Here is a 55,647-nt window from a genome sequence, read left to right on the forward strand (position 1 = left end):
GGCGGATTCGCAGGAAAAAATTTGAAGGAGTTTCGCGGTTGCCACGGTCAGTGACGGGCGCGCGCGGCCGTGCCGGCGCTGCACCAGCCCGGTAAGAAGACATCTCAGGGTCTCTGCTGCCGCTCACGGAATCGTAACGATGCCTAGGCATGCGATGATGACGAATGCTCGTTGGTGACCTTCGCGGCGCCGACCCACGTTCCGGCGGTCGATGGTACCTCACGCTCACGCTCCGCCGGGGACATGGAGATGGCAAACAGCCGCCGAGACGGGATGTCGGCAGCGCTCGCCATCGTGCAGCCTCCGCGCTGCGAAATGCCGACGTAACCGTAGCAGGGGCGTTGCATACTGTAAGCTACTTCCCTTTTGGCGACCGCATTGCGCATGTCAACGCTGGCTACCGCCTCGGCTATCGGTCGGGCAGCCGAGTTTAATGTTGTTTTCGATCGGACTTGCCATGACGAACAGAAGTGCAGTTTTCGCAGGAACGATAGTTCTCACTGTTCTTGCCCTCGCCACCGTCGGTCGGGCAGAAACCATCAGCTATGCCGATGCTGTGAGCTTGCTCGCCAACGATTGCGGATCGGACATCAGGAAATATTGCAAGGGGCTCAACCTTGGCAGCGGCCGCATCCAGTCCTGTCTCGAGCAGAACGAGGGCAAAGTCTCGCCGGCGTGTACCGTGACACTGGCGAACGTGATCACCTCGATACGTCAACGCCAGGCGGCGCAGTCGTCCTTTGCGACGATTTGCAAACACGACATCGCCCAGTACTGCAAAAGCGTCAAGGGCGAGGGCAATGTTCTCTCCTGTCTGAACAAGGCGACTCGCGTGAACGAAGGAAAATGCGGCCAAGCCATCATCGACGCGGGGTGGCGTTGAGACCTTCTTGAGAACGAAAGGTGAGCCAATGAAGAGAATCCAGTTTAACGCGTTGCTGACGATCGGGCTGATGCTGTCCGCTGGCGAGGGGGTGGCGCAGCAAATCAGTGACATGCAACTTATCCGTACCCTCGGGAGGGTGGAAAACGCGGCGCCCGCAATTGACGTCGCGCTTCTGGTGGAGGAGGCAACGGCAAGTGCGGGTAAAGGTGTCGCCAACCTTCCGAACTGGCAGAAACTCTCCAAGCTGTCGCAATTGATCCTAGATATCGAATTCGAGAACGACTCCGTCGCCATCGAGCCAAAATCTTACCGCACGGTCGGCCTGATCGCCGATGCGCTGCACCACCCCAACCTGCGGCGATACAAGTTTCTCGTGGTCGGTCACACGAGTTCGACCGGCGACGCCCAACACAATCTCGAGCTTAGCGCGCAGCGCGCCAATGCCATAACTGAGGCGCTTTCGACCACGTTTGCCATCGCACCAGACCGTTTGTATTCGATTGGCGTGGGTGAGGAGTGGCCGCTCAATACAGCCAACCTGAAAGCGGGTGAAAACCGACGGGTCCAATTAATCAACCTCGGCCTCGTCCAATAGCCGCGTCTGGTGTTTTCAACTTTTGATTGCGCGCGGATTGTCCGCACAGTTGCATTCGTTACAAATTGTCTTTTGGAGGGCTAGTAATGCATATCACGCGCCGTGAATTAACGGTGGCCGGTCTTGGACTGATGGCCGCTGGTTCTGTGGCTTCGTCGGCGAACGCCAACGACGGGCTGGTGGCAAATTTGCCGGAAGGCCTCGACGAATTCGCCTTGGCAGTCGAGGCTTACATTTACGCCTATCCGCTTGTGACAATGGAGATCACTAGACGGGTGATCACCAACATGGCCGAGCCGGAAGGTAGCCGGGGCCCGATGGGGCACGTCATTAAGTTGCGCCAGTATCCGGATGCCAAATTCCGCGACGTGACGGCGCCCAATGCGGACACACTCTACACCACGGCGTTCTTCGACGTTGGTGACGAGCCTTGGGTGGTAAGCCTCCCCGACCTGAACGATCGTTATGCCCTGTTTCCGATGCTGGATGGTTGGACGACAGTGTTCGACGTTCCCGGAAAGCGGACGACCGGTACAAAGGCACAGACCTTCGTGGTAACCGGTCCCAGCTGGGACGGCCCCCTCCCGGAAGGGCTGACGCAATACAAGTCTCCGACGAGCATCGTCTGGTTGCTCGGACGCATCTATTGCACCGGCACGCCAGAGGACTATGCCGAAGTTCATAAGCTTCAAGATGAGGTCAAACTCTATCCCTTGAGCGCGTGGGGCAAGGAATGGACGGCTCCAAAAGGCAAGGTCGACCCGTCGATCGACATGAAGACTGCCGTTCGCGAACAAGTCAACAATATGGACGCCGTCGAATACTTCACCCTGTTTGCCGAGCTCCTGAAACGAAATCCGCCGACCGATGCAGACGCACCGATGGTCGCCAAGCTCGCCGAACTCGGCATCGTTCCTGGCCAGGACTTCGATAAGGCAAAGTTCGATCCTGCTTTTGTGAAGCGCGTCCCCCAAGTTGGTTTCGCCCGCATCATGATGCATTTCAAATTCAGCGACGGTGACGTTCAGGACGTCGACGGCTGGGGCTTCACGACGAAGACGGGGATTTATGGCACCAACTACGTCCAACGTGCCTTGATCACTGCAATCGGTCTTGGGGCGAACCGGCCACAAGATGCGGTCTATCCGACTTCGCTGAAGTCCGGTGACGGGGTGATCAAGCGGGCATATAACGGGTCCGAGAATTACGTTCTGACGTTCAAGAAGGGACTTACGCCACCGGTTTCGGGGTTCTGGTCCTTGACCATGTATGATGCGGGCTACTTCTTTGTCGACAATCCGCTCAATCGCTATTCGATCAGCGCGCGCCAACCGCTGAAGGCCAATGCGGATGGCTCGATCGACCTGTTTATCCAGCATGAATCGCCCGGATCGGACAAGGAATCCAATTGGCTCCCGGCGCCCAAAGGTAAGTTTATCCTTATGATGCGGCTCTATTGGCCCAACGAGGCCAATCCCTCGATCATCGACGGTTCTTGGACGATACCGCCAGTGAGAAAGGTGAGCTGATTGCCCCCTGGGACTGGGGCTGCCTCTCCCCGCCTCGTTTGCGGCTGTCACCCTGCGCGCGATGGATTCGGTTCTGTCGCAAGCCAGGTCTCACCGATCGCCGTCGCGTTTCGCTCGGTCCTTGCAGCAAGCCGGGTGTCGGCGGCTACCACGTCGTCGACGCTCGGATCGGGATTTGACAAGAGGACGGTTTGAGGCAGCCGAAGTGTGCCCGATCGAACGACCAAGCAGATTCGGCATATCAATGGCGGCTGCAAGACGGGGAGGCCTCGCTGCCTGACAGCCGGTATTATTGCCAGCCCCCGGGTTCATTGGAAAGGAGTCTCTGCATGACACATGCGGAGTTCGTTGTGCACATTCGTCAAAGCTATGCCCGACTTTTTGACCCAAATACGAGCGAGGAGACGTGGTCCCTTTTTTTCCTGACTGCCAATACCGGCTGGAACGGATTGATTGAGGAATATCTACGGCGTGTCGAAGTGTTCCTCAGCAGCCACGGGCTGCTTTCCAAGGTCTACGTTCGGCAAATAGAGGAAAAGTGGGGTGGTCTTCGCTGCTATCTCAGTCCGACGGATGACTTTCGCCTGTCGGCAGCACTGGCGGCTGCGCTTGGTGGGATCTATCATGAGATCGCAGACCGTTCCTACCATACTTGTGACGTCTGTGGTGGGGCCGGTCGACTGATTTCAAACAATAGCCGTTATGTTACCCGGTGCAACGACCACATCGCTGACCGCAGGTTCACGATGGACTGTCGCGAAACACGAAGAGGCCTAAAGCACAAATACGTTGCGAGCGTAGAGGATAGTTCAGGAGAAAGAATTGGAAACCGCTGACAACGCACCTGACGGGAATAGCGATGCGGCGGCGCCGTTGTCCTGGGAAGCCAATCTTGTTGACGGTTTCGAAGGCGACAGCTTCTCGCCTTTGGGGGGGCTCTATTATCGTGACAATGTCGAGCAACGTGCGGGATCGGTCGAATTCCAGCGAAATGTCACCTTTGGCAGTGCCGGCGCGTTGAAGCTAAGCGTCCGACCGCTTTTTGAGGGCGAAGACGATCGAAGCGAGCGAGCCGAGGTGTGGGAACGCACGACTCTGCGCGTACCCTATGACAAGGCGGTCTGGTACGGCTTTTCCGTCAGGTTTGCCGATCCCATCCCGCAAGGGGACCACCGCCATCTGATCGCCCAATGGAAACGCGAGATCGGTCCGGAGGCGAGGGGTGACTTTAGCCCGTTCCTGGCACTTCGTCTCGTTCGTGGCCGACTGTTTGCGACCGTTGAGACCAGTTTTCCGGTGATCTCTCGGCGCTCTTCCTTGTCGACCGGCACATCGGCCCTCACGCCGGTTTTTCTGCGCCCGGAAAAGCGCCAGATGCGTGCGCTGGTAGCCACCGACCCCGGCTGGAAGCCACCAGACGGGCGCCTGTTCACGGCCCACACGGATCGCATCACCGTCACCCACAGGGGTAATGAGCTGCCGACCCCGCATAGTGGATGGATTGACTTTGCAGTGATGACCCAGCCGGGACCGGATGGTACAGGGCATATCGAACTCTTCGCCAACGACCGCTGGATCGTGACGGTCCGAGGCCATATCGGGCATGACGAACATGGGCTTGGCTCTCGGCAGTATTTCAAGTTCGGCCCGTACCGCGCGGCAGCCCAAGGCGAATGGACGCTGTACTTCGACAATTTTCGCCGCTCCACTCGCAGTGAAGATGTCCTCGGACCGGCCGGACTTGCGGCGCTACGCTCAGCAGGCTCATAGAGCGTCATATAGCGGAAGGATCCGTCATGACCGCCGCGGTGGCAGCGGACCGGGTCCGCATTCTGCGAAGCCGATGATCGCCATCCTCAATCGCTAATGCGGCAGCCGCGCCGGGCAGTCCGCGCAGTGCAAGTTGGGCGGCAGGGGTTGGCGACACGGAAAGCCATTACGAGCCTCCTCATTCGGAACTTTACCGACGCCAACCGGTTCACTTTCCAGCTGGAAAGGAGCCAGATGATAATGAGGAGCGAACCGAAAGACGAAAAAGCCAGCGGCGAACCGATGCCGGCGCACCTCCCGAGCCCGCGGCCGCCCGAGATGGATCTCGAACCGATTCCGTTGCCAGACTTGTCCGGAGCAGATGTCGACAAATCGCCGGCCGATCAGAGCCGGGTGCCGCCCGTTCCAAGCCGCGATGAGGCCAATATGGAACCGGATGACGCCCTGCCGGAGGATAGCGAAGAAGACATCCTTGACGACGACCCAGCGCGCGAAAAGACCCGTTTCGACGAAGAGCTTCCGAAAAGCAGCCGTTAGGCGTTGTTGACCGTTCGACATTATGCGGCCTCCCGAAGGAAAGCGAGAGGATCGAACCCGGCGCTATCGGCGAGGAGTTCCATCGCCAGATTCATGAAGGTGCAACTCCTCATGAAACATGCGGTCAAGCGCGATGCTGTCGGGAACGGGGGTGGTTTCTCCGGTCCGGAGATTGATGGTCTGTTCCCGGTATTAGAGCGTCATTTTGATGTCGGGGTGCAGGTCCTCCGGAGAAACCCACTTGCCGGTGACCGTGACGACCAGGCCGAACGCATTTCCAATGCCTGTTCGAACGCTGCGATATCGGAACGAGCTCGAAAATTTTGGCTTCAGGTATGACAGCCATCTGCTCGGCGGCATCGGCGCCGCAGTAAAGGATTTACGTTCGGCGTTGGATTTGGCAGGCGATGATGGTTGTCAATTCCGCGTTGGATTGGGTCGGCGTTTGCCGAACCCGGACCGGCAGCGGAAACAACCCAGCCGGCATCACTGATAGACGCGAGGCGCGATGATACGGGACATCTTCACCGGCTGGAACCATTCCGCCGTAGGCGAGGGTCATCTTGAAATTCCCTTTCAGTGAACCAGGTTGTGGGGGCGTTCGAAAGCAACGGGAGGCAGCAGTGGATGACTCCGACAGCTTTGAAATTCAGTGCCAGAAGTGCGGGACGCCTGAGCGGCTTACGTTCTCCGAAATGGAGACGAGAGAATTGATCCAGTGCACGCGCTGCGGCGCAATCCGCGGCATGGGAAAAGACAACGTGCTGGAGACCTGTCGCGAGGCAGCGAAAACGACGCGACAAAGGCTGTGATCCCCGAACATTGTCAGAGGCGCTTTATCGGCGCATATTTTGCTCATCGCCGGACAGTGCTACGGGCTCCGGCGGCTGAGAGATCATAAGCGCTTTCGCCCCAATTGGAGGAGTTGCGCCATGTTTGATCACCGGCAATCCGGATGCATCATCCTTCCTGAAGGCTTTACTGTGATTTCAGCCGTCTTCAAGAGGGTCATGGATGCACGGCACATTGATCAGCAAAGTGGTGAGGGCGAGTGGCTGGCACGCGAGGCCCTCCATCTATTCATGCGCGGCATACGAGACGCATGGGAACTCGAACTTCGACTGAAAGAAGCTTGCTGTCCCCTCGAGGTTTCACCGCCAGGAGGCGGCGGCACCAAAGTCGCGGATCTGTTGCCGGGGCTGTCGGAATAGGCCCGGAGCTTGACGGCCTCTTCAAGCGCGGCAACTGCGCTCACCGCACAAACACTCGAATACGCCATGGAACATATGGACGAACTCGTGGTGACATCGGATGTCAGAGGATGGCTGGCCGGAGTGATGTTGGATCTCCGCCTTGGCCGGAGCCGCCATCGACGCCGAACGTAGGCTATGGCTATGATTTGGATTGGCGCTCGCAGGCGCAGCATGAAGAACGTTCGATATGGATTCGAAGTCCCGACCGCCGATCACCTGCAGGCACGATCCGATCAGATGCTCAATGTCTGGCATCTGACCGCCAGTAGCGAGCAAGCTCGGGATCGAGCGCCAGATGCTCCTGCCATGCGGCTTCTGGAACCTGTCCCGACCGATAAGCCTCGATCAGCAACCGCTGATCGTCGCTCAACCGCGGCTCATCGAAATGATGCAGCTGGAACAGCCCGAGTACCGCTTCGCCGATATCTCGCATATGAATAGACATTGGAAACCTCACCTCGTGGTCAAGGATATAACGTGTGACCGCCGATGATGTTCAAATCTTTTGATGTCTAAGCGAACCTGCAGAGCGGTGATGACGCTGATCGGTTTTACCTGATCGTGGGTGGGATGGCAGGCAACGACGCCAGGCGACGGGAAGAGTCTCCCGAGCCATGTACCTGTACCTCCTTGTTAGAAAAAACAGACCACCATCCCCGGGGCTCGCAGGCGGGGGGCCGCATGAAAATCGCGCGATATGGAACGGCGTCGCGCTGGCGGCTTTGCTAACTGGGGACCCCCATGATCCTCGACGGCGAGGCGGTCGTGCTCGACGATAAGGCCCGCTCCGGCTTCGGCTCCCCTAGACCGTCGAAGCGCAAGGTGACCGGCAGCGGTGCCGTTCCAGGGCCGATCTTTGATGCGATGCAGCAACGAACCTGTCTTGACTAGTCATACTTTTCGCGGCTCCATAGAGAAACTGATCTGCTGGTCCAACCAGTGGGTCAGTTGGAGGTGACGGCGATGGACGGCAGCCCGATACTCACGCAAATGCCAAAGGTCGGGAAAAGTCTCGACCGGCGTACGGCTCGTGACCTCATCGCCGACAAACTAATGGTACTGGTCGCTACCAACATGCTGCGCCCCGGCGACGTCTTGCCGGGGGAACGGGAACTCGCCAATGTGCTTCATGTCAGCCGTGAGACGGTGCGCGGTGCCATCCAGACGCTGGCTGCGCGCGGTATCGTCGAGGTGTCTCAGGGCAGTCGCACACGGGTCTGCAATGTCGATCTCAGCCATCTCACCGTTACCATCGCTTCCCCCAACGCCATCGACAGCTACGATCTTGACGATGTTCATGCGGCCCGGCTGCATATCGAGTTGAAGGTCGTCGGCGATGCAGCGGACAGCATTGACGAAGAGACGCTGGGCAAGCTCAAAAGCCTGCTCGAAGTGCAGAAGCTGTGTGGCGATGACGCCATGCGCTTTCTGATCTGCGACCGCGAATTCCACATGGGAATCTATCGGGCTTGCGGAAACCCGCTGTTGTCCGATTTCGTCACCGATCTCTACACCTACATGATGGACTTTCGGCGCAGCGCGATGTCACGGCCGGGAGCGATTAATGCCAGCTATGACGACCACACCGAGATCGTGGAGGCACTGGAGCGGCGCGACCGGGACGCGGTGATCGCTGCATTTCGCCGGCATCTGACCCGGATCTACGACACGACGAAGGAATTGCTTGCGGGGAGCGGGCAGAAAAACCGGGAAAAGAGCAAGAGCGAGATGGCAGGCTGATCCGGCTGAGCCGGGCGGCAGACGGGGAGGTTCGTCGAAAATGGATGTCATGGTGATTGGAGCGGCCGGGATGGTCGGTCGCAAGTTGGTGGAGAAGTTCGCCTCAGAGGAAGGCGTGCTTGGCTACGATATTTCTAGGCTGACGCTGGTGGATGTGATCGAGCCGCCTGTGCCTCAAGGGCTGTCGCCAATTGCAAGGGCACTCGTGCTTGATCTTTCGACCGATGACGCCGCCGAGAAACTCGTCGGTTTGCGGCCAGACGTGATTTTCCATCTCGCGGCGATCGTTTCCGGTGAGGCCGAGACTGATTTCGACAAGGGCTACAAGGTCAATCTTGACGGAACGCGGGCGCTGTTCGAGGCGATCCGCCACGAGAGTTTGCGGGAGCCCTACGTTCCGCGGGTCATCTTCGCGTCGTCGATCGCCGTTTTCGGAAGGCCTTTCCCGGAAAAGATTGGCGACGAGTTCTTTACCACGCCACTGACGAGCTACGGCACGCAAAAGGCGATCTGCGAACTGCTTCTCGCCGACTATTCGAGGCGCGGCATTTTCGATGGCGTCGGCATCCGCCTGCCGACGATCTGCATCCGCCCCGGCAAACCCAACAAAGCGGCATCCGGCTTCTTTTCCAATATTCTCCGCGAACCGCTGGCAGGTCAGGAGGCGGTGTTGCCGGTGGACGAGAACGTACGCCACTGGTTTGCAAGCCCGCGTTCGGCGGTCGGATTCTTCATTCATGCCGCGCGGATGGATACGTCCACGATCGGCCCGAGACGCAATCTGACCATGCCCGGCCTTTCCGCCCTCGTTGGTGAAGAGATCGAGGCGCTTCGGCGTGTGGCCGGTGAGAAGGCCGTCAAGCTCGTCCGTCATGAGCCCGACCCGGTTATCCGCTCGATTGTTTCAGGCTGGGCGACCGATTTCGACGCGCGGCGTGCTTACGAACTGGGTTTCAAAGCCGAAACCAACTTCGATGAGATCATCAGGATCCATATCGAAGATGAACTCGGAGGACATATCTGAGATGGTTCGCGCTATAAAATCCGGCGACGGCAAGATCGCATTGGTGACGGGCGGCGGCACGGGCCTCGGACGCGGGATCGCCGAGGCCTTAAGCGCGGAGGGTTATACCATCGTTATCACCGGCCGGCGCGCCGACGTGCTCGATAAAGCAGCTGGCGGCATTGCGGCGCAAACGGGAGGAACCGTGCGGAGTGTCAGGGCCGATATCGGCGATCCCGATGCGGTCGCCCGCCTTTTCGAGGCGATCCGCACCGAGTTCGGCCGGCTCGACCTCCTGGTCAACAATGCCGGCTCCAATGTGCCGGCTGTGCCGTTGGAAGAGGTGACCTTCGAGCAATGGAGCGGCATTCTTGCCGCAAACCTGACGGGTGCCTTTCTCTGCACGCAGCAGGCGTTCCGGCTGATGAAGGCGCAGGCGCCGCGCGGCGGGCGGATCATCAACAACGGCTCGATTTCGGCCCAGACGCCGCGGCCGAATTCAGCACCTTACACGGCAACCAAGCATGCGATCACGGGGCTGACCAAGTCGACCGCACTCGACGGGCGCAAATATGACATCGCCTGCGGCCAGATCGATATCGGCAATGCCGCGACCGACATGACGTCGAAGATGAATTCCGGGGTGTTGCAGGCGAATGGCGAGACCGCCAGTGAGCCGACGATTTCGGTCGCCCATATCGCCGCTGCTGTTGTCTACATGGCAAGCCTGCCACTGGAGGCCAATGTGCTGACGATGACGGTCATGGCGACGAAGATGCCGCTGGTGGGGCGAGGGTAAGGGCGGTCGAGAGGAAACTTTACGAGGTCGAAGAACGGCATGAGGCGGCCGCCGGACAATCCGCCGATTTCAGATGAAATTCACAGGGAGGAAAGCATATGGCAGGCGTTGACTTCGTCGATGTCAGAAAATCATTCGGAGCCTTTCCCGTCATCAAGGGCGTGAACATCGAAATCGAGGATGGCGAATTCGTGATCCTTGTCGGCCCCTCGGGCTGCGGGAAGTCGACGCTTCTGCGAATGTTGGCCGGGCTTGAAAATATTTCGGCGGGTGAGATCCGCATCGGCGACAAGGTGGTCAACGCCCTGCCGCCCAAGGATCGGGATATCGCCATGGTGTTCCAGAACTATGCGCTCTACCCGCATATGACGGTCGCCGACAATATGGCTTTCTCTCTTATGCTGAACGGCTCGCCGAAATCCGAGATCGAGAAGCGCGTCGGCACCGCGGCCGGGATTTTGGGACTTTCCAAGCTGCTCGACCGCTATCCGCGCCAGCTCTCAGGCGGCCAACGCCAGCGCGTGGCCATGGGCAGGGCGATCGTGCGCGATCCGCAGGTGTTCCTCTTCGACGAACCGCTGTCCAACCTCGATGCGAAACTGCGGGTAGCAATGCGCGCCGAGATCAAGGAACTGCACCAGCGGCTGAAGACGACCACCGTCTATGTCACGCATGACCAAATCGAGGCGATGACCATGGCCGACAAAATCGTCGTCATGCATGACGGTATTGTCGAACAGATCGGCGCGCCGCTTGAACTCTACGACAGTCCCGCCAATCTTTTCGTCGCGGGTTTTATCGGTTCGCCAGCGATGAACATGATCAAGGGCAGGCTCGACCCGCAAAATCCGAAGTGCTTTATCGCAACCGATGGCATGGCGCTGCCAGTCGCGCGGTCACCATCGGCGGCAAGAGGGCGTGATCTGATCTACGGCTTGCGGCCGGAATATATGTCGCTCGACCCGAACGGGTTTCCCGTGACCGTCGCGGTTATCGAGCCTACCGGCTACGAGACGCAGTTGATCGTGCGCTTCGGCGGCACGGACGTCACCTGCGTTTTCCGTGAGCGCGTGACCGCCCGGCCGGGCGAGGCAATCCACCTATCTATCGATGCCGATCATGTGCACCTGTTCGACGCCGAAACCGGCGTGCGGCTGACCGACTGATACCGTCCCGTTTTGCGCTGCGTGAGGGAAGAGGAGCCCTGACGCATCGGCCGGCATTCCGGCATTTCCGGAAGCCATTAACTCAGCATTCGCCAAACGGGACGGCGGGTGCCGGAAAGGATGATGTCCCGTGTCACCAGGAGGAGCATTATGACTTTCAAGAGACGTGATATTCTTGCCGCATCCGCCGCGGTCGCGGGCATGGCCGGCCTTTCGGCTTTCGGCATCCGCTCGTCTTTCGCCCAAGCGGCGGAGCCGGCCTACAAGCCGGAGGACGGTGCAAGCCTGAGGCTGTTGCGCTGGACGCCCTTCGTCAAGGGTGACGAGGATGCATGGCTTGCCAACACCGCGAAGTTCACCCAAGCGACCGGTGTCGAGGTCCGCATAGACAAGGAAAGCTGGGAAGACATTCGCCCGAAAGCGGCCGTCGCTGCCAACGTAGGCTCCGGCCCGGATATGGTGATGTGCTGGTTCGACGATGCCCATCAATATCCGGACAAGCTCGTCGATCTGACCGAACTCGCCAACTACCTCGGCGGCAAATACGGCGGCTGGTACGATGGCGTAAAGGGTTATGCTTCGCGCGGCGACAAGTTCATCGCCATGCCGTTGGCGGCCATCGGCAATGCGATCTGCTACCGGGATAGTCACATGAAGGCGGCCGGCTTCAGCGAATTTCCGAAGGAAACCGACGGGTTCCTCGAACTCTGCAAAGCCATGAAGGCCAAGGGAACGCCAGCCGGCTTCCCGCACGGCAAGGCCGTCGGCGACGGCAACAACTATGCCCATTGGCTGCTCTGGAGCCATGGCGGCAAGATGGTCGATGAAGGCGGCAAGGTCGTCATCAACAGCCCCGAGACGCTCAAAGCGGTCAACTATGCCAAGGCGCTTTACGAGACCTTCATTCCGGGCACCGAGAGCTGGCTCGACATCAACAACAACCGGGCCTTCCTGGCGGGCCAGGTGTCGCTGACGGCGAACGGCGTCTCGCTCTACTATGCGTCGAAGAAGGACCCGGCGATGGCGGAACTTTCAGCCGACATCCGCACCACGAACTTCCCTGTCGGTCCGGTCGGCCAGAGCGTCGAGCTGCATCAGACCAGTTCGCTGCTGCTCTTCAGCCATACGAAATATCCGGAAGCTGCCAAGGCCTATATCAAGTTCATGATGGAGGCCGACCAGATGAATGCCTGGATCACGGGCTCCAGCGCGTATTGCTGCCAACCTCTCAAGGCTTTCGCCGACAATCCCGTCTGGACGTCCGATCCGATCCACGCGCCTTATGCGCGCGCCTCGGAAACGCTGCGCCCGAACGGTTATGCCGGCCCGCTCGGCTATGCGTCCGCCGGCGTCATGGCCGACTACGTGCTGGTCGACATGTTCGCCACCGCGGTTACGGGGCAGATGACGCCCGAAGAGGCAATTGTAGAGGCTGAGCGCCGGGCAAACCGCTACTACCGGGTCTAAATCCCAACGTGGCCTGCATAGGCTGCTGAGACAAGGTATCGGCGGAAATGCCCCGCCGGTACCCGTTCCCCAATCCGCTATATGGGAGATGTTCGATGTCCACAGCGTCATCCAGGAAGCCGCCATCCGCGATGGCCTCGCTCATGCAGAACAGGAACATGATCGGTTTCCTCTTCATGCTTCCGGCGGCCGTCTTCCTTGTCTGCTTCCTCACCTATCCACTCGGTCTCGGCGTCTGGCTCGGCTTTACCGACACGCGCATCGGTCGTGACGGGGTGTTCATCGGGCTCGAAAACTACATCTTCCTTGCCGAGGACTCGGTCTTCTGGCTCTCGGTCTTCAACACGCTGCTCTACACGATTGTGGCGTCGATCCTGAAATTCGTCTTCGGGCTGTGGTTGGCGCTCCTGTTGAATGAGAACCTGCCGTTCAAGTCCTTCTTCCGGGCCATCGTGCTCTTGCCCTGGGTCGTTCCCACCGTGCTCTCGGCGCTGGCCTTCTGGTGGATCTACGATTCGCAGTTCTCGATCATTTCATGGTCGCTGATGCAGCTCGGCGTGATCGACGGTCCGATCAACTTCCTTGGCGATCCGGAAAATGCCCGCGCCTCGGTGATCGCCGCCAATGTCTGGCGCGGCATTCCGTTCGTTGCCATTTCATTGCTCGCTGGCCTGCAAACCATCCCGGCTTCGCTGCAGGAGGCGGCGTCGCTGGACGGCGCGACGAGCTGGCAGCGGTTCCGCTATGTGACGCTGCCGATGCTGACGCCGATCATTGCCGTCGTCATGACCTTCTCGGTGCTGTTCACCTTCACCGACTTCCAGCTCATCTATGTGCTCACCAAGGGCGGGCCGGTAAACGCGACGCATCTGATGGCGACGCTTTCCTTCCAGCGCGGCATTCCGGGCGGACAGCTAGGGGAGGGGGCCGCGATCGCGGTGGCGATGATTCCGTTCCTCCTCGCCGCCATCATGTTCAGCTTCTTCGGCCTGCAGCGGCGCAAATGGCAGCAGGGCGGCCAGGATTGATTGGGGAGAATGACGATGACCACGACCGTGAAATCCGAAGACGCCGTTCTCACCGACGACGTGCAGGGTATGAGCTATCTCAACCGCCTGCCGCGCAGGATTGTGATGGTTTATCTGCCGATGGCGGTGTTCGTCTTCGTCCTGCTCTTTCCGTTTTACTGGATGGCGATCACTGCAGTGAAGCCGAATTCGCAGCTGACGGATTACAACAATTACAGCCCCTTCTGGGTGGTCGGGCCGACGCTTGACCATATCAAATACCTGTTGTTCGAAACCTCCTATCCAGGCTGGCTGTGGAACACGATGCTGGTGGCGACCTGCGCGACGTTTCTGTCGCTTGCGGCTTCAGTCTTTGCGGCCTACGCGATCGAGCGGGTTCGGTTTTCGGGCTCGCGGCCGGTGGGGCTGCTGATCTTCCTCGCCTATCTCGTACCGCCCTCGATCCTGTTCATTCCGCTGGCCTTCATTGTCTTCAAGTTCGGCATCTACGATTCCAGGCTGGCGCTGATCTTCACCTATCCGACCTTCCTCATTCCCTTCTGCACCTGGCTGTTGATGGGCTACTTCCGGTCGATCCCGTTCGAGCTCGAAGAGAGCGCGCTGGTGGATGGCGCGACGCGCTGGCAGATCCTGATCAAGATCATCCTGCCGCTTGCTGTCCCCGGGCTTATCTCGGCGGGTATCTTTGCCTTCACGCTTTCCTGGAACGAGTTCATCTATGCGCTCACTTTCATCCAGTCTTCGGAAAACAAGACCGTGCCGGTCGGCGTGCTGACGGAGCTGGTCCGCGGCGACGTGTTCGAATGGGGCGCGCTGATGGCCGGCGCGCTGTTCGGCTCGCTGCCGGTGGTGATCCTCTATTCCTTCTTCGTCGATTATTACGTCTCGTCCATGACCGGGGCGGTGAAGGAATGAGTGCCTGCTTCAGGCGATCCCTCATCAATCGTGATCGTGGTCGTGATGCGACGGCAGGTCGAGGCCGAAGGTCTCGGTCAGATCGTTGACCTGCGCCGGGCTGAGATAACGGGGGTTGAGATTGCGCAGCAGCAGATAGAGCTTCGCCGTCTCCTCCAGCTCTTCGGTTGCGAAAACCGCTGCCTCAAGACTGTCGCCGGCGACGACCGGTCCGTGATTGGCCAGAAGCACCGATGAATATTTTCCCGCCAGCCCGCGGATCGCGTCGGCCACCGCCGGATCGCCGGGACGATAGTAGGGGACCAGCGCGGTCTCGCCGGCGCGCATGAGATAGTAGGGGGTCATCGGCGGCAGGGCAGCGCGCGGATCGATCTCCGGCAGCATGGTCAGCGCCACCGCGTGGGTGGAGTGAAGATGGACGATGGCGCGGGCGCTGCCGCGCGTGTCGTAGAGCGCCGTGTGAAGCGGAATTTCCTTGGTCGGCTTGTCGCCGGCGAGGTGCCGGCCTTCGGCATCCAGCCTTGAGATGCGGGCCGGGTCGAGGAAGCCGAGCGAGGCGTTCGTCGGTGTGACCAGCCAGCCGCCATCCTCCAGCCGCAACGATATATTGCCCGACGAACCGGGCGTCAGCCCGCGCTCGAACAGCGAACGACCGTAGCGGCAGATTTCTTCACGCAGGCGCGCGTCGGACATGACAGTTTCTCCCTATCAGGCGGTTGCCCCTTCGATCAGTTCGAAGCCGAGATCGACGACTTGGGGTTGCGCATTGGTGATGACAAGCTGTGCTGCCACCTGTCCGATCGCGACGCGCGGCGTGCGGATGGTCGAGAGGGGCTGCGGCGTTCCCCGGCCGATCTCGAGGCCGTTATAGCCGAAAATGGCAAGCTGCGAGGGGATCGCAATCCCCCGCGCCAGACAGTGAAAATAGCCGCCCAGCGCCATGTCGTCGTTGGAGAAATAGACCGCATCGAGATCCGGCGTCCGGGTGAGCAGCCGCTCCAGTCCCAGCCCGCCGTTTTCCACCGACGATGCCCCGGCGAGAATTTCGCGATCGGCGAGGGGGGCGTCATGTGCGCCCAGCGTTTCGCAAAAAGCGGAAAACCGCTTGCTGGCACGGGTGTCGCGGCTGAGGTCGTGGCCGACATACCCGATCCGGCGATAGCCCCGCTTGAGCAGGAAAGCCGCGCTTTCGCGTCCGGCTGCGCGGTTGGAGAAACCGACCGCCAGATCAAGCGCATCGCCGTCCAGATCGAGCAACTCGACGATCCGGCAGCCGCTTGCGCGCAGCATCTTCACCGTGCCTTCCGTGTGCTCGTACCCCGCCAGCATCACCGCCGCGGGCCGCCAGGCGAGCATCGCGGCGGCAAGCGCTTCTTCCTTCCCCGGATCATAGTCGGTGACGGAGAAGACCGCCTGATACTGGTTTTCCTCCAGAACGGCGCTGGCGCCGCGCAGGACATCGGGAAAGACGATGTTGGATAGCGAGGGAATGACGAAGGCGACCAGGCGCGAAGCGGTGGAGGCGAGTGTTCCTGCGATCCGGTTCGGCACATAGCCGAGCCGCTCGACCGCAGCCATCACCCGGTCCCGCGTCTTGCCGGAAAACGAGCCGTGGTTGCGCAGCACCCGCGAGACCGTGCTCTCGCCGACGCCGGCCGCTTCCGCGACCTCGGCAAGCGTCACTGTCGCCTGGTGTTTGAATTCCATAGTCACTTTCGAACCCCACCTCGGGTGGGCGTTCAGCCGCTAAGCCGTCATCCCTCTCCGATATCACCCACCATGCGGTCGTCATTTTTCACCACTGTCTTTAAGAAGCAAGATCTTTTTGGCAGCGCTTCCAATCTAGCGTTGGCAGCGCTGCCAAAATGGATTAAAGAAAATGGCAGCGCTGCCATTGTTGGGTCGGGGAGCCACGGACGGGAGACCGCGGCAACAATTGGAGGAGAGAAACAATGACGCTGCAAGGCGCCGCTATCCCATATATCTGCACCTTCTTCGCCACGCTCGTGCTCGGACGCTCTGCCGACAGGCTGCGTGAGCTCCGGTGGCACCTGGTCATCCCCGCGCTCGCTGGTTCCGGCAAAAACTGTCAACCGCTAAACACTAAACACCAACCCCCTCCGGGTGGCAGCATCCGGGCGGCTCTTTCTTTACAAGACTGGAGAACTCGTCATGTCACCGCTTGCTGAAAACTCAGGCCCCGCTGTTGTCGCGGCCGTCATCGGCCTTGGCTCCATGGGGCTCGGAATGGCCCGGTCGATGAAGCGCGCAGGTCTCGACGTTGTTGGGTATGACATCACTCATGCGGCGGTGGACCGCTTCACGACCGAGGGTGGACGCGGCGCGGCCACGCCCGCCGGTGCGGCAAAGGATGCCGACATTGTCGTCTCCGTCGTCGTCAACGGTGCGCAGACCGAAGCGGTGCTGTTCGGCGTCGAGGGTGTCGCGAGGACGATGAAGCCCGGAGCAGTCTTCATTTCGTCGGCGACCATGGATCCCGCCGTCGCGCGCGATCTGGCACGACGGGTGGAGGCTCTTGGTCTGCATTATCTCGACGCACCGATTTCGGGCGGTGCGGCCAAGGCGGCAAACGGCGAACTGACGATCATGGCATCCGGCTCGAGGCAGGCTTTCGACACGGCCCGCCCGGGTCTCGACGCCATGGCCGGCAAGGTCTACGAGCTCGGCGACGCAGCCGGAACCGGCGCTGCCTTCAAGATGATCAACCAGCTTCTCGCCGGCGTGCACATCGCGGCCGCCTGCGAAGCGATAACGTTTGCCGCCAAGCAGGGTCTCGACCTCCACAAGGTCTATGAAGTGATCACGGCCTCGGCCGGAAATTCCTGGATGTTCGAAAACCGCGTGCCGCATGTGCTGGCCGGAGACTATAATCCGCTGAGCAGCATCGAGATTTTCGTCAAGGATCTTGGCATCGTCCAGGATATGGCCCGCTCAGAGCGCTATCCGGTGCCGCTCGCAGCTGCGGCCCTGCAGATGTATCTGGGTGCGTCCGGAGCCGGCATGGGCCGCGACGACGATTCGTCGCTCGCGCGCCTCTACGCCCAGCTGTCGGGTGCAACATTGCCCGGTGGGACCAAAGAGCCTCAGAAGCCGTAAGGAACGCCAGCATGCCGGTTTTCGCCGCCAACCTGACGATGATGTTCAACGAATGGCCGTTCCTCGACCGCTTCGACGCTGCGGCCGATGCCGGGTTTGCCGCCGTCGAATATCTCTTTCCCTATGAAGCCACACCGGAGGCAATCGCCGAACGGCTCGCTCGCAACAATCTGCAGCAGGCCTTGTTCAACCTGCCGCCCGGAGATTGGGCCGCCGGCGAGCGGGGTATCGCGGCGCTACCTGGACGGTTCGATGCGCTGAAAGCGGGCGTCGAGCGGGCGCTGGACTATGCGGCGGCGACGGGTGTCGGGCGGCTGCACCTGATGGCCGGCCTTGCTGATCCAAACGACGAGGACGCAGCCTCATCTTACCGACGCTCCGTCGTCTACGTTGCGGGGCGGCTCTCAGAGAAGGGCATCGACCTGTTGCTCGAGCCGATCAACGGACGAAACATGCCGGGATATTTCCTCGATGATTTCGGCGCGGCCGAGCACCTGATCGGGGAACTCGGCCTGCCGAACCTGAAGCTCCAGTTCGATGTCTATCACCGTCAGATTATCAATGGTGACGTGGTGATGGCCTTGCGCCGCCTCATGCCGATCACAGGCCATGTCCAGATCGCCAGCGTACCGTCACGCAACGAGCCGGACGGGGAGGAGCTGAACTATCCCTATCTGTTCGGCGAAATCGACCGCCTTGGCTATGACGGTTTCATCGGCTGCGAATACATCCCGCGCGGCCACACACTGGACGGTCTTGGCTGGTTCAGACCTTTTGCAAGGAGCTAGACGGTGGCAATATTGCTCGGATCGATCGCCGACGACTATACGGGTGCCTCCGACCTCGCCAACACGTTGACGAAAAACGGACTGCGCACGGTGCAGACGGTCGGCATCCCCGACCCGTCGCTGGCGCTGCCGGATGTAGACGCGGTTGTCGTTTCCCTGAAAATCCGCTCGGTGCCTGCTGCTGACGCCGTAGCAGCCGCGACCGCGGCCGAACGATGGCTGCGCCGGCGCGGCGCCGCCCATGTGCTTTACAAGGTCTGCTCGACCTTCGATTCCACCGATGCCGGCAATATCGGTCCAGTCACCGAGGCTTTGAGTGATGCCGCGGGCGGTGGACTTGTGCTGGTGACGCCTGCCTTTCCGGAAACGGGCCGAACCGTCTATCTCGGCCATCTCTTCGTCGGCGGACAGCCGCTAAACGAAAGCCCGCTCAAGGACCATCCCCTCAATCCGATGCACGACGCCAACCTCGTGCGGGTGATGGCCAGACAGTCGCGCGGTGCCGTCGGGCTTATAGATCTGCCGGCAATCGCGGCGGGACCGGATACAGTCAGGGCCCGGCTCGAGGACTTGCGTGAGGCAGGTGTCGGGTCGGTAATCGCCGACGCGATCTTCGAACGCGATCTCGAGACGCTCGGCGCGATCGCACTGGAAACGCCGGTATCCACCGGCGCGTCGGGGCTAGGGCTTGGCCTTGCCCGTGCACTCGTCCGCTCCGGCCGGGCTCCTGCCAGCGACGCTACAACGGCGAACGCCATTTTCCCCGTGGGCGGGCTTTCCGCCGTCGTTGCCGGCAGTTGTTCCAAGGCAACGCTGCATCAGCTCGACGTCGCCGAACGGTCGATGCCCGTCCTGCGGCTCGACCCGGAGCGGCTGCTTGCCGGCCCGGATGAGATCGCTGCGGCGATTTCCTGGGCCGGAGACCGCATCTCGGCCGGTCCCGTCGTCGTCGCCGCGAGCGCAGCGCCGGAAACCGTGTCCCGGTTGCAATCACTATATGGGCGCGAGGCGTCCGGTCACGCGATCGAATCTGCAACGTCGGTCATCGCCGCCGAACTGGTGGCAAGAGGCGTGCGGCGTCTGGTGATCGCCGGCGGAGAAACCTCCGGGGCCGCGGTCGACAGGCTGGCCATTCCAGCCTTTCTGATCGGCCCGGAGATCGCGCCCGGCGTGCCGGTGCTGCGAACGGTCGGCAACGCGCAGGGCGATATGCTACTGGCGCTGAAATCGGGAAACTTCGGAGGCGAGGATTTCTTCACCGCCGCGCTGGCGATGATGCATTGAGGCTGATCTGGTCCTCGCCTTTGCACCAGCATCGCAGGCGGTCGGTATCGGCGTCGTGCTGTGGTATGGGCTTCACGCAAGGGCTTCTGGCGATGCCGATTGCCGACGCCGCTCCGGCCGAACGGCGCGGAGCGGCTTTCGGCATGTTCAATCAGGTCACCCCGCTGCTTGTCGCCAGAGCGCTGAAAGCCGACCTTTGTAATTCAGCGTCGTGGGCCGACCGCAGGCACGACGAACGGCGCGACGGCCCTTACTTCACTGTGATGGCAAGACCGCTGAGATCGGCGTTGACTTGCAGACCTACCTGCTTGCCTGAGAGCTCGAGTTGGGCACCCTTGTCATTGGTCATGACGATCACCTGGGCCCCTTTGCCGACCGCGCCGCCACCGCCTACCGCACCGTAGACCCCCGTTACATCTCGGGCGCGGCGAATGTGGCGAACGGTACCATGGAAATTGGTCTTAGAGGCCCCGAAGGCGAGGCCGCCCGAGATGCCACCGACAGAGATGGGATAGCGGCGACCATGGAAGGTCAGCGTGCCCTCGCCTCCAGAACCACCCACAAAGAAGGCAGCCTTGTAGACTGAGAAGCTGATCGTACCGCTGTCGGCATGCGCTGAGCCGGCAAAGCTGATTCCTGCTGCAGCGATAACCGCAGCCGCGACTGAACGAAATCTGGACGAAGTCTTCATAGTGCGAGTCTCCTCAAAATCGAGGCTTACCCAGCCAGGAGGGCACGTCAGCGTCATGCCAAAGTCGCAGCTGAAACAGTCTCGCCCGTCATTAGTTCCAAGCACGCGGCCAGAATCCGGCTGCGAGGCGGCCGCCACGAAACGAGGCGGAAACATCGTCGAGGTGCCGCAGCCAACGCTCGGCTGACTCAAGATTGCCTTCACCAAATCTAGAGCCACGAAAGCGAGGGATGCGCAAAGCTCTAAACATTTAACAACCCACAACCGAGCCGTTCTTTATGAGCGCTGAGCACGGCTTGTTTCGAGCGAGTTCTTTGCTTGGGATATCGCCTTACAGAAGCTGACCTGCCCCTGAGAATTCCCTCCAGAATGGATTAGAGTCCGGCCTATTAAAGGACGGACGAATGAAGAAGCAGCGATTTACGGAAGAGCAGATTATTGCGGTGCTGAAGGAGCAGGAGGCTGGCGCGAAGGTGGCCGACCTCTGCCGCAAGCACGGAATTTCAGAAGCAACGTTTTATAACTGGAAAGCCAAGTACGGCGGCATGGAGGTCTCCGAGGCGAAGCGGTTGAAGGCGCTTGAGGACGAGAATATCAGGCTAAAGAAACTGCTGGCCGAGCAGATGCTGGATGCAGCCGCACTCCGCGAGCTTCTTGCAAAAAAATGGTAGGGCCTGCCGCCAAGCGTGAAGCCGTCACGCATCTGAAGGCCGTCATGGGTCTTTCGGAGCGTCGGGCCTGTCAGATCATATCCGCCGACCGCAAGACGATCCGTTATCGGTCCCGTCGACCGCCGGAGGTCGATCTGCGAGCGAAGCTGCGCGACCTGGCCAACCAGCGGCGGCGTTTCGGCTACCGTCGCCTGTTCATCCTGCTTCGGCGAGATGGAGAGCGGTCGGGCGTCAATCGCATCTACCGTCTTTATCGCGAGGAAGGGCTTTCCGTTCGCAAGCGAAAAGCCCGGCGGCGTGCTGTCGGCATGCGTGCACCGATCCTGGTCGAAGCGAAGGCCAATGCCCGCTGGTCGCTGGATTTCGTCCACGACCAGTTCGCCTGCGGCAGGCGATTCCGGGTCCTCAATGTCGTTGATGACGTGACGCGCGAATGCCTGGCAGCGATCCCGGACACGTCTATCTCTGGTCGACGTGTCGCCCGAGAACTGACGACGCTGATCGAACGGCGAGGCAAACCCGGAATGATCGTCTCCGACAATGGCACCGAACTCACCTCGAATGCCATCTTTGCCTGGTCGAAGGATCACAAGATCGAGTGGCACTACATCGCGCCGGGAAAGCCGATGCAAAACGGCTATGTCGAGAGTTTCAACGGTCGGATGCGCGACGAGTTGCTCAACGAGAGCCTGTTCTTCGGCCTCGATCATGCCCGCAGCGCCATTGCTGACTGGGCTGCCGACTATAACCATTTCCGGCCACACTCGTCGCTCGGATACCAAACCCCGGCAGGCTACGCCGGGATCATCGCCGCAACCGGCTCCAACGCTGCGCAAGATGAAAGCTTCGCGTTTCCGCCGGTTGCTCCCGCCGCGCCATTTGGCGTATTCAAACCCGCCGAGACTCTAATCGCCGCCGGATGAAACTTCGGTGGCAGGTCAAAGCGCCACCATTGCCGCGATAATCAACACTGCAAATACCACGAGCCCAATGTGGAGTAGTTCCGCTCGGCGGCCGTTGTTTCGAGAGGTTCGAGCCATGACTTTACCTCACCATTTGACAGGTAACGCGCGGCTCACACGATTGTTCATGGCCTCGCTGTCTGCTGCCGAATGCGCCTGGTATCCCTTCGGCGCGCTTGTGGGCTGAAGCGTTGTGGCCGAACCCGTGTCTCGTTGCCCCGCGGACCCCCGCTCATTCTACAGGATCAGGGCTGAGTTTGAGAGACCATGCCAGAGCCTCTTACGCGGACGCGGCAGCCACGAGCAGTCGCACCATGCCTCCGCTTCCGGTTTCCAATGCGAAGTCGCCAGCTTCACTCCTCTGATAGCATATCGAACCAACTCTGTGCTGGCGCGTTCAAATGATGCAATGGATGACACTCACTTGGACCTGGATATATGGAAGTACGAATCCAAGGCCTACGCAAAGAATATGACCGCGTCCCTGCGCTCGCCGACGTTTCTCTTGACATCCACTCTGGTGAACTGATCGCTTTGCTTGGACCCTCCGGCTCCGGAAAGACGACCTTGCTTAGGTTGATTGCCGGCCTCGAGAGCCCGACCGATGGCACGATTTTCTTCGATGCCGAGGACGCGTCGATGAAGACGGTGCAGGAAAGAAATATCGGCTTCGTCTTCCAGCACTATGCCCTCTTTCGGAATATGACTGTGCTGGAGAACGTGACTTTCGGTCTAAAGGTTCGCCGCTCCAATCGGCGGCCACCACCGGCAGAGATTCACAAAATGGCACTCGAGTTACTAGAGCTCGTACAGCTGTCAGGATTTGAAAATCGCTACCCCGCTCAGCTCTCCGGCGGCCAACGCCAGCGCGTGGCGCTTGCCCGGGCCATGGCGGTTAAGCCGACCGTCTTGTTGCTCGACGAGCCCTTCGGTGCGCTTGACGCTCAAGTGCGCAAGGAATTGCGCCAGTGGTTGCGTGAAATCCATGATCGCACCGGATACACGACCGTATTTGTCACCCACGACCAGGAGGAGGCGCTCGAACTGGCTGATCGCGTGGTGGTGCTGAATAAAGGTATGATCGAGCAATCCGGTACGCCGGACGAAATCTATGATCACCCAATCTCTACTTTCGTCTATGGCTTCATTGGCCAGTCGAATTGCTTAAAGGTCATGCTTTCAAACGGCGAAATCCGGTTCGAAGATCTGCCCATAGGGCTGCGGGCTGCAACCGAAGGCGATGGTGAGGCTTTACTGTATTTCCGCCCGCACGACATAGAACTCGTCGATGGCTCTCGGGGCAGCCTTGAAGGCTTCATCATCGGGAGCCGGCGGGTTGCCGGTACGCGCCATCTTGAGCTAGATCTGGGCAATACGCATGCGGCCGTCGAAATCGAGCTGCCGCCGGACCGCGCGTCTTTTGCACACAGAAGCCGAATCGCCTTCAGGCCCACCAAGTGGAGGCTGTTCCGCAGCGAATAAGAGCGGTCGCGGCCGACCGGTAGAGCCTGGACACAGCGCCCGCGTGAGTAACGCGGGCGAGCGATGATATCCGCCCTCGGCCTGACAGATCTCGATTTAAATAAACGAAACAGCTATTTTGTTAAATGACTCAATAGCTTAGTTAACAAAGAAGAGCGAAGCGGGTGCGTTTCCTAAATCAGCGGTCGATAGCGGCCTGCGGTGCCCGCGAAGCGAACGGAACGTTGGTGAGCACGCCCGCTCGCGGGACCCCTGTTCGGTACGAGGTTGGGCCGCCACCGGCTTGCTATCGCGAAGCGTTCAATGAGGAGGGTTTCGAACTATCTCGCCCGTGCCTGAAGCCTGTTGCGTAGGCCGTCTATCGTGACGCGGAGAGTATCGAGAGCGTCCGCTTCCAGCGCAACCGCATCGCCGATGCAATGCATGACATCATCGGCCTGACCCTGCAGCGCGCGACCTTTCTCGGTCAGGTGCAGAAGCACCTCGCGCTCGTCCTTTGGGTTGCGCGTTCTGGTAATTAACCCGGCAACATTCAGGCGCTTGAGCAACGGCGTAAGCGTGCTGGAATCAAGGAAGAGATCGTTACCCAACTCCTTGACGTTCTGGCCGTCGCGATTCCAGAGCGACACCATGACCAGGTACTGCGGGTACGTGAGGCCCAGCTTGTCCAGTAATGGCCGGTAAAGTTGGGTGAATGCGTGGCTCGCGGAATAGAGGGAAAAGCAGAGCATTCCTGCGACGCCGCGATGGTCGTCTGGTTTCGTCATCGCGATTTCCTTTCCGCAAAAATAATTCGCACACGATCTAATTGCAAGCGGTTGACATGGCCATTTCGGAAACATATAAATCGTACACAAGTAAATTGCACGCAAATAAATAACTGCCTCCCGCCTGAACCTAGATCCCAAGCTATGAAGGATATCGTCATGTTCAAACTCGCCGCCACCGCTGCCTTTGCGGCCGCTCTCCTGTCCGGCAGCGCAATTGCCCAGCCCGCAAAGCCCACAGTCATTCTCGTCCACGGCGCTTTCGCCGACTCGTCGAGCTGGAATGGTGTGACGAAGATCCTTCAGAAGGACGGTTACACGGTTGTTGCCGCCGCCAATCCCCTGCGCAGTGTCGCCGGTGATGCGGCGTATGTTTCAGACATCATCTCGAGCATCAAAGGAACCGTCGTCCTGGTCGGCCATTCCTACGGAGGCCAGGTGATCTCGACCGCTGCCAATGGCAAGGACAATGTCAAGTCGCTGGTCTATGTGGCAGCGTTCGCTCCGGAAGCAGGGGAAGCAGCTGCCGATCTCGCCGGTAAGTTTCCAGGCGGAACGCTTGGCCAAGCGCTCGCCGCTCCAGTCAAGCTGGTAGATGGCGGCGTCGATCTTTCCATCGACCAGGCGAAGTTTCACGACCAGTTCGCCCACGATGTTTCAATTGAGGATGCGGCATTGATGGCCACCGGCCAGCGCCCAATCACCGAAGCTGCCTTAACGGAAAAGTCCGGGAAGCCGGCCTGGAAGACGCTGCCCTCCTACTTCATCTATGGGGACGGCGACAAGAACATCCCAGCGAAGGCACTCGGCTTCATGGCCGAACGGGCAGGCTCAAAGCACACTGTCGTGATCAAGGGTGCATCCCATGTTGTGATGGTGTCGCAGCCCCAAGCCGTTGCGGACCTCATCGAAGAGGCTGCACAGTAATCTCTGTACACTGCTGGTGAGCAAAGGCCGTCCCCCGGAAGGGTGGCGGCTTTGGCGTAAGAGCACGGACTGCGGCTACGCCTGTTTCAGGGCGTCAATCTTGCTCGCTTGCTTTGTTATCAGCATGCTTTCCCGGCTTTGTGCATTTTCATTTCGCTCGACAGCTGAGGTGCGGTCCCAACCTTCAAGCAAGCGCCTAAGCGGGTTCAGGCGCCGCAATCCGGACAGTACTATCCGCCTGCAACACCGAATGGAGCACATATGTGCTTTTGTAAGGCAAGAGCGAACTATATCCATGACCTACTATAATTTGCTAATGGGTCTCGGTCTGGTTGGTAAGATCGGCGTTATGGAGACGGGCTTTTGGGGTATCCCCCGAGTGAAGCCTCTCGAGTAGCCCGACAATCCCCAAAGCGACGGTGCGCCGCCGACGTGAGGGATATGCGCATTGCCACTGCGAAGTTGAGGCGGACTGATGGCAATGCCTCGAAGAAAGCAGGAGAGTCATGGTCGCAGACTATATTGACGAATTCATCATGTTTTGCGCCGGCCTGTGGATGACGTCCGTGGGCTTTGGGTATGTGACTTTGTCAAGAAACCCGGCAAACCAACTGCCGTTGGCCCGCCACTTCAAGTGGATGGGCCCGTTGCTGCTCGTTATCGCAATCGTTCTGGCCTTCGCCTCATAAGCCTGCCATCGAAGAAGGGCAGGCGGGTGCTGTAAGATGGAACGGCCAGTTTCTTTGGTAGGGACTGTCGTGTTCCTTCGATTCCCTACGCACTCAGCGCGGAAGGCTTTCACGCCACCACAATCGGGACTTTGGTCGGCGACGCCTTGACCCGGTTGTAGAGGTCGATGACGTCCTGGTTGATCATGCGCACGCAGCCGGAAGATGCTTGAGTGCCAATGGTCCACCATTCCGGTGAGCCGTGTACGCGATAGCCAGTGTCGTGGCCGTCCTTGTAGATATAGTGCGCGCGGGCGCCGAGCGGGTTGTCGAGCCCACCCGGCTGACCGCCCGTCCATTTCACCAGCTCCGGCTTGCGCGCGATCATCTCTTTGGGCGGCGTCCAGGTCGGCCACTCCTTTGTGTACTGGATCTCGGCGCGGCCGTTCCATTCGAAGCCGGCCTTGCCGATGCCGACGCCGTAACGGATCGCCTCGCCGCCTTCCTGCACCCAATAGAGATGCCGCTCGTTGAGGCGTACCACGATCGTGCCCGGTGCCTCGCCGGTCGGATCGATAACGATCTGACGCCGGAATTCCGGCTTGACCTTCTGGAATGGGATTGCCGGGATCACGAAACCATTATCGATCATCGAAGCATACATCGTGCCGTTGTCGGTGATGTTGCTGTCGACGCTGATCGGTGGGATCGGGCGGATTGACCCAGTCGGCATGTGGTCAACGCCCACAGGCGGCATACCACCAGATGGCTCGATTGGTCCCAACGACGGGATTTCGAGCGCCTGCGAACAGCCGGAAGCGCCAAGCATGGTCAGGATCCCGAGACCAGAAAGCACGGCGCGGCGGGAGACGATGTACCCGGTCTCCGGGAGGGGCTCTCCAGAGGACAGCTGTTGATCTTGCGGCTTACGCATGCACGTTTTACCCCAACGAACGGTCGGCATCATACCCAACGGATGGGCACATTTTCCCAAATCACGGTTAAGAAGGCGTGAAACCGGCCTTCCGCCCGCTTCCCATTTGCAAGTGCTGGGTGGCAGACGCCAGCTCGTCGGCTTGAGGGGCTGGATAATGTAACCAAACTGCTCGTCGAGGCGCAGATTGTGTTCCACTTGAGCCCTTAGCCGCGCCTTAGCGTAGTTATCGTTATTGTCGTCGTTTGCGTAGCCGATCTCATGCTTGGCAGCTCGCAAAAAGCCTGATCGGGTCAGCCCTTGGGCTTCGGCGAATGCATCGATTGCCTTAGGACGTCTTCTGGCAGGGTGATGTTTACGCGAACCGCTCATTTTGGCTTCCGTCTTGACGGCGACCAGAATTGCAACGCTATCTTGGTTCTCCGCGTCTGCCATCACCGCGACCAATCTGGATGGCTCGGGAATTGCTTCGCAGTCTGAGGCTAGACCTTCGATATGTAGGTCGGAGGCTTCTTCCGCCATTGCTCGCGCATCGTCGAGGTCAGTCCCTGCCGTGACCAGCCCGGGAATATCGGGTTGCGCGGTGGGAAGCTCGATGTTTCTTATGGAAGTTCGATCTCGCCGGTTACTACGTGGTCGAGGTCGGTGCCTTCCGCCGTCAGCGTCATGCGGACCTTCAGCTTTTGGCCGCCGGTCTGCCCTTCGCGCACCGTCTCCTCGATTTTGCGCTGCGAGGTAATGCCGACTTCCTTCAGGAATTTGCGGATCGACATGTTAAAGGCGTCTTGGCTCATGGCAGAACTCCACTGTGTTCAGAAGGAATTGTAAGGGAAGGCGAGTGGTCAAGGAAGCAGGACGGTGAGGCGCGGTGAGCTGCAAATAGACTGCAACCCAAGAAGAGGCGCCGGGCCCCCTTCAACTTAACCGATTCTGGGAGGAGGCGTGGAAGCGATCCACATTGCGCGCGGCGGAAGGAGGTGCCGCTTTTGACGATGGTGAGGATAAACTTACCCCAAGCGTGGGCTCGCAAGCGGTCACCGAGCGGCCGCGCGGTTCACGTCCTTTACACCGAGGATGCAACCCAGATTCAGCTCACCCGCTTTGCCGCGGCTGGCATCAGAACGAGCCTTGCTCCGCAAGGGTAGGGTGGATTAGCCGCGCAGGGCGCGAATCTCGGATCACAAAAACCACGGAATAATACCGGCGAGGTTCGTGTCTAAGTTACAAGCGGCGAAAAATGCATTTCGTTCGGAGGGCATCCGATGAATACCGGAATCCCGCAACTCTCGATCATCGTCTCAATCATAGGAACCCTCGTCACCGGCTGTGTCGCCATTTCGGATCAGAAGACGGGGGCAATTGCCTCCAACGGCGGCTATGGGCCGAACCCGACGCTGCCAAAGCCGCGACCGACGCTTATCCCCACGATCCGGATCGCCGAAGCGAAAGGTTGGCGGGACGGCACGGCGCCGACGCCCGCGAAAGGCTTAAGGGTCAATGCCTTCGCCACAGGTCTCGACCACCCCCGTTGGCTGCACGTCCTGCCCAATGGCGATGTGCTGGTTGCTGAAAGTAATGCGCCGGAAAAGAAGGGGGGTGGGTTCAGCCTCCGCAAACTGGTCATGGGCGCCGCAATGAAGCGTGCCGGCGCGGCAACCAAAAGCGCCAATCGGATCACGCTCCTGCGCGGACACTGACGGAGATGGCGCCGCCGACATGCGCCGGACATTTCTGGAGGGACTGAATTCGCCCTTCGGCATGACCCTCACGAACGGCAGGATCTACGTCGCCAACACCGATGCCCTCGTCGCCTTCCCCTATAAGAGCGGCCGCACCCGTATAACTGCCCCGGCGCAAAAGATTATCAATCTGCCGGCGGGCAATCTGAATCACCACTGGACTAAGGACGTCATTGCCAGCCCTGACGGGCGCAAACTGTACCTTACAGTCGGCTCGAATAGCAATGTCGTGGAAAACGGCATGGCAGTGGAGACGAACCGAGCCGCGGTTCTTGAGGTCGACCGCGCAAGCCGCCGCACGCGTGTCTTCGCCTCGGGCCTGCGCAATCCGAACGGCCTCTCCTGGAATCCGCAGAGCGGCGAACTCTGGGTCGCGGTCAATGAACGGGATGAGATCGGTAACGATCTCGTCCCTGACTACATGACCTCCGTCCGGGATGGAGGCTTCTACGGCTGGCCCTACAGCTATTTCGGCGGGAATGTCGACGCTCGCGTCAAGCCACAGCGTCCCGATCTCGTCGCCAAAGCGATCAAGCCGGACTATGCGCTGGGCTCGCACACCGCCTCGCTGGGTCTTACGTTCTCAAAGGGTGCTTCACTCGGCCCACTCTATCGCAACGGAGCTTTCGTAGGTCAGCACGGCTCCTGGAACCGGAGCGTCTACAGCGGCTACAAGGTTGTCTTCGTGCCTTTCCGAAACGGCAAACCCAGTGGCCGGCCACAGGATATTCTCACGGGCTTTATCGGCCCCGACAACAAGGCAATGGGTCGTCCGGTCGGCGTAGCGATCGACAAAAGCGGCGCACTGCTTGTGGCAGACGACGTCGGCAACGTCATTTGGCGCGTAAGCCGCCGCAATTGAGAACCGAGCGCAGTTTCAGACCTCTGAAGTCGCATTTTGTGTATCGACGGGAACCTCAGCGTGGCCTTGATCGTGACCGAGCGATAGCAAGGGTGGCTGAAAGCCAACCGTTCAAGAATCCAAACTCCAAAACTTGTAGAATGACTGCACTGGAGCTGTATTGCAGTCATTGAAGGCGAGTGCGAGGGTCTGACTATGGCTATCCTAACAGTACGAAATGTACCTGATGAAGTGCACCGGGCTTTGCGCGTCCGAGCGGCGCTTCACGGCCGCAGCACAGAGGCTGAAGTCCGCGAGATTTTGGAACGGGCGGTAAAGCCCGAGCAGCGTGTTCGCATCGGTGAGGCCTTGGCTGAGCTGAGCGGGCGGCTTGGCCTGACCAATGAAGATTTTGAAGTTTTCGACCAGGTGCGCGACAAAGCGCCGGCGGAGCCAATGAGGTTTGAATGATCGTCCTGGACACGAATGTCGTCTCGGAAGCAATGAAGCCGACCCCGGATTTGGCTGTGCGCACTTGGTTGAATGACCAGGTGGCCGAAACCTTGTATCTGCCGACACGCTTGATGGCCTGCTCGAACTGTTCGACGACCGCGTGTTGTCATTCGACACTGCGGCCGCTCGGCACTATGCGGACCTTGCGCCAAGCGCGCGGGCAGGGGGGGAAAGGATTCCCGACACCTGATGGATATATTGCGGCTATTGCAGCCTCCAAGGGATTTACAATCGCGACACGCGATACAAGCCCCTTTGAGGCGGCAGGGGTCCCCGTCGTGGCCACTTTAACCCAACCAGCGGGCCCTACCTTCCTTGGCTTGTCGCCTTGAACCCGTGGATACGCTGGCGTTTCCACCGCGACTTTCTTATACGGCGATTGCCGGAATCATCTCAGAACATCCTCGATCGAAACCATGAACTGGAAGTCGCGGGAAGATGAAGTCGCTGCCAGGCGGGCCTCTTTCGTTCCGCAAGCGTTCGCGCATATCTCAGAAGTTGTAGTTATTCTGAGCGCCGCTGGGATGTGTTCCGGCAAGATGCAACAGAAGAGCCCCACCTCCGCCCGAACGTCGATGGAGCTCTACCTTGATCCGGAGGGATTTTGGATCATTGCAAGCCTAACAACGCGCGCGTTCTCGGAATGGTTCCTTAAAAGAAATGGGCCCCGTCGGGGTGTCGGGACCAAGGCACGCGAGAAACGCGCATACGGCGGAAAGGTTCCTGCCGGCAGAGAGCGAGCCACAGGGAATGGCCTCGAAAGGCGACGACGCGGCCAAGCAAGCGTACATCTGCCAGGCTTCGTGGACATAGGCTGCCCCCTCGGAGCTCGATCGATCATCCGGTCCCTATGCGTCCGTCTGATACTGCGCAACGTCGGAGTGCTGCTCCTGCCACATGGCGCTCTCGAACAGCGCAGCCTCATCGCTCACCCCGTTGCGGAATTGCTCGATGATGTTCCGGGCCAACATTTGAGCGCGCTTACCGTAACGGGGAATGCTGCACCAGGTGCACACCCGATCGAATGTTCTTTGAAGCATATCAAGTTCGTCCGGACTGATCTGGAAGGCGGACTCTCCTGCGATCTGCTGCAGCGAGACTTCCGGAATACCGTGAATGAGCGCTGCAGCGTTCGATGGCGCCACCGATCTTTTGTCGAAACCGGTCATGTATTTAAGGGCGCCGCTCTCTCGGATGCCTCTCTGGTAACAACTGAAAACGCGTCTTGCGATCACTTCTGCCGACTCACAGTCTCGCGACAGCCCGCGTTCGCGCAGGATGTCTTGGAAGATCCGATCGATCTCGTTCACTTCGTGAGGGAGAAGCGCCATCGATCTAGGCAGGGAATGCATGCGCGACCTCCTTTCCCAGGGGCGGCGCGAGGTTCCCTCAGCCGGAGCCCCGTAGTTCGAAAATCGAGTGTGAAGAAAAAATAATATCGGCTAATCAATCCGACAAGATAGCCAAAAAGGGTGATTGAGGTCACCCATGATGGAACGGAGCGGTCGTTATCGTGACGCGCCAGTTCGTCGACGGCGAGGCTGCTCGATAAGTCTGCGCCAGTGTCGCGTTTTTGGCCAAGCGGTATCCACAAACGTGCCGATCGACCGCAAATGGATAACAAACTCCAGTTTCAGTGGATTGTGGGTGCCTTACTTCTCTCCTGCCGGTGAGCACTTGCCGGTCGCGGCGTCCTGTTCGTCACCCAGCCTCGATCACGTCCGACGAATGCAGAAATTTCGTCCTCGCTCATCAGGCGCGTCAGGGGGGCTTTGCTCGCTGGTTTCCTTCCGATGTGGGATTTGAAGTGAGGGTAGGCCGCGGCGCCGAGTGGTTATCCGGAATCCCAAGGGGTCAACTACCATGCCGCAAGCGGCGGAACGCCACCGATCCACCTACCGACTGCGATTTGGCTGGCCTTCGACGGTGTCGGCCACATCGGACGTAGCAGGAAGGAGACCGGCGGCAGGTCAGATCACGATGATGTGTTCTCGCCCCGAGGAACGTCACTCTCGCTCGATGGTTGGCCCAACATTCAACGCGTCAAAGAGGAAGTAACGATGCTGAAGACATTACTGACGGCGACTGTGTTACTCGCACTTGCTGGGCCTTCTGCCTTTGCCTTGTCCGATATCGTGTGTAATCAAGCGAACATGGCGAAGCTCGAAACTGACGTCAAGGCTATGACAGACGAGATGAAGAAGGACTACGCCAATAAGGAATTGGCGATGGCGAAGGAAGCACTTGCCTCAAACGAAAACGACAAATGCAAGACGCATATGTCGAACGCAATGAAGGGAAATGACCCTATGTGACGGGTGCAGCCCTAAGGAATGGCCCCGCAGGCAACCCTGGGACCTTTGCGCGGCCGTATGGGACGAAGTCCGATAGGTTAACTCTCGTTCCTCGACTCGATCGAGGCGCCTCTAGGCCCCACCTGCCATCAGTGTCCCCGTTAGTGGGGCCTATCGAGGTCATTGGGCAACCGGTCCTGCGTTAGCGGGGACGTTTTTTTCCGGCCAAATCGCCGATCTCGATGAATCCTCGTAACGCGCGCTGCTCAAAAGGTAGCGATGAATTTCGCGCCGGGGGCATTTGGTCAGTCGCACACCAGGCTCGCTCCTGCCCGCGTAGTCGCCATCTGAGCTATGCCGGCGTTTCCCGGATCAAACGGATGTCAGGGCGGTTGATCGAGGCCCATTAGCAGAGCCACTGCGTCGACGCCATTCAAGGCTGAGAGGTTCAATTCGAGCGGAACTTTACTTATGTCTATTGGTTCTTCCAGTGAAAGCGCGAGCAACGAGCTTATGACTGAGAAAATTACTCCTACTCCCAAGAAGGGCGCTTCCAAACCACGGCCCGCCCGCCGTCCCGAACCTCAGGACCCGACGCCCAAGTCAGATGAGCAGATACATCCGCCGCGGGACACGAGAGAGGCGCCGGTGCCAAACCCAAACGGCGAGGAAGCCTCTCAATCGTGACGGCACGGCACGCTGTCGTGCGCCGAGACGAGCGGACCGCTGACCTTGGGAAGTTCACTAATCAGTTTATCGAGCGAGATCGGCGGATCCTTATCCCGGTGGCATTGTAAGGGGCAACCTGCAGGGGTGCCGCATAGGCAAGGCCTACTTTGTGGCATTTGCCACCTCACACGGAGACGTGGAAGTGACAACGTCGCGCCGATAACGGAGATACGCACGAAGCACGCATCTCAACATGATGGCAAGCGGTGGGTCGCCACCTAGGCTCCCGGTGGACGATACCGAATTGACTTTGCCTTTTCCAAGGCTTTGATCGTATCGTCGACGCTGAGGAGAACAGTGGTCTCAATAGAACTGAGCGCGCCTCCTGCGCCAATAGCAAGAGCGACTGCCGCCATCGATATATTATCAGGTGCCTCCCACAGATTCCAACCATCATGCTCGCCAAAGGCGTACCAGAACCCATGGAGCTTTCCGCCAACGGATTCAATGTAAGTGCGTGCCGCCTCTCGGCGATCCTCGGGGTTTTCAATCATTCGCGCCCACGTTTCGGGCGTGTAGCTGAAGCGCGTGAGATAAATGGCCATGAATTTGCCTCCTCCGCCAGAACAACACAGTTAACGCTCAAGGCGAGGAAAACGCGAGTCACCCAATGTGCGGACTTGTCGTAGTCAACGCAACGGTTTCAAATTCGCAGTTTCTGTGGTTGCGGCGGAAAGCCCCAAAGAAGGCAAGAAGGATCGACTGTGGGTCGACACTGGCCGCCGGTCGAAATTTATCCGATTTTCATGCACGAAGTTGTCTCGTAGACGAGCGATGATCCCGGTCTGTGCTTCTGGTATCATTTATCGAGTGGAACAAACTGCGCTCCTTTGACCATGGGCCGCGTCCTAGCGCGGAGTGTCCTTCCGCTTGAGGAGGCCAGCGCGGATCACGTCCGACTTTGATGCCGTGGAGGGGAGGGGAGGTGCCGACTTTGGATTGCGTGACCCATCGCGCGCCTTGAAACCCTCGTACTGCTGGTGTGCATCCAACCTGTCGGCGTCCGATACAGGACCTACCGGTGTACCATTGATGTCGTGGCGGACTGATCCGGGTCGCGCGACCGCCCTCTGATAGCTCCGCGAATGCACATAGGTTGCCATCGCCTTGCGAAGAGCCGTGACGCTGAATTCCGGTTTCAGGAGAGGGCGGATTTCATCCCAGAGCCCGAGTGCAAAGGGTCGAATCGGGTCGCCGATCTTGGCTGGAAGAACTGCGATCGGCCGAGTGAGAAGAGCATTGATTGCCTCGGTCTTTGCGACCTCTCGTTCACGGGCGAGAACCGGGTTGGAGTTCTCTCGCGGAGACTTCGTCTTCGGTGACTTCTGACGCATCGCAGTCCGTGCCAATCCAGGAGTGTCCATTCCAGGATATGCCATTCGGTACCACGAACCAATGACATTTGCACCCATAGCGTGAACGCCAGCACGCAAGCACTGCGAGTCCGTTTTGCCAAACGTGCGAGCGATAAGCTCTGCTGTCGACTGCAACTGTGCGGGCTGAGCCTTCCGCGGCAGTATCCTTCTGGGAGCGCGTCTCAAGACCTGTTTCCGAACGATCGAGAGCAACTCATTGCGGGTCAGCTCGGCCGCTTCGCGCCGGTTTCCCATTTTTGTACGGTCGACTCGTTGGTATTGAGGTAGCGCGCGAAGACCGGCTGGCTAACGGGATTGTTTTCGCGCAGCGTCTTGATCTCGCTTGGAGTCGACTCTTGCCAGACGAAACATGCAGGCCTCATCGAAGGTCCGCATCGTCTCCTTGTCGATGGTGCCTGCAGCATACATACCTTCGACGACGGTGTGGATTGCTTCGAAGGCATAGCTCTTGAACTCGCGCTTAGTCACCATTGTAAATCTCTTATAAGGCGTTGGCCCGATTTCGGTATCGAGCTCTCCGCGACGAATTGGTCGCTGGAAGAGAGGCTTTGCTATTGCAACGCTTGCTTGGCGTCCAACTCGTCGCAGCACTTCGTCCGCCTGGGCGGTAAGCGCGAGCGTCTGGCGGCGCGTGTAATTCGGATCGGGTTCATGCCTACATAGCCGGCTCCAGCGCCTGCGGAAGGGAACAAAGCTGCATTCCCATCGGTTGATGGTTCGACTGTACCGTGGAAACGAAGGCGTTAGATTGGACCGTTCACATGGAGGCGCCACCACTTGAAAGGAAGCTTGCAGCGATCCTTGCGGCCGATATCGAAGGTTATTCCCGCTTGATGATGCGGACGAAGAGCAGACGCTTGCCACTTTGACGTCGCATCGCACTATTGTCGACGGCCTTATCGAAAGCGCCCATGGTCAGATTTTCGGGACCGCCGGCGACAGCGTTTTGGCGGAATTTCCATCGATCGTCCATGCCTTCAACTGCGCAGTCGCCATTCAGCAGGCGATGTGGCGTGCCAACCAGGCGCTTGCCGACGACCGGAAGATGAATTTCCGCATCGGGATCAATATCGGCGACGTTCTGGTGAAAGACGGCGATATCTTCGGCGATGGCGTCAACATCGCCGCCCGGCTCGAAGGCCTCGCTGATGCCGGCGGCATCTGCGTGACAAGAGGGGTACGGGATCATCTGCGCGATCGCGTTGATACCACCTTCGAGGATTTGGGCGAGCACCGGGTCAAGAACATTGCGCGCCCACTGCGGGTTTTCCGCGTCCTGTTCGACCCGCAGGCCGAACCAAGCCTGAATGCGGAGCTATCGTCCGTCGACAGCCCCGAGCGATCATCGTCTTTCCAAGAGCCCTTCTCAGTAGATGACAAAAGCGACGAGGTGCGTCGAGTCGAAGTGGCCTTTTGGGAGGCGGTACAGGAGAGCGACGACCCGGCCGAGTATCTCCTTTACTTGAAGCGGTTCCCGGCGGGTCAGTTCGCCGAACTGGCAGCCGCACGCATTGCCCAAGGGGGGGCTGGCGACGCCGACCCTGGTATCGAGGTTTCATTCTGGGAAACAGTTCGAGACACCGGTAACGTCGAGATGATTGAAGCGTATTTGTCAAAGTTTCCGCAGGGCCAGTTCGTCGATCTCGCGAATATATTGCTGGCAGACATTCGAGCGAAATCAAACGCCTAGCGATCGCCGCAACGACTTCGCGAACGCCAAACCGTGACAATTCAGGGGTGCTTGCGCAGTCGAGGTGCCAAAGCGACGGGAGGGCAATGTGATTGAGAACTTCTTCCCTGAGATGGTTTCTCAAGTGGCTCTGCTCCTACTCATTGGCATTGCTTTCGGCCTCCTTTTCGGCAGGTCTGCCGTAGGGCGATCAGGCGCTCAAGGAGTGCAATGCGTTGCAATAAGCAAGCAAGAATGGCGGCCGCGCGCGGTCACAGTGTACGTTCGGCTTGCTAATCCAATGTGCCGGAAAAGAAAGGCCCTCTTGTAGGCGGGGCGAATAGTGCAGCCAGATGGTTCAATGGGCGCGGACAGGGATCGCAATCCAACATAAATTGCTCATTTACTCTAACCGCCAAGCTCGAGGGAGGGACGGTCTGCTTTCCCGATTCCGGCACGCTGCCGGAAAAAAAGGTTGCCTGCGGAGCAGCGCGGACCGCCCCTGGCCGCATTCGCGGCCGGTACCTGGTACGTTTTCCCGCTGCTGGCGACGGCTTCATGCTAAAAGCAGGGATGACCTCGCTAGGGTAATTGTTGACTCTGCTCGCTGCTCATTGGAAAAGATCATCAGTTCGAGAGGGAAAACACTCATGGCAGACGAGAGCAATACCGAGATCACAGAGACGGCGGCACCGGCGGAAGCAGCGCCGCCCAGGAAGCGCCGAGGACCGCGGCCGAAAAATGTCGTTTCGGACGCAACTGCTGAAACACCGGAGGCAGTTGCTGCCCAGCCCGTGAGAGGACGCAGGAAGCGTGCCGACAAGTCGGCAGAGGCGCCGGCGGTTGCCAAAACCAGGGCAAAGAAGGTCGCCAAGGGGACCGGAAAAACCCGTGGGGCAAAGCAAACGATCGAAACACCGGCTCCCGTCCTCGACGACATTGCTGATCTTCTTCAGCTTGAAGAAGAGAACGCTCGGCTCCGCAAGGCACTGGCCGAAAAACTCCGAGCTGAAAACGCCGATCTGCGCAAGCGACTGGGTCTTGCCTGATCATTCGGTGAAGGGCTGATTGGATTTAAGCGATTGGCCCTCGTCATCGCATTCTCGCTGCCGTTCGTCGAGAGCTGCGGCGGAGGATGCCGGTGCCAATGCTCGAGGTGGCGGCACATATGAAATCACCATGGAAATATCTGGTCCAACTGGCGTCTTTCGGGCGAACGGTCATGGAGCCGGAAAGCCCGCATGAAATCGCGACCGAGGAACCGATCGGCGACGTTGACGAACCGATAGTGGAAGCCTCGAACGAGGTTGCAGGCAATCGCGACACCGCGACTGTCGGCGGTGAACGGGCGCCCACCACAACGGTCGACCGGTCAAGTACCGACGACCGCGTGGCGCTTCCGGAACCCGCCGGACCAACGCGACCACCGCCGGCGAAAAAGCAAAGGCGCAGCCGGAAAACGAGCGCCAGCGATGTTGCCGTGGCCGATGCCGTCGAGTATGGAGATGGCGACTCCAGTGCTCAGCAGCCGCCGATGACATTCGTCGATGAGATGACCGCATTGGACGAGGACATCAGGCAACTTAGACGCCGGCTGGCAGAGAAGTTGCTTTTGCAGAACATTCAGCTCAAGAAAATGCTTGAGCGCTTTGACGCGTCGTAAGCTGGTGGCGCGCCTTCAACGTTGGATCCCTATGAAACCGCAGCAGCGCAAGTTTATCGTCGAAGTCAAATCGGCCCGGCGGCGGACGACAACCACTCCGTCCTCCATCTGGGGCGATACGGACCTCAAAGCCCTCGTACGCCAGGCGGAGACCGAAGCGCCGCATCTGTTCGAACCGGCTCAGCACCCCGGCGAGCCTACTCCGGGGCAGAGTGCGGAGGTTTACCCGTACGAGAGCGCTGGGACCGACGCCGTTGAACTGACTTCAGATCCGGCGCCCCCGACAGAAGAGAACATTCGCACCGAGGATGTTTCCGGTCCTGCCCTCTCGCCGATGGAAGCAAACCGCACGAAGACGATTCCACCAGAAGATAAGCCGAAGCGCCAAGGGCCAACGCGCCGTGGTCGTCCCCTTGGTAGCAGGACGATTACCGCTGCTCCCGAAGCCATTTATAACGAGCTTGCCATGCTCGAGGTAGAGAACCGTCGGCTGAAAGGGCTACTCGCGCAGCGGCTTCAACAAGAGAACGTCCAGTTGCGAAAGATGCTTGAACGGTTCGGAACAAACTGAGCCTGCAGATTGTCTTCGCTTCGAAGGTCATCATCTTTTCCCGCCAGAACCTTGGATTCTACCCTCGCTTACAAGTGCGATAATAAGGTCAATACGTCACGCCTCTGAAACGGCCGGTATCGAGTTCATCCCAGAAAACGGCACTGGTTGCTCGCTGTACATTCCAGACTCAGCTCTTTGATGTTCCTGACGCTTAAGCTGCGGGGTAGGTGGATGGGGACGCCAACCCGCCCAGGAGCTTTGCCGGACCGACTGCTATCGCGAAGTGGCCAGGGAGAGCTTCGGAAGGACAGTGGCGATCGGACGGCCGCCGTCGCTCAAAGCACCCCCAACCAGCAGATAAGCAGCGATTACCGCCATTGATAGAAGCATTACTCCGATTGGGAGGGCCGTCGTAAACTTCCTCTGTGGCGTTCCGTAAGTGTATCGTTTGTACATTCGCAAATCCTCAATCCTTCAATTGGGCAACGACATCAAAACCGCGCCCTGCTGACTGCAAGGGGGCGCTCCGGCGCCGTTGCCCGCCCAAGCCAGTTAAGGGCTGTGCTGCTTGGGCTAAGAAGAAAATAACGCGACGGTAGGGTGCGACAACGAAGCTAAGACCTTTGCGCTTGCCTTCTGGGACTGAGGTCCCATGGCGGAACCTTTTGCGCCGCTCTAAGTTTGGATATGTTTCGATCGTCGACCCGATCGAGGCGCCTCTGGGCCCCGCCTGCTTTTAGTGTCCCCGTTAGATGTGGGGCCCACCGAGGTCGCCAATGCGCGCAATTCTCGACCGGCTTGCGAGAGCCGGGCGCTGGTTCACCTCAGGTCCCGCTTCAGCGGGGCCCTTTTTTTACCCAGAATGGATGAGTTGTAGGCTGACCGCCGAGGTAGCACGGGATAAACGGCTGCGTTCACCTCTGGTAGCCGCACGCAGCCCCAAGATACTTCCGCCCTTCCGGAGGAGGGGGCCCCATTTTAAGAGCTGTCCCCATTCGGGGATTGCGGAGAGGCAGGAGCTCGGTTCGGATGCAATCTCAACGTATCGGTCGATCGACCGCAAGCAGGTGGTGATCTCCTGTCCACAAGGGAACGCGGTCGCCGTACTCAGCGCCGGTGCCTCGTTATGCCCACATTCAAGGGCTGAGGTAGGCGATGGACAAAGCCGGCATCGCCTTCCTCGTACTCATCTGCATTCTCGTCGCCCTGGTATTGAGCATTCTGGCGCTCCGACCGGAAGCAGAGCCGGCACCACCGCAGGCGCCGGCAATCGTTCCTGGCCACTAGAGCCTCTTACATTCCCGATCCCGCGATGGAACAACGAGACGTCGAGGGTGTTGCTGTAGACCGCAACGATCACCGGAACAGACGCATGCGTATAGGCATGATTGTAATCGATCATGAGCAGAGCACCCTTCGGAAGATTAAACGCCCAGCAAAAGGCCGAAGCGATCGCTTGCGGCGCGGACTTCGCCCTCGCCCGGTTGACCTGTTCATCTCCGGTTTTGGTTGCCGTGATACAATTCGCAAGTCGGATGCATCCAAGAGGAGCCAAGCATGAGCCGAAATACCGTCCTTGGGATAATTCTTGCCGTGGTGGTCATCATCCTCATCGTCCTTCTCATACCAAAGAAGGAAACGACCCCCGAGACCGCAACACCGCCGGCGACCACGACTGAGCCGACGACATCTCAACCGTCGACGACCACGCCATCGACAACTACCCCGTCGACGACAGCACCGTCGACTGCTGAGCCGTCAACCATCCAACCGTCGACGACCACACCGTCCACTACGGAGCCGTCAACCACGACACCGTCGACTACTCAGCCGTCTACGACGCAGCCTTCAACGACGACGCCTGCTCAATAGAGCTTTCTAGGGTCGCGACCACCCTGCGCCCGGACAGCGGTCCTTGGGTGGTCGCAGCGCCAGAAGCTTCTTCGGCTCATAGGTTGCAATGTTGAGGTCGTGTCGCGCGAGTTGTTCTTGAGCTGGAGTTTCCTTCCAACGCGCAGAGACTTCGTCCATGTCGGTGACTACGGGTTATTCAAGCGGCCGCGTCGATCAAATCTTGGAACAAACACAGTCCGGTAGCGGTTGACCGCCAAAACAGGAGCCGAGAACATGCCTACCGAACCAATCCCGAGGCCCCCCGATCCCGAATTTCCGCCAGGAATGCCACCGGACGTGCCGCAGCCCCCCATCGAGGAACCAGAGCCCGACATCCTTCCGGACGAGTTTCCCAATCCCAACCCGGATGAGAATGACAAGCCACCAAAGCTGAAAGCGTTTACGCCAGCGCAGCCAGTACAACCCTGACGGAATGAGGGTTGCATGCCGCGGTCAATCAGTAAGGAAACGGAGGCGGCGATGATCGAAACTTGGAATGAATGCGTGATCATCCAGCTCCCGGAACTCGACGGAGTTCAAATAGTGTCGACTCCCGCCCGAGCAGCTACGCTGCTTAGCGAGAGTTGGCCTGTCGACTATGGCGTCGCCTATTTGGACGCCCTTAACAAATGCACGGACGCCATGCTTGGGACCTACCCGTGGGAACAAGCGCGAGATGCGTTCATAGAGGCCATTGCCGAGGCTAGGGTGACAAAGCTGCACTGACTTCTGCAGCTTTCGCCGGAACTGAGGGATTGGACGCTGACAACGCGGTACAAGGCGAGGTCCGCAACGCCTCCCGTAGCCATGGCGGTGACGGACCGATGTAGCTGAAACGGGAAACCCAGCGACCGGACCTCTCAATAACCGAAGTAAGACTAAGACCTTTGCGGCGATTAATGGGACTGAAGTCCCATAGCGGAACCTTCCAGCGCCACATACCTCTCGTAGAAGCTGCGCACGCCGAAGCGAATTCTAGCCCTCGCATGCTTTCAAATGCAGACGACCGGGGCCAGAATAGGCCCTGGCTCCTCACGGAGCCTTTTTGGGCTGGTGCGAGTTGACTGTGGTCTCAGTCAGGGGCAAAGGCAGTTCGTTGCCCACCGCGCTACGTGCGTTTTGCGTACGAAAAGCCGTGGAGACACTATGATCACGCGCCGGATGATACTGACAGCATTCTGGCCGGCAGCCTGCACCCTCGCCATCTCTTTGCCCTACAGCCTCGAAATGTCTAGCGCCGGGTTTGCGGTCGTCAAGACCGTCGCCTTCGCTGGTAATGGTACTGGAGGCGGGGGCGGAAGTGGCGGGAACGGTGGCGGGAGTGGAGGCGGCAGCGGAGGTGGGAATGCTGGCGGCAACAGCGGTGGGAATTCGAGGTCCAACAGCTCCAGTCGTGGGAACGCAAAGGCAAATGGGCAGGATGTCCGCGTTCGCCACGAAGGCGGCATTAGCGAAGAGATTGTGAATGGCCGCTACATCATGAAGGATGCCCGCGGACGCATCATCATCAACCGCCGCGCGACGGCAAACGATAGAAAACGGATAGCTTCATTCTTGCGTTAGTTGAGAATAGGCAACGTTGGCGCGGCAAATGTTCTCCAGCATCCGTGAAAACATAAGGCCTGCGATCGCGGCAGCGGCCTTTCTCTTCAACGGTCTTGATCGGCCTCGTTGTCGTTGTGTTGAGGTCGACCATGGCGGAGCGGCGCTAATCAAGGATCGCTCATGTGTGACGATGACCTCTCGCCAAAACGGCTCTCAAGATAGCTCACGCCGAAGGAAACGATGTCCTGCGCATCAAATAAATAGCAGCATGCGTCTCCTACTCGGCCAATGGGTGGCCGTCAGGCTCGATGCAATCTGCGAACGACTTATCCATGTCGGTGGCCGTTTGCACTGAACAAATGGAGAGCTTCCGCACCGGCCCCAACTTTAACTTCGTCGCCGATCTCGTTGTGTGCTCGCCCGGAAACTCGGAAGATCAATTCGCTGCCGTTTTTGAGCCGACCATGCAGGAGGCTCTCGGCCCCGACTAGTTCGATACCGTCGATCTGGACCGTGGCCGCGAATGGCAAACCGGTTGAATCGGCGGGTATCGGGGAAAGATCCTCGGGGCGGATGCCGAGCGTATAGTCGGTATTCGGGCGCACAACATCCGGGGATAGCGACCACCCCGCCGACATGTCCTTGCCTTGCAAGAGATTCATCGAGGGCGAGCCTATAAAAGTGGCGACGAACGTTGTCGCGGGTTTCTCGTAGAGCTCCAGCGGTGTACCGACTTGTTCAATCCGGCCGGCATTCACGACGACCAGCCGATCGGCGAGCGTCATCGCTTCCATCTGATCGTGCGTGACATACACGCTCGTTGTTCCGAGCGACCGCTGCAGCCGCTTGATCTCTATGCGCATCTGTCCGCGCAGCTTTGCGTCCAGATTGGAGAGCGGTTCGTCGAAGAGGAAGGCGGCCGGTTGCCGGACAATGGCCCGCCCCATCGCGACGCGCTGGCGCTGTCCGCCCGAAAGCTGGCGCGGCTTGCGGTCGAGATAGGGTTCGATCTCCAGCGTCCTGGCGGCGGTCGCGATCCGCCGGTCGATCTCGGCGGCCGGTGTATTGCGGTTCTTCAGCCCGTAGGCAAGGTTCTGGCGCACACTCATGTGGGGGTAGAGCGCATAGTTCTGGAAGACCATAGCAATGTCGCGTTTGGCCGGTTCCACATCGTTGACCCGGCGCGTGCCGATGAGGATATCGCCGCCGGTGATGCTTTCGAGCCCGGCGATCATGCGCAGGAGCGTGGACTTGCCGCACCCCGACGGACCAACCAGCACGACGAATTCGCCATCCATGATGTCGAGCGACACGCCCTTGATTGCTTCCACCGTGCCGTAGGTCTTGCGGACGTCTTTGAGGGAAATTTCAGCCATTACTTTTCTGTCTCCACAAGACCTTTGACGAACCAGCGCTGCATTAGCACCACGACGAGGATAGGGGGGATGATCGCCAGGATCGCGGTCACCATGACATAGTTCCAGGGGGTCGAGGCGTCGGTGAAGTCGATCATCCGCCTGAGCCCAATGATGATCGTATTCATCTTGGCGTCGTTGGTGACGAGCAGGGGCCAGAGGTACTGGGTCCAGCCGTAGATGAAGAGGATGACGAAGAGCGCGGCGATGTTGGTTGCAGAGAGTGGCAGCAGGATGTCGCGCATAAAGCGAAACGGCCCGGCATTGTCGATGCGCGCGGCTTCCACCAGTTCTCCCGGTATCGTCAGGAAAAACTGGCGAAAGAGGAAGGTCGCCGTCGCCGAAGCCATCAGCGGCAGCGTCAGGCCCGCATAGGTGTCGATCAGGCCCAGGTCCACGATCACCTTGTAGGTCGGCAGGATGCGCACCTCGACCGGAAGCATCAGCGTGATGAAAATCATCCAGAAGAACAGCATCTTCAGCGGAAAGCGGAAGAAGACGATCGCGAAGGCGGAGAGAAAGGAAATCACGATCTTGCCGACCGCGATTGCGATCGCCACGACCGTCGAGTTGAAAAGCAGCCGCTCGAGGCTGACGCCGACGACGCGCTCGACGCCGCCACCGACTGCTTCCTTGTAATTTTCCACCAGATGGTCGCCGATCGCGAGCGACATCGGCGGGCGCACGATCTCGATCGACGTGTGCGTCGACGCGACGAACGTGTAGTAGATCGGAAGCGCAACGATGAGGATCCCGATCACGAGCACCAGGTGGCTGATCAGGGTGGAAATGGGGCGATTTTCGATCATCGGCGTCTCACGAGTAATGGACCCGCTTCTCGACGAAGCGGAACTGGAAGGCCGTCAGCGCAACGACGATGATCATCAGGATCACCGATTGGGCCGCCGAACTGCCGAGGTCGAGATTGACGAAACCGTCGTTGTAAACTTTATAGACGAGCGTTTCGGTGGCCTTTGCCGGTCCCCCGCCGGTGACGGCATGAATGATGCCGAAGGTATCAAAGAAGGCGTAGACGGTGTTGACGACCAGCAGGAAGAACGTCGTGGGCGCAAGAAGCGGAAAGACGATAGTCCAGAACCGCTTGGTGCCGCGGGCGCCGTCGATCGCGGCGGCCTCGATTAGCGATTTCGGGATCGATTGCAAGCCGGCGACGAAGAACAGGAAGTTGTAGCTGATCTGCTTCCAGGCCGCCGCAACGATGACCAGCCACATTGCCTGGTTGCCATTGAGGAGCGGATCCCAAACAAACCCGTTCCGGCGCAGAATGTAGGCGAACGTTCCCATCGCCGGATTGAACATGAAGAGCCAGAGCATGCCGGCAACGGCGGGGGCGACCGCATAGGGCCAGATCAAAAGCGTCCGATAGATGTTGCGTCCCCGCACCACGCGGTCTGCCGAGGTGGCCAGCAGGAGCGCGAGAGCCATAGACAACAGGGCCGTCGCGAGACTGAAGACCACCGTGACCTTCAGCGAATGCAGGTAGTCCGGATTGGACAGGATCGCCTGGAAGTTGGCGAGGCCGACGAAACCGGATTTCAGGCCGAACGGATCCTCGCGCAGGACCGACTGGTAGAGAGCCTGGCTTGCTGGCCAAAAGAAGAAGACGATCGTGAGGATGATCTGAGGCGCAAGCAGAAGATACGGCAGCACCTTGTTGGGAAACACGACGGACTGCATGAAACGTCCCCTCCATGGGATACCAGTCCGCACCGCTTAGCGGTGCGGACATTTCGTTTAGAGGTTCAGTTTCCGATCGCTGCTTTGATGGCAGCGTTGGCCTTCGTTACGCCTTCACTGAGGGCCGTCTTTGCATCCTTCTGGCCAGCAAGCATCGCTTCGAACTCTTCGTTGAGGATGTCTCGAACCTGCGGGAGGTTGACGAGGCGAACACCCTTCGAATTTTCGGTGGGAGCCTTGCCCATCATCTGCTTGATCGGCGTTTCCCGGCCCGGATTCTTTTCGTAGAAGCCGGACTTCTTGGTTTCTTCATAGGCTGCCAGGGTCACCGGCAGGTAGCCCGAAACCTGGTGAAGCTGGGCCTGGGTTTCCGTTTTCGAGAGGAAGTTGAAGAACTCGGCCACGCCCTTGTACTCGCCGTCGCTCTTGCCGGCAAAGACCCAGAGACTTGCGCCACCGGGGATGGTGTTCTGCGGACCATGGCCTTCATAGTAGGGAAGCTGGCCGACGCCATAGTTGATCCCCGACTTCACAATATCGCCGAGACCGCCGGAGGATTCGGTCAGGATGGCGCATTCGCCCGACATGAACAGCTGCTTTGCTTCCGATGTGCGGCCGCCATAGCGAAACGTTCCATCCTTGGCGAGGTCGGCAATCGACTGGAAATGCTCGACGAAGAGCGCAGCGTCGATTTTCAGTTCGACTTCGAGGCCAGAAAGGCCGTTCTCGTTCGTGCCGTAGGGCACGTTGTTCCAGGCGGAGAAGTTCTCGGTCTGGATCCAGGTCAGCCAGGTCGATGTGAAGCCGCAATTTGCCGCCCCACTCGCCTTGATCTTCTTGGCCGCCTCGAAGACCTCGGGCCATGTGGCCGGTGGCTTTGCGGTATCGATGCCGGCCTTCGTGAAGGCGTCTTTGTTGTAATAGAGGATCGGCGAGGACGAGTTGAATGGGAAGGACAGCATGGTCCCGTCAGCCTTGGAATAGTACGCGACGATGCCTGGCAGGTACTGATCCTTGTTGAACTCGTAGCCGCCCTTCTGAAGAACGTCCGCCACCGGCACCACAGCGCCCTCGGCGCCCAGCATCACGCCGCTGCCCGCATCGAACACCTGCAGGATTGCAGGCGCCTGCTTGGAACGGAAAGCAGCGATGCCCGCGTTCAATGTTTCAGCATACGTACCCTTGAACACTGGAACGACCTTGTACTCCGACTGGCTCTCGTTGAATTCCTTCGCAAGCCTTTCAACCGTTTCGTTGTTGGCGCCCGTCATGGCATGCCACCATTGAAGTTCCGTCGCCGCGAGGACATTGGAAGCAGCAAGGATTGAAAGCGTGGATGTGGCTGCAAGAGTCCATTTGAAAGCTGACATGGTTGTTCCTCCGATTATTAAGATCGCGTCGACCCTCCTCGATCAAACGCGACTGACTTTCGTGGCGAAAGTAGGCGGATTAAAAACGAACGGGAACGAACCTGCAAGAGAAAATGGAATGGCGAATTCGCTGCTGGTTTTCGGTGGAATTTTCGTTCTGTTCATGCCCTCGAGCCGAATGGCGTCCTGCGGCATCTAGCGGTCCAGGGTCAGGTCTACGACAATCTTTATACGCCGCGCATTCTCGTTCTCGAGCTGCTTCAGCCATCTTCGGCAAGGAGCAACGCTGCGTCGATCCCGGATCGCGCGCCGGCTTGGCTAACAACTTTGTGAAATTCTAACCTGGCACCTGCGGCTCGATTACTTGGGTTGCGGCGCAGTGACACTGCCTTCGCTTCTAGATTGGTCTCCGGTGGCACGGCTTGTCAGTTCTACCGCTCCCCACGCAAGCAGGACGAGGGCTAGGCTCGCCGCAAGAACCAAAAAAACGCGCCTGCCCATTCCCGCTTGGCGCGTTTCCCTGCCAGAGAAGGTAGTCCGTTCGGCATCGTGCGTTGCTGACAGCGGCTCGCCGCGCTCGTCCAGTTTATCGGCCATTGGATCCACTCGGTATTCATTCGGACTAGTACCCCGCGCCATCAATGTGGCCCGTAGGACGAACGAAAAACGGGCAGATGCTCAAATGGTTCCGAAACTCCACCTTTGGAGGCCGGCTATAGCGCGACGATCAGGACGCGAATTTCACCTTGTTTGTCGCCGCGCAGCCGGCTCAATTCCCAGACAGCAGTTCATTGGCAAGGCGCAGATCGGCAACAAAATGCTCCCGCGCGCGATTGGCATCCAATCGATCGCGAATTCGCAGCAGATATGATGGGTGGATTGTTACGACGATCAGAAACCGGGAACCAACTTCCAGCGGCCGCCCACGATCCTTGGTCACCCTGATCGATCTTCCGAGCAGTGCTCCTGCTGCCGTAGCGCCGAGCGCCACGACTACGGCTGGTCGCAGGCGGGCGAGTTCGGCGCCGAGCCACCAGGAGCAACGCTGAACTTCGCCGGCGTTGGGCTTCGAATGCAGTCTGCGCTTGCCACGCTGCTCATACTTAAGTGCTTGACCGCGTTGGTCAGATAGCAGGTCTGGCGTTCGATGCCGGCTTCCTCCAAACATTCGGTCAATACGGTGCCTGCGGGGCCGACAAAGGGCTTTCCCGCTAGATCTTCCTTGTCTCCAGGCTGTTCACCGACAAGCATCAGTTTCGCGTTTTCCGGACCCGCACCAAAGACAAGCTGGGTCGCATGCTTGTAGAGGTCGCAGCGGCGGCAATCCTCGGCTTGCTGTCGGATATCACCAAGCGAAAGATCGTTCATATGGAGGTTCTCAAGAGCCGGCCCCTGTGTGGCCGAATGCTCTCGACTGTTTCTAGTCATTGCCATCGCTCGGCGATCCACGAATGTTGCACGGCTCGGTTCGGCGATATGAAACTCGCCGTCGCGTTCCTTGATCCCAACAGGTCGTGCGAAATTTCGTTCCCATTACCGCTTCAACCTACCGCTGCCCGCTCCCATGGCGAGCGGAACAAATCGTGTTGGCAATGCTTGGTAATGATCGGTACGGGAGCCGGGTGAAGAGAACTGCGTCGCGTTCGGCGGCTCCGGTCTCCAAGCTCGGTCTTTCCTCGGCGACGCGCGCGTGCGCCGGCACCGGATGCGTTCGGTCTCAACCCGGCGATCCGCCAATGGCTGACGGATAACTCGGATTTCCTGACAGCGCCCTGCGTGCCGCTGACGATCGAGGAGACCCGAGCCGCCATGCCGACGCTGACGGCGCGCCAGTTCCGCCTCGGCCGACTAGGGGCGGGATTTCTCCTGACATCGTGATGGTGACGCTCAAGGCCTCCCGGCGCCGACCGCTACGACGGTGGAGTGGGTTGCCTGGTGCGACGGTTGCTCAATCCCGATCCGCCAGGGCCACTAAGTCGGCAAATCCGGGGCACTCAATGTCAATGTCGGGAAATAGGTTCTGTAGCGACCAACATCACGCGTGAGCAATGGCAACCCGCTGACGGCCGCATGTGCACCGATGAAGAAGTCTGGGAGAACCCCGGTTCTCGTTCCACCTGCTTTGCGATATCGTGTGAAAACCTTGCTTGCCAGAAAGAGAGCCTCTCGCGGCATTGGTGCCAGTTCTAATCCGGCTTGATCAAGGAACGCGTCGACTTCTTCGATCCGATCGTAGCGAACGGCCAGTTCGGCATAGACGATGTCGTTGACCCACAATGTCCCCCCAAGGCTTGCGTTTTCGAGTTGCGCTATGGACCAATCGGCCCATGTCGGATCATCGGTTACGACGTCGAGAAGAACATTTGTGTCTACGAATATCACGGTTCGCCACGGGTGAGGGCCATGATCGCGTCAGTATCCAGCCCTTTGCCAGCGTGCCCTCGCAGCTTTGCGAAGCGGCTGAGCTGCTGTTTTTTGGCGGCATGAACGAGCACGATGCTTCCATCCGGCGCGCGACGGAAATCAACCTGGCTCCCAGGCACTATACCCAAGAGGTCGCGCACTGGTTTGGGGATCGTAATCTGCCCCTTTGCTGTAACCGTCGTCGTCATTGTCGAACCGATGTAAGGAGTGGTTTTTTGAAGGTATTACTTCGCGGCGCGGTTTTCAAGAGCTGTCCAACCGCTGTGCGTTATCATCCCGGCGTCCGATGGCACGCGGCTTGCGCTCAATTTCAGCAGTGCCGTATCGACGCTCCCAAGGTCGAATGCGCGCGGATGCGCCCGGCGCAAGTGCGCCGCGTCGCCGGCCCGACCTTGAGGCCGAAGCCGCGCATGATGCCCCGGAAATGTCGTGAAGCTTGCCCTGAATGAGCTTGCGGGCGGCCAGCAGAGCACGCACCTCCTGGGCGGCAAGAGACTTGCAGTGGACCGCTCTGCTCAAAGCGAGAGCACAGGTGAAACCTTTCTCACGGGGCATTGCGCAAAGCGGCTAGGCTATCAGATATCGACTGACAAGATGGTCCGCCACCACGGTGCGCAGGGTGGGGCGCCTTTCCTCTGTGGCGAGAACCGGACCTATGTCGCGCGGTGTCTTCCATTTGGACAGGCTGGAGGCGCAAGAATCGGCCTCTTTCTCCAGTAATGTACACTTAACCAAGAGGCCTGTTTGGTTCGGCAATACACTTTACTCGGGCGTCCGGATGGAATGAGATGCCGCGATTTCAACTTCAACGGGCATCCATTCAAAAGGATTGGCTATGAAGATCGTCGGACTGGAGCATTTCGCCGGCTGTGTGGGGGAGGGGTTCGATATCGACCTTGGTACCATATGACCGCGTTGCGCCCATATGGAAATGCGGATCGACAAAAGGCTGGCTGACGAGGTTGCCCGAGGCATCGACGACGCGACCGGCCGCGGCATCGATGCTGGGCTCGATTGCGGCGATCCTGTCGCCATTGATGCCGATATCGGCGACGTTTCCGTCGGGCAGCGTGCCGCCCTTTACAATCAAGTCGAAACTCATCTTTCGCCTTTCTGGTACGGGATCATCAAAGCTTTGGGATAGGTGGCGCGACGCGCGACCAGGATCAGCGCGAGGATCGACAGCGCATAGGGCATCATAAGGAAAACCTGATAGGGAACGATACCGCCTGAGATCTGCTGCAGGCGAACCTGATAGGCATCGAAGGCGGCAAACAGTATGGCGCCGATCAGCGCCTTCCCTGGCCGCCAGGAGCCGAAGACGACCAGCGCGATACAAATCCAGCCGCGCCCATTGATCATCTGAAAAAAGAAGGAATTGAAGGCCGAAGTAGTGAGAAAGGCGCCGCCCACCGCCATCAGCGCGCTGCCGATGGCGACGGCACCCATGCGGATGCCGGTGACGGAAATGCCCTGGGCCTCGACCGCCGAGGGGTTTTCCCCGACAGCGCGAACGGCAAGGCCAATGGGCGTGCGGTAAAGGATCCAGGTGACGGCTGCGACTGACACGAACGCGAGATAGGTCAGCGGCGTCTGGGAGAACAGCGCCTCGCCAATGACGGGAAGGCTGGAAAGACCCGGGATCGGCAACGGCTGGAACGGCTCAATCTTCGGCGGCGACGTCACCTCGGGCAGCGCAAGCCGATAGGTGAAGTAGGTCAAGCTCGTGGCAAGCAGCGTGATGCCGATGCCGACGACGTGTTGCGACAGGCCGAGCGGTACGGTGAGCGTGGCGTGCAGCAAGCCGAACATGGCGCCGACAATGGCCGCGACCAGCACGCCGGCCCAAAGATCGCCGCCAGAATAGACGGTGAACCAGCCGGCAAAAGCCCCGGCCGTCATGATCCCTTCGATGCCCAGGTTGAGAACGCCCGCGCGCTCGCATATCAACTCGCCCATGGTCGCGAAGATCAGCGGGGATGCGATGCGGATGGCGGCAACCCAGAAGGAGGCGGTGAAGAGGATTTCAAGCGCGTCCATGTCACCTCCACCTAATCCGGAATCGCGCCAGAAGGATCGCGACAACCATCGACAGAAGCGAAGTAGCGACCATGACGTCGGCTATGTAACTGGGCACTTTGGCGGCACGGCTCATGGCATCGGCGCCGACGAAGATGCCGGCGACAAAGATGGCCGATGCGATGACGCCAAGCGGATTGAGCATGGCGAGCATCGCGACGACGATGCCGCTGTAACCGTAGCCTGGCGACAGGTCGAGCGTCAGGTTTCCCTTGAGCCCCGAGACTTCGGAAAAGCCTGCAAGTGCGGCCAAACCGCCCGAAAGCAACGCCGTCTTCATCAGCGTGCGGTTGACCAGAATGCCGACAAAACGTGCCCCCTCGGGATTGTGGCCGACGGCGCGCATTTCGTAGCCGAGAACCGTCTTTTTCATGACGACCCAGACGAGAACGGCCGAAACAAGCGCGATGGCGAAGCCGTAGTGCAGGCGCTTGCCCTGGATGAGGCGCGGCAGTTGGGCTTCAGCGATGACCTTTTGCGATTGCGGCCAGCCGAGCCCCATCGGGTCCTTGAGTACACCTTCAAGCAGCATCGACACGAACAGCAGGACGATGAAGTTGAGCAGCAGCGTGGTGACCACCTCATCGACGCCGAAGCGGGTCTTCAGCACGGCCGGGCCGAGCAGAAGCAGCGCGCCTGCAGCCATGACGGCGACCATGATCACCGGGATCAGAACGACCGAAGGTAGCGGTAGTGCGCCGGTTCCCAGCACCACGGTGACTACGCCACCGATGTAGAGTTGGGCTTCCGCGCCGATGTTCCAGAGCTTGGCCCGAAAGGCGACGGCGATCGCCAGGCCCGTGAAGATCAGCGGCGTCGCTCGGGTCAGGGTTTCCATAAGCGCGAACTGTGAGCCGGCCGCTCCCTTGGCCACGAGATAGAAGACGGACAGCGGCGAAGCGCCAGCGACGAGAACGAGCATCGACGTCAACACCAGCGTTGTGGCGATGGCTGCCAGCGGAAACAGCAAGGTGACCGCCAAGGACGGCGCAAGCTTTGGCTCAAGCCGCATGGTCGCCGCGCTCCCCGTCGTGGCCCGCCATCAACTCTCCCAGTTGCCGAATGCTGCGCTCGCCGCGCGAAGACGGCGTCGAAAGGCGTCCCTTGAACATGACGATGATGCGGTCGGACAATGCCAGGACCTCCTCGAGGTCTTCGGATATCAGCAGTATAGCCGCGCCCCTGTCTCGTGCTTCGAGCAGCATGCGGTGTACATACGCGACTGCGCCGACATCGAGGCCACGGGTCGGCTGGCTTGCAAGGATGACCGTCGGGTCGGGATCAAGGGCCCGGCCGAGGATCAGCTTCTGCATGTTGCCGCCCGAAAGCAGGCGCATTCGGGCCTCGGGCGAGGGGCATTTGACCTCGTAGTCGGCGATGAGTTTCTCGGCGAAGCCGCGGGCAGCCCTCCAGTTCAGGAAGCCCATGCGGCTGAACCGCGGGCTGCGGTAGCGTTCGCCGATGACATTCTCCGTCACACTCATGTCGCCGATGCTGCCGATAGCGTGGCGATCTTCCGGAATCCTGGCCACGCCGTGGGCGAGGGCCACGCGCGGCGACCAGTCGGCGACTTCCCTCCCGGCGATGGAAATGCTCCCGTTGGTCGGGCGCCGGATGCCGGCGATAAGGGCCGCAAGGCCAGCCTGGCCATTGCCGGCGACGCCGGCAAGGCCGGTGATCTCGCCGGCCGTGAGCGTGAGCGACACTTGATCGAGGCCGGCTCCGTTATACGGCGTCGTGGAGACGCTTTCGAGCGTCAGCAGCGGTACACCCCGCTTTACCGGGGTGACCTCCGTCGGCTTGACTTCCTGGCCAACCATTAGGGCGGCTAGTTCTTTGCGGTCGGTTGAACCCGTTTCACGCTCGCCAACGAGTCGGCCGGAGCGCAAAACCAGCACACGATCACTGACCGACATTACTTCGTGCAATTTGTGGGAGATGAAGATGATCGACAGGCCCTTTGCGACGAGCAGCTTCAGTGTCCGGAACAGCGCATCGGTCTCTGCGGGTGTTAGAACGGCCGTCGGCTCGTCCAGGATCAGGAGACGGGCTTCGCGATAGAGTGCCTTCAAGATCTCGACGCGCTGACGTTCGCCGACCGAGAGTGTGGAGACGGTGGCGGCGGGTTCGACGGCGAGGCCGAAATCGGCCGACAGTTGCTCGATGCGCCGCCGTGCTGCGGCCCTGTCGAGCCGCATGCGCCAGAGGCTCTGCGTGCCAAGCGCGATATTTTCCTGCACCGTCATGTTGTCAGCAAGGGTGAAATGCTGGTGGACCATGCCAATGCCGGCATCGAGAGCCGCGCGCGGATCTCCCGGCGGAAGCCGCTTTCCGAATGCCTCGACGGTTCCCTCGTCAGCGACATAGTGGCCGAAGAGAATGTTCATCAGCGTCGTCTTGCCGGCACCGTTCTCCCCGAGAAGTGCTATGACTTCGCCCCGCTTCAGCTCGAAGGAAATGGCCTCGTTTGCCCTGAGTGGGCCGAAGCGCTTGCTGATGCCGGAAAGACGAAGGACAGGGTTGCTTGACACGGCGGTGACCGGAAGTGGCGATGTGGGAAGCTTCCTTTCCCGTCCAGGGAGAGAGTGGTCGCTTCCGGCGAAGAGTTATCCCCCTCCGGCAAGGTTGCCCACCTCTCCCATGAACGGGAGCACAGGCTAGCTCGACTTGGGCTCGCCGTCGTTGATCTCGACGGTGAATGCGCCGTCCTTGATCATCTTCTCTTTCTCAGCGACCTTGGCCTTGATGTCGTCCGGAACCTTGCTGTCGAAGGTGCCGAGAGGTGCTAGCGAACAGCCGCCGTTCTTCATGAAGGAATAGACGCCGTAGTCGTCGGCCTTGAAAGTGCCGGCCTTCACTTCGGCGATCGCCTTGTCGAGCGTCGGCTCGAAATGCCACAGCGCGGAGGCGACAACGGTGTCCGGATAGTCTGCCTGGGTATCGATGACATTGCCGATCGCCAGGATCTTCTTTTCCTTGGCGGCATCGGATACGCCGAAACGCTCGGCATACAGCAGATCCGCACCGCCATCGATCTGGGCGAACGCCGTCTCCTTGGCCTTGGGCGGATCGAACCACGAGCCGATGAAGGCGACCTGGAACTTGGTGTCTGGGGCAACTTCCTTCACCCCGGCCATGAAGGCGTTCATCAGCCGGTTAACCTCCGGGATCGGGTAGCCTCCCACCATGCCAATGTTCTTGGACTTGGTCATCGCGCCGGCGATGATGCCAGACAGATAGGATGCGTCCTGGATATAGTTGTCGAACACTGAGAAGTTCGGCACGGCGGCATCGGGCTTGAAGCTCGAGCCCATCAGGAAGGCGACGTCAGGGTAGTCCTTGGCGACGGCGCGGGCGGCATCCTCGACGCCGAAGACCTCGCCCAGGATCAGCTTGTGGCCAGCCTCGCAATATTCGCGCATGACGCGCTCGTAATCGTTGTTTGCGGTGTTTTCCGAATAGACATATTCGATGTCGCCGCGCTCCTTGGCGGTATTGGCCGCCTTGTGGATACGACTGACCCACTGCTGCTCGACCGGGACGGTATACACGGCTGCCACCTTTGTCGGGTCGGCAGCGAGCAGGCGGCTTGGAAGACCCGCTGCAGCCACCGCGGCGGAGGCGCCGGCAATTTTGATCAGATTTCTTCTGGAAATGGCGAAATTGAAGGAATTGCTATGCATGAACTTCCCCTCTGATTGATTGCGCGTTTTGGAACGCGTCTTTTTACCACTTGGTCAATGTAGGTGAAGTTGAGGGTGGCAGCAATTGGACGCAGCATAACATTCAATCCGAAACGACCCGACCTCCGCGACAATTCATAAGTATTTTGGCGCGAAAGGCTCTGGAAGTGTCGCGCGCGATACGCAGAGGCCCATTTACTGCAAAAGCTTCGCGAACACTGCCCTCAGCGTCCTGCGTGACATAAAGCGGGCGTTCTATGGCCAACAAATTGCCCTGCTGCCGCCGCACCGAGCCCATCGATCTGGAACAAGAATTCCGGCGCGCGCATCTCCACCTACGTCATATTCGGTCAGCGCGGAACCAGGTGCTGCGTCCTCAATGGTGCGGCCGCAAGGACCGGCCAGCCGGGCGACCAGATCATCATATGCTACTCGGCCTACTACGACCTTGAAGCCGAAAGTGCTGACCTTCGACGAGAACAACGTCCGATCCATCTCTTTGCGCGGTCGCTGCATTCCAAGCGGTTCGAAATAGGCCGGCGCTCACACCCCAGGCTCTGCGGGTCTGACGATCAGACGAGACGCGTATATGGAGGGCGCGCTCGCTGGCGTTCGTGCCATTTGAATTTGACGCGCTCGACAGGACGAATGTTCGCATCGGGGACAACGGCGACCAGCTTGTCTGCCAAGTTCAGCGCCTGGAGAGCTCAAATACGAATTAAAACCGATAAGTGGGCTTATATCTATCAATATTGCCGCTGCCGCCACTATACTCTGGCGATGTAACCGGGAGAGAGTTCATGCGTCCTCTAACCCAGTGCCAAGCGTTAATGGCGGCGGTTCTCGCAGGTGCGGCCGCCGTGGTTTCAACATCCGCTCAGGATCGACTCGGCGAGCGTGCGGCGATGATCGAGACGATCAGATTGCACGCCCGTTCGGCGCCGTCAGCGGTCGAGGGCCAGGGCGTCGATCCGGCTGTGCTGGAGACGATGGGAAGGGTGCCGCGCCACCTTTTTGTGCCCGAGGAGCAGCGTGGTGCGGCCTATCGAGATCGGCCACTGCCGATCGGATACGGACAGACCATCTCGCAACCCTTCATCGTCGCGCTGATGACGGACCTGATCAACGTTGGGCCCGGCGACGCTGTCCTCGAGATCGGCACTGGCTCGGGTTATCAGGCAGCC

52 protein-coding genes and 10 pseudogenes (1 of these 62 only partly in view) are annotated in these 55,647 nt (G+C 59.5%); 36 read left to right on the forward strand and 26 right to left on the reverse strand.

Features of this window, described 5'->3' with window-relative positions; genetic code table 11:
• The first annotated feature begins 457 nt into the window (after positions 1–457).
• From ACTJKM_RS20575 to ACTJKM_RS20610, 8 genes are all read left to right on the forward strand, one after another.
• Complete coding sequence (locus ACTJKM_RS20575) at positions 458–883, forward strand: cysteine rich repeat-containing protein (protein WP_058328942.1); 426 nt, start codon at positions 458–460, stop codon at positions 881–883.
• A gap of 28 nt (positions 884–911) precedes the next feature.
• Positions 912–1,481, forward strand: coding sequence for an OmpA family protein (locus ACTJKM_RS20580; protein WP_058328937.1), 570 nt, complete (start codon positions 912–914; stop codon positions 1,479–1,481).
• Between the two features lie 86 nt (positions 1,482–1,567).
• The gene (locus ACTJKM_RS20585) at positions 1,568–3,010 is read left to right on the forward strand and encodes a DUF1254 domain-containing protein (RefSeq protein WP_058328936.1); all 1,443 of its coding nucleotides are present in this window, start codon (positions 1,568–1,570) and stop codon (positions 3,008–3,010) included.
• A 329-nt stretch (positions 3,011–3,339) separates the two neighbouring features.
• A complete protein-coding gene (locus ACTJKM_RS20590) occupies positions 3,340–3,846 on the forward strand; it encodes a hypothetical protein (RefSeq protein WP_156437004.1) in 507 nt (168 codons plus the stop codon).
• On the forward strand, positions 3,833–4,780 hold the full coding sequence (locus tag ACTJKM_RS20595; protein WP_058328934.1) for a polysaccharide lyase: 948 nt from the start codon (positions 3,833–3,835) through the stop codon (positions 4,778–4,780). Before ACTJKM_RS20590 ends, ACTJKM_RS20595 begins: the two co-directional genes overlap by 14 nt.
• 240 nt (positions 4,781–5,020) lie before the next feature.
• The gene (locus ACTJKM_RS20600) at positions 5,021–5,317 is read left to right on the forward strand and encodes a hypothetical protein (protein ID WP_058328933.1); all 297 of its coding nucleotides are present in this window, start codon (positions 5,021–5,023) and stop codon (positions 5,315–5,317) included.
• Between the two features lie 111 nt (positions 5,318–5,428).
• Positions 5,429–5,656: a hypothetical protein gene (locus ACTJKM_RS20605; protein WP_156437000.1), complete on the forward strand. Its 228-nt coding sequence runs from the start codon at positions 5,429–5,431 to the stop codon at positions 5,654–5,656.
• A 593-nt stretch (positions 5,657–6,249) separates the two neighbouring features.
• Complete coding sequence (locus ACTJKM_RS20610; protein ID WP_058328931.1) at positions 6,250–6,528, forward strand: hypothetical protein; 279 nt, start codon at positions 6,250–6,252, stop codon at positions 6,526–6,528.
• A 283-nt stretch (positions 6,529–6,811) separates the two neighbouring features.
• Here the strand turns inward: ACTJKM_RS20610 and ACTJKM_RS20615 are convergent, their stop codons facing one another.
• Entirely contained in the window at positions 6,812–7,015 is a 204-nt protein-coding gene (locus tag ACTJKM_RS20615; RefSeq protein ID WP_245296231.1) for a hypothetical protein, read from the reverse strand.
• 296 nt (positions 7,016–7,311) lie between these two features.
• On the opposite strand from ACTJKM_RS20615, the gene ACTJKM_RS20620 reads away from it, so the two are divergent.
• The 8 genes from ACTJKM_RS20620 to ACTJKM_RS20655 all read left to right on the forward strand — a co-directional run bounded on the left by ACTJKM_RS20620 (position 7,312) and on the right by ACTJKM_RS20655 (position 14,688).
• A complete protein-coding gene (locus ACTJKM_RS20620) occupies positions 7,312–7,461 on the forward strand; it encodes a hypothetical protein (RefSeq protein WP_156436998.1) in 150 nt (49 codons plus the stop codon).
• Between the two features lie 72 nt (positions 7,462–7,533).
• Positions 7,534–8,310 (forward strand): FadR/GntR family transcriptional regulator, encoded by a 777-nt coding sequence (locus ACTJKM_RS20625; protein WP_058328930.1) that lies wholly within the window; start codon positions 7,534–7,536, stop codon positions 8,308–8,310.
• Positions 8,311–8,350: 40 nt separating this feature from the next.
• The gene (denD, locus tag ACTJKM_RS20630) at positions 8,351–9,334 is read left to right on the forward strand and encodes a D-erythronate dehydrogenase (RefSeq protein ID WP_058328929.1); all 984 of its coding nucleotides are present in this window, start codon (positions 8,351–8,353) and stop codon (positions 9,332–9,334) included.
• Between the two features lies 1 nt (position 9,335).
• Positions 9,336–10,112: an SDR family oxidoreductase gene (locus ACTJKM_RS20635; protein WP_058328928.1), complete on the forward strand. Its 777-nt coding sequence runs from the start codon at positions 9,336–9,338 to the stop codon at positions 10,110–10,112.
• A gap of 98 nt (positions 10,113–10,210) precedes the next feature.
• Positions 10,211–11,278, forward strand: coding sequence for an ABC transporter ATP-binding protein (locus ACTJKM_RS20640; RefSeq protein WP_058328927.1), 1,068 nt, complete (start codon positions 10,211–10,213; stop codon positions 11,276–11,278).
• 150 nt (positions 11,279–11,428) lie between these two features.
• The gene (locus ACTJKM_RS20645) at positions 11,429–12,745 is read left to right on the forward strand and encodes an ABC transporter substrate-binding protein (protein WP_058328926.1); all 1,317 of its coding nucleotides are present in this window, start codon (positions 11,429–11,431) and stop codon (positions 12,743–12,745) included.
• 95 nt (positions 12,746–12,840) lie between these two features.
• Complete coding sequence (locus ACTJKM_RS20650) at positions 12,841–13,773, forward strand: carbohydrate ABC transporter permease (protein ID WP_058328925.1); 933 nt, start codon at positions 12,841–12,843, stop codon at positions 13,771–13,773.
• Positions 13,774–13,788: 15 nt separating this feature from the next.
• The gene (locus ACTJKM_RS20655) at positions 13,789–14,688 is read left to right on the forward strand and encodes a carbohydrate ABC transporter permease (RefSeq protein WP_058328924.1); all 900 of its coding nucleotides are present in this window, start codon (positions 13,789–13,791) and stop codon (positions 14,686–14,688) included.
• Positions 14,689–14,712: 24 nt separating this feature from the next.
• Here ACTJKM_RS20655 and otnC read toward each other — a convergent pair whose 3' ends face one another.
• A complete protein-coding gene (otnC, locus tag ACTJKM_RS20660; protein ID WP_113513439.1) occupies positions 14,713–15,381 on the reverse strand; it encodes a 3-oxo-tetronate 4-phosphate decarboxylase in 669 nt (222 codons plus the stop codon).
• A gap of 15 nt (positions 15,382–15,396) precedes the next feature.
• Positions 15,397–16,395 carry a LacI family DNA-binding transcriptional regulator gene (locus tag ACTJKM_RS20665; protein ID WP_058328922.1) on the reverse strand — a complete coding sequence of 333 codons (999 nt, stop codon included), beginning with the start codon at positions 16,393–16,395 and terminating at the stop codon, positions 15,397–15,399.
• Positions 16,396–16,860: 465 nt separating this feature from the next.
• On the opposite strand from ACTJKM_RS20665, the gene ltnD reads away from it, so the two are divergent.
• The 3 genes from ltnD to otnK are packed head-to-tail and all read left to right on the forward strand — an operon-like array spanning position 16,861 to position 19,877.
• The gene (gene ltnD, locus ACTJKM_RS20670) at positions 16,861–17,805 is read left to right on the forward strand and encodes an L-threonate dehydrogenase (protein ID WP_058328921.1); all 945 of its coding nucleotides are present in this window, start codon (positions 16,861–16,863) and stop codon (positions 17,803–17,805) included.
• Positions 17,806–17,816: 11 nt separating this feature from the next.
• A complete protein-coding gene (otnI, locus tag ACTJKM_RS20675) occupies positions 17,817–18,593 on the forward strand; it encodes a 2-oxo-tetronate isomerase (RefSeq protein ID WP_058328920.1) in 777 nt (258 codons plus the stop codon).
• A gap of 3 nt (positions 18,594–18,596) precedes the next feature.
• Entirely contained in the window at positions 18,597–19,877 is a 1,281-nt protein-coding gene (otnK, locus tag ACTJKM_RS20680; RefSeq protein WP_113513443.1) for a 3-oxo-tetronate kinase, read from the forward strand.
• A 250-nt stretch (positions 19,878–20,127) separates the two neighbouring features.
• Here otnK and ACTJKM_RS20685 read toward each other — a convergent pair whose 3' ends face one another.
• Positions 20,128–20,568, reverse strand: a complete 441-nt coding sequence (locus tag ACTJKM_RS20685; protein ID WP_058328917.1) for a hypothetical protein — start codon at positions 20,566–20,568, stop codon at positions 20,128–20,130.
• A 404-nt stretch (positions 20,569–20,972) separates the two neighbouring features.
• Here ACTJKM_RS20685 and ACTJKM_RS20690 point away from each other — a divergent pair.
• Positions 20,973–22,162, forward strand: a protein-coding gene (locus ACTJKM_RS20690; protein ID WP_113479667.1) for an IS3 family transposase whose coding sequence is annotated in 2 segments (ribosomal slippage) — positions 20,973–21,225 and positions 21,225–22,162 — 1,191 coding nt in all. Because the reading frame shifts where the segments join, the coding sequence is not laid out codon by codon here.
• Positions 22,163–22,639: 477 nt separating this feature from the next.
• On the forward strand, positions 22,640–23,683 hold the full coding sequence (locus tag ACTJKM_RS20695; protein ID WP_058328916.1) for a sulfate/molybdate ABC transporter ATP-binding protein: 1,044 nt from the start codon (positions 22,640–22,642) through the stop codon (positions 23,681–23,683).
• Between the two features lie 320 nt (positions 23,684–24,003).
• Here ACTJKM_RS20695 and ACTJKM_RS20700 read toward each other — a convergent pair whose 3' ends face one another.
• Together ACTJKM_RS20700 and ACTJKM_RS20705 are read right to left on the reverse strand one after the other, a co-directional pair.
• Positions 24,004–24,315 (reverse strand): MarR family transcriptional regulator, encoded by a 312-nt coding sequence (locus tag ACTJKM_RS20700; protein WP_440639482.1) that lies wholly within the window; start codon positions 24,313–24,315, stop codon positions 24,004–24,006.
• Positions 24,316–24,345: 30 nt separating this feature from the next.
• Positions 24,346–24,438: pseudogene (locus ACTJKM_RS20705) on the reverse strand (MarR family transcriptional regulator); the annotation flags it as partial.
• Between the two features lie 171 nt (positions 24,439–24,609).
• On the opposite strand from ACTJKM_RS20705, the gene ACTJKM_RS20710 reads away from it, so the two are divergent.
• A complete protein-coding gene (locus tag ACTJKM_RS20710; protein WP_058328941.1) occupies positions 24,610–25,377 on the forward strand; it encodes an alpha/beta fold hydrolase in 768 nt (255 codons plus the stop codon).
• A gap of 506 nt (positions 25,378–25,883) precedes the next feature.
• Entirely contained in the window at positions 25,884–26,066 is a 183-nt protein-coding gene (locus tag ACTJKM_RS20715; protein ID WP_058328914.1) for a hypothetical protein, read from the forward strand.
• 109 nt (positions 26,067–26,175) lie between these two features.
• Here the strand turns inward: ACTJKM_RS20715 and ACTJKM_RS20720 are convergent, their stop codons facing one another.
• The 3 genes and pseudogenes from ACTJKM_RS20720 to ACTJKM_RS20730 all read right to left on the reverse strand — a co-directional run bounded on the left by ACTJKM_RS20720 (position 26,176) and on the right by ACTJKM_RS20730 (position 27,773).
• Positions 26,176–26,979: a L,D-transpeptidase gene (locus tag ACTJKM_RS20720; RefSeq protein ID WP_440639480.1), complete on the reverse strand. Its 804-nt coding sequence runs from the start codon at positions 26,977–26,979 to the stop codon at positions 26,176–26,178.
• A gap of 282 nt (positions 26,980–27,261) precedes the next feature.
• Positions 27,262–27,585: pseudogene (locus tag ACTJKM_RS20725) on the reverse strand (type II toxin-antitoxin system HicB family antitoxin); the annotation flags it as partial.
• A complete protein-coding gene (locus ACTJKM_RS20730) occupies positions 27,582–27,773 on the reverse strand; it encodes a DUF6494 family protein (protein ID WP_058328913.1) in 192 nt (63 codons plus the stop codon). The gene ACTJKM_RS20730 and the pseudogene ACTJKM_RS20725, both read right to left, overlap by 4 nt.
• A 468-nt stretch (positions 27,774–28,241) precedes the next feature.
• Between ACTJKM_RS20730 and ACTJKM_RS20735 the strand changes: the two are divergent.
• The 3 genes and pseudogenes from ACTJKM_RS20735 to ACTJKM_RS20745 all read left to right on the forward strand — a co-directional run bounded on the left by ACTJKM_RS20735 (position 28,242) and on the right by ACTJKM_RS20745 (position 30,404).
• Positions 28,242–29,580 (forward strand): annotated as a pseudogene (locus ACTJKM_RS20735) (PQQ-dependent sugar dehydrogenase).
• Between the two features lie 195 nt (positions 29,581–29,775).
• Positions 29,776–30,030 carry a FitA-like ribbon-helix-helix domain-containing protein gene (locus tag ACTJKM_RS20740; RefSeq protein ID WP_440660745.1) on the forward strand — a complete coding sequence of 85 codons (255 nt, stop codon included), beginning with the start codon at positions 29,776–29,778 and terminating at the stop codon, positions 30,028–30,030.
• Positions 30,027–30,404 (forward strand): annotated as a pseudogene (locus ACTJKM_RS20745) (VapC toxin family PIN domain ribonuclease). The gene ACTJKM_RS20740 and the pseudogene ACTJKM_RS20745 overlap by 4 nt, the downstream one beginning before the upstream one ends.
• A 516-nt stretch (positions 30,405–30,920) precedes the next feature.
• On the opposite strand, the gene ACTJKM_RS20750 reads toward ACTJKM_RS20745, so the two are convergent.
• The gene (locus ACTJKM_RS20750; RefSeq protein WP_440660747.1) at positions 30,921–31,424 is read right to left on the reverse strand and encodes a hypothetical protein; all 504 of its coding nucleotides are present in this window, start codon (positions 31,422–31,424) and stop codon (positions 30,921–30,923) included.
• 708 nt (positions 31,425–32,132) lie between these two features.
• Here ACTJKM_RS20750 and ACTJKM_RS20755 point away from each other — a divergent pair.
• Complete coding sequence (locus tag ACTJKM_RS20755; RefSeq protein ID WP_058328910.1) at positions 32,133–32,387, forward strand: hypothetical protein; 255 nt, start codon at positions 32,133–32,135, stop codon at positions 32,385–32,387.
• Positions 32,388–33,313: 926 nt separating this feature from the next.
• Here ACTJKM_RS20755 and ACTJKM_RS20760 read toward each other — a convergent pair.
• From ACTJKM_RS20760 to ACTJKM_RS20770, 3 genes and pseudogenes are all read right to left on the reverse strand, one after another.
• A complete protein-coding gene (locus tag ACTJKM_RS20760) occupies positions 33,314–33,640 on the reverse strand; it encodes a GYD domain-containing protein (protein WP_058328909.1) in 327 nt (108 codons plus the stop codon).
• 303 nt (positions 33,641–33,943) lie between these two features.
• Positions 33,944–34,507 (reverse strand): ProQ/FINO family protein, encoded by a 564-nt coding sequence (locus ACTJKM_RS20765; RefSeq protein WP_440660788.1) that lies wholly within the window; start codon positions 34,505–34,507, stop codon positions 33,944–33,946.
• A gap of 126 nt (positions 34,508–34,633) precedes the next feature.
• Positions 34,634–34,942, reverse strand: a pseudogene (locus tag ACTJKM_RS20770) (helix-turn-helix domain-containing protein); the annotation flags it as partial.
• A gap of 394 nt (positions 34,943–35,336) precedes the next feature.
• Between ACTJKM_RS20770 and ACTJKM_RS20775 the strand changes: the two are divergent.
• The 7 genes and pseudogenes from ACTJKM_RS20775 to ACTJKM_RS20805 form a co-directional block, all read left to right on the forward strand.
• Positions 35,337–36,161, forward strand: coding sequence for an adenylate/guanylate cyclase domain-containing protein (locus ACTJKM_RS20775; RefSeq protein ID WP_440660749.1), 825 nt, complete (start codon positions 35,337–35,339; stop codon positions 36,159–36,161).
• 629 nt (positions 36,162–36,790) lie between these two features.
• On the forward strand, positions 36,791–37,189 hold the full coding sequence (locus ACTJKM_RS20780) for a hypothetical protein (protein WP_058328907.1): 399 nt from the start codon (positions 36,791–36,793) through the stop codon (positions 37,187–37,189).
• Between the two features lie 98 nt (positions 37,190–37,287).
• Positions 37,288–37,803 carry a hypothetical protein gene (locus ACTJKM_RS20785; protein WP_440660750.1) on the forward strand — a complete coding sequence of 172 codons (516 nt, stop codon included), beginning with the start codon at positions 37,288–37,290 and terminating at the stop codon, positions 37,801–37,803.
• Entirely contained in the window at positions 37,781–38,374 is a 594-nt protein-coding gene (locus tag ACTJKM_RS20790) for a hypothetical protein (protein WP_440660752.1), read from the forward strand. Before ACTJKM_RS20785 ends, ACTJKM_RS20790 begins: the two co-directional genes overlap by 23 nt.
• 1,137 nt (positions 38,375–39,511) lie before the next feature.
• Positions 39,512–39,643 (forward strand): hypothetical protein, encoded by a 132-nt coding sequence (locus ACTJKM_RS20795; RefSeq protein WP_280938123.1) that lies wholly within the window; start codon positions 39,512–39,514, stop codon positions 39,641–39,643.
• 1,086 nt (positions 39,644–40,729) lie between these two features.
• Positions 40,730–40,975 carry a DUF982 domain-containing protein gene (locus ACTJKM_RS20800; protein WP_440660754.1) on the forward strand — a complete coding sequence of 82 codons (246 nt, stop codon included), beginning with the start codon at positions 40,730–40,732 and terminating at the stop codon, positions 40,973–40,975.
• 850 nt (positions 40,976–41,825) lie between these two features.
• Positions 41,826–41,961, forward strand: a pseudogene (locus ACTJKM_RS20805) (ABC transporter permease); the annotation flags it as partial.
• A gap of 159 nt (positions 41,962–42,120) precedes the next feature.
• On the opposite strand, the gene ACTJKM_RS20810 reads toward ACTJKM_RS20805, so the two are convergent.
• The 13 genes and pseudogenes from ACTJKM_RS20810 to ACTJKM_RS20870 form a co-directional block, all read right to left on the reverse strand.
• Entirely contained in the window at positions 42,121–43,170 is a 1,050-nt protein-coding gene (locus ACTJKM_RS20810) for a sn-glycerol-3-phosphate import ATP-binding protein UgpC (protein WP_113514575.1), read from the reverse strand.
• Positions 43,170–44,018, reverse strand: a complete 849-nt coding sequence (gene ugpE, locus ACTJKM_RS20815; protein WP_058323802.1) for a sn-glycerol-3-phosphate ABC transporter permease UgpE — start codon at positions 44,016–44,018, stop codon at positions 43,170–43,172. The genes ACTJKM_RS20810 and ugpE overlap by 1 nt, the downstream gene beginning before the upstream one ends.
• A 7-nt stretch (positions 44,019–44,025) precedes the next feature.
• On the reverse strand, positions 44,026–44,907 hold the full coding sequence (gene ugpA / locus ACTJKM_RS20820; RefSeq protein WP_440660756.1) for a sn-glycerol-3-phosphate ABC transporter permease UgpA: 882 nt from the start codon (positions 44,905–44,907) through the stop codon (positions 44,026–44,028).
• Positions 44,908–44,972: 65 nt separating this feature from the next.
• Positions 44,973–46,277 carry a sn-glycerol-3-phosphate ABC transporter substrate-binding protein UgpB gene (gene ugpB, locus ACTJKM_RS20825; RefSeq protein ID WP_058327719.1) on the reverse strand — a complete coding sequence of 435 codons (1,305 nt, stop codon included), beginning with the start codon at positions 46,275–46,277 and terminating at the stop codon, positions 44,973–44,975.
• A gap of 769 nt (positions 46,278–47,046) precedes the next feature.
• Positions 47,047–47,711 (reverse strand): annotated as a pseudogene (locus tag ACTJKM_RS20830) (UdgX family uracil-DNA binding protein).
• A gap of 537 nt (positions 47,712–48,248) precedes the next feature.
• Positions 48,249–48,659 (reverse strand): type II toxin-antitoxin system VapC family toxin, encoded by a 411-nt coding sequence (locus ACTJKM_RS20835; RefSeq protein WP_440660758.1) that lies wholly within the window; start codon positions 48,657–48,659, stop codon positions 48,249–48,251.
• The gene (locus ACTJKM_RS20840; RefSeq protein ID WP_058327715.1) at positions 48,656–48,889 is read right to left on the reverse strand and encodes an AbrB/MazE/SpoVT family DNA-binding domain-containing protein; all 234 of its coding nucleotides are present in this window, start codon (positions 48,887–48,889) and stop codon (positions 48,656–48,658) included. The genes ACTJKM_RS20835 and ACTJKM_RS20840 overlap by 4 nt, the downstream gene beginning before the upstream one ends.
• 67 nt (positions 48,890–48,956) lie before the next feature.
• A pseudogene (locus tag ACTJKM_RS20845) lies at positions 48,957–49,214 on the reverse strand (IS110 family transposase); the annotation flags it as partial.
• A 388-nt stretch (positions 49,215–49,602) separates the two neighbouring features.
• A pseudogene (locus tag ACTJKM_RS20850) lies at positions 49,603–49,803 on the reverse strand (cytosine deaminase); the annotation flags it as partial.
• Positions 49,800–50,741: an ABC transporter permease gene (locus ACTJKM_RS20855; RefSeq protein WP_058327713.1), complete on the reverse strand. Its 942-nt coding sequence runs from the start codon at positions 50,739–50,741 to the stop codon at positions 49,800–49,802. The pseudogene ACTJKM_RS20850 and the gene ACTJKM_RS20855, both read right to left, overlap by 4 nt.
• A gap of 1 nt (position 50,742) precedes the next feature.
• Positions 50,743–51,792 carry an ABC transporter permease gene (locus tag ACTJKM_RS20860; RefSeq protein WP_058327712.1) on the reverse strand — a complete coding sequence of 350 codons (1,050 nt, stop codon included), beginning with the start codon at positions 51,790–51,792 and terminating at the stop codon, positions 50,743–50,745.
• Complete coding sequence (locus ACTJKM_RS20865; RefSeq protein ID WP_113514585.1) at positions 51,782–53,311, reverse strand: ABC transporter ATP-binding protein; 1,530 nt, start codon at positions 53,309–53,311, stop codon at positions 51,782–51,784. The genes ACTJKM_RS20860 and ACTJKM_RS20865 overlap by 11 nt, the downstream gene beginning before the upstream one ends.
• A gap of 126 nt (positions 53,312–53,437) precedes the next feature.
• A complete protein-coding gene (locus ACTJKM_RS20870) occupies positions 53,438–54,463 on the reverse strand; it encodes a BMP family protein (protein ID WP_440660760.1) in 1,026 nt (341 codons plus the stop codon).
• A 240-nt stretch (positions 54,464–54,703) separates the two neighbouring features.
• Between ACTJKM_RS20870 and ACTJKM_RS20875 the strand changes: the two are divergent.
• Both ACTJKM_RS20875 and ACTJKM_RS20880 read left to right on the forward strand, forming a co-directional pair.
• Positions 54,704–54,947: pseudogene (locus ACTJKM_RS20875) on the forward strand (aspartate 1-decarboxylase); the annotation flags it as partial.
• A gap of 316 nt (positions 54,948–55,263) precedes the next feature.
• Positions 55,264–55,647, forward strand: the 5' portion of a protein-coding gene (locus tag ACTJKM_RS20880) for a protein-L-isoaspartate(D-aspartate) O-methyltransferase (RefSeq protein ID WP_058327709.1). Its footprint extends 363 nt past the window's final position; 384 of the gene's 747 nt are visible here — the first part of the coding sequence; it begins with the start codon at positions 55,264–55,266; the stop codon falls past the right edge of the window.

This window comes from Ensifer sp. 22460 (assembly GCF_052044935.1).
Lineage (GTDB): Bacteria > Pseudomonadota > Alphaproteobacteria > Rhizobiales > Rhizobiaceae > Ensifer.

Bases quoted from the DNA above. Each gene is read 5' to 3' on its own strand.
- ACTJKM_RS20575 (WP_058328942.1), top strand. From the start codon at position 458: ATGACGAACAGAAGTGCAGTTTTCGCAGGAACGATAGTTCTCACTGTT.
- ACTJKM_RS20580 (WP_058328937.1), top strand. From the start codon at position 912: ATGAAGAGAATCCAGTTTAACGCGTTGCTGACGATCGGGCTGATGCTG.
- ACTJKM_RS20585 (WP_058328936.1), top strand. From the start codon at position 1,568: ATGCATATCACGCGCCGTGAATTAACGGTGGCCGGTCTTGGACTGATG.
- ACTJKM_RS20590 (WP_156437004.1), top strand. From the start codon at position 3,340: ATGACACATGCGGAGTTCGTTGTGCACATTCGTCAAAGCTATGCCCGA.
- ACTJKM_RS20600 (WP_058328933.1), top strand. From the start codon at position 5,021: ATGAGGAGCGAACCGAAAGACGAAAAAGCCAGCGGCGAACCGATGCCG.
- ACTJKM_RS20605 (WP_156437000.1), top strand. From the start codon at position 5,429: ATGAAACATGCGGTCAAGCGCGATGCTGTCGGGAACGGGGGTGGTTTC.
- ACTJKM_RS20610 (WP_058328931.1), top strand. From the start codon at position 6,250: ATGTTTGATCACCGGCAATCCGGATGCATCATCCTTCCTGAAGGCTTT.
- ACTJKM_RS20615 (WP_245296231.1), bottom strand. From the start codon at position 7,015: ATGTCTATTCATATGCGAGATATCGGCGAAGCGGTACTCGGGCTGTTC.
- ACTJKM_RS20620 (WP_156436998.1), top strand. From the start codon at position 7,312: ATGATCCTCGACGGCGAGGCGGTCGTGCTCGACGATAAGGCCCGCTCC.
- ACTJKM_RS20625 (WP_058328930.1), top strand. From the start codon at position 7,534: ATGGACGGCAGCCCGATACTCACGCAAATGCCAAAGGTCGGGAAAAGT.
- denD (WP_058328929.1), top strand. From the start codon at position 8,351: ATGGATGTCATGGTGATTGGAGCGGCCGGGATGGTCGGTCGCAAGTTG.
- ACTJKM_RS20635 (WP_058328928.1), top strand. From the start codon at position 9,336: ATGGTTCGCGCTATAAAATCCGGCGACGGCAAGATCGCATTGGTGACG.
- ACTJKM_RS20640 (WP_058328927.1), top strand. From the start codon at position 10,211: ATGGCAGGCGTTGACTTCGTCGATGTCAGAAAATCATTCGGAGCCTTT.
- ACTJKM_RS20645 (WP_058328926.1), top strand. From the start codon at position 11,429: ATGACTTTCAAGAGACGTGATATTCTTGCCGCATCCGCCGCGGTCGCG.
- ACTJKM_RS20650 (WP_058328925.1), top strand. From the start codon at position 12,841: ATGTCCACAGCGTCATCCAGGAAGCCGCCATCCGCGATGGCCTCGCTC.
- ACTJKM_RS20655 (WP_058328924.1), top strand. From the start codon at position 13,789: ATGACCACGACCGTGAAATCCGAAGACGCCGTTCTCACCGACGACGTG.
- otnC (WP_113513439.1), bottom strand. From the start codon at position 15,381: ATGTCCGACGCGCGCCTGCGTGAAGAAATCTGCCGCTACGGTCGTTCG.
- ACTJKM_RS20665 (WP_058328922.1), bottom strand. From the start codon at position 16,395: ATGGAATTCAAACACCAGGCGACAGTGACGCTTGCCGAGGTCGCGGAA.
- ltnD (WP_058328921.1), top strand. From the start codon at position 16,861: ATGTCACCGCTTGCTGAAAACTCAGGCCCCGCTGTTGTCGCGGCCGTC.
- otnI (WP_058328920.1), top strand. From the start codon at position 17,817: ATGCCGGTTTTCGCCGCCAACCTGACGATGATGTTCAACGAATGGCCG.
- ACTJKM_RS20685 (WP_058328917.1), bottom strand. From the start codon at position 20,568: ATGAAGACTTCGTCCAGATTTCGTTCAGTCGCGGCTGCGGTTATCGCT.
- ACTJKM_RS20695 (WP_058328916.1), top strand. From the start codon at position 22,640: ATGGAAGTACGAATCCAAGGCCTACGCAAAGAATATGACCGCGTCCCT.
- ACTJKM_RS20700 (WP_440639482.1), bottom strand. From the start codon at position 24,315: ATGGTGTCGCTCTGGAATCGCGACGGCCAGAACGTCAAGGAGTTGGGT.
- ACTJKM_RS20710 (WP_058328941.1), top strand. From the start codon at position 24,610: ATGTTCAAACTCGCCGCCACCGCTGCCTTTGCGGCCGCTCTCCTGTCC.
- ACTJKM_RS20715 (WP_058328914.1), top strand. From the start codon at position 25,884: ATGGTCGCAGACTATATTGACGAATTCATCATGTTTTGCGCCGGCCTG.
- ACTJKM_RS20720 (WP_440639480.1), bottom strand. From the start codon at position 26,979: ATGCGTAAGCCGCAAGATCAACAGCTGTCCTCTGGAGAGCCCCTCCCG.
- ACTJKM_RS20730 (WP_058328913.1), bottom strand. From the start codon at position 27,773: ATGAGCCAAGACGCCTTTAACATGTCGATCCGCAAATTCCTGAAGGAA.
- ACTJKM_RS20740 (WP_440660745.1), top strand. From the start codon at position 29,776: ATGGCTATCCTAACAGTACGAAATGTACCTGATGAAGTGCACCGGGCT.
- ACTJKM_RS20750 (WP_440660747.1), bottom strand. From the start codon at position 31,424: ATGCATTCCCTGCCTAGATCGATGGCGCTTCTCCCTCACGAAGTGAAC.
- ACTJKM_RS20755 (WP_058328910.1), top strand. From the start codon at position 32,133: ATGCTGAAGACATTACTGACGGCGACTGTGTTACTCGCACTTGCTGGG.
- ACTJKM_RS20760 (WP_058328909.1), bottom strand. From the start codon at position 33,640: ATGGCCATTTATCTCACGCGCTTCAGCTACACGCCCGAAACGTGGGCG.
- ACTJKM_RS20765 (WP_440660788.1), bottom strand. From the start codon at position 34,507: ATGGGTGCAAATGTCATTGGTTCGTGGTACCGAATGGCATATCCTGGA.
- ACTJKM_RS20780 (WP_058328907.1), top strand. From the start codon at position 36,791: ATGGCAGACGAGAGCAATACCGAGATCACAGAGACGGCGGCACCGGCG.
- ACTJKM_RS20785 (WP_440660750.1), top strand. From the start codon at position 37,288: ATGCTCGAGGTGGCGGCACATATGAAATCACCATGGAAATATCTGGTC.
- ACTJKM_RS20795 (WP_280938123.1), top strand. From the start codon at position 39,512: ATGGACAAAGCCGGCATCGCCTTCCTCGTACTCATCTGCATTCTCGTC.
- ACTJKM_RS20800 (WP_440660754.1), top strand. From the start codon at position 40,730: ATGATCGAAACTTGGAATGAATGCGTGATCATCCAGCTCCCGGAACTC.
- ACTJKM_RS20810 (WP_113514575.1), bottom strand. From the start codon at position 43,170: ATGGCTGAAATTTCCCTCAAAGACGTCCGCAAGACCTACGGCACGGTG.
- ugpE (WP_058323802.1), bottom strand. From the start codon at position 44,018: ATGATCGAAAATCGCCCCATTTCCACCCTGATCAGCCACCTGGTGCTC.
- ugpA (WP_440660756.1), bottom strand. From the start codon at position 44,907: ATGCAGTCCGTCGTGTTTCCCAACAAGGTGCTGCCGTATCTTCTGCTT.
- ugpB (WP_058327719.1), bottom strand. From the start codon at position 46,277: ATGTCAGCTTTCAAATGGACTCTTGCAGCCACATCCACGCTTTCAATC.
- ACTJKM_RS20840 (WP_058327715.1), bottom strand. From the start codon at position 48,889: ATGACGACGACGGTTACAGCAAAGGGGCAGATTACGATCCCCAAACCA.
- ACTJKM_RS20855 (WP_058327713.1), bottom strand. From the start codon at position 50,741: ATGGACGCGCTTGAAATCCTCTTCACCGCCTCCTTCTGGGTTGCCGCC.
- ACTJKM_RS20860 (WP_058327712.1), bottom strand. From the start codon at position 51,792: ATGCGGCTTGAGCCAAAGCTTGCGCCGTCCTTGGCGGTCACCTTGCTG.
- ACTJKM_RS20870 (WP_440660760.1), bottom strand. From the start codon at position 54,463: ATGCATAGCAATTCCTTCAATTTCGCCATTTCCAGAAGAAATCTGATC.